This is a genomic window from Bacillus sp. PK3-067 (genome assembly GCF_056738645.1).
Map to the genome: position 1 here is coordinate 4,482,447 of NZ_CP096490.1, position 57,671 is coordinate 4,540,117.

The following is a 57,671-nucleotide window of genomic DNA, read 5'->3' on the forward strand; positions in this document are numbered from 1 at the left end:
TTGCATAAGCAAGTACGGTAAATACACCAACCCAAGATCCAGCCGGCCCATCCGCAATTGGTAGTCTATGCCCAAGCCATCCTTGTAAAAAAGAAGATATACCAACTACAAAAAACGTACGCTGCATTAAATAAAATATTTCTTCCGTCGTAAGATGAAATAATCCGCCAACGACAATTGGTAGTGCGATTGAATTTGCTAATAAAAATATAAACCATTGTAAAGTTCCCATAATATGATTTTGGTTATGTTGATTGTCCAATTTTTTCATCCCTTCTAGCTTTCCTATAAAAATATATTGTAAGAATAAAAAAGAAGAGTTCTATCCTCACCATTAGAACCCTCCTCAAAATATTTAAACGATTCTTCTACACAAGATTATTTAATTCCACCTCATTTAAACTTCCAACAACAATATTTCCTTTATACACGACTAAACGTTTTTCTGTTTGACGCGCTACTGCTTCAGCAGCGCATGTCGCATTCGTCAAAACAAAGCTCGCTTCATCCCCTACATTCGGCCATACTCGCTTCCCTTCCTTATTTAACGTTTCTTTTCCTCCTGTAATAAAGCGGAGTGCTTTTCCTAAAGACCTTTCGTCACTCCACCCAAAACGCTCTGCTAATCGATTCGCCTTTTGAAGCATATCACCTGTTCCAAACGGTGACCAATGATCTGTAATGCTATCATTGCCTAATGAAACCTTAACACCTTTTTTATCTAATAACGGAATTGGGATTACTTGTTTACCAATTGGCACTGTTGAAGTAATATCAATATTTACATTTGCGAGTCTTTCTGCCACTTCTTCAGCCTCTTTATCAGTAACACCACCAAGTCCAAGTGCATGACTAATCGTTACACGGCCTTGCCATCCTGCTTCTTCTGTTAAACTTGCCAATCTCTTCATCGTAAACGTTCCAAGATTATTCGCATCGTGCAAATGAATATCAACATCCGCATTAAATTCGACTGCGATATCCATAATTGTATGTAATGACTTTTCAATGTCATTATCCACTGTAGCTGGATCTACTCCTCCGACTAGATTGGCACCCATACGCATCGCATCTTTCACGAGTTGCACAGAATTACTGCGCAATAATCCATGTTGCGGAAACGCAACAATTCTACTAGATACTCGATTTTTATATGTTTCTAATGCCGCTAACGTCGCCTCCAAATTACCAAGCCCAATAATTGGATCAACATTACAATGCGTTCTAATATTCGTTGCACCATTTTGCAGTAGTAACTCTAGCATATTTTCCGCTCTATTTTGAGCAGTCGCTAATTGCTTTGGTAAAATTTTTTCTTCTTCATTAAAACGTGTAAAAATACTTTCTGCTGGCATACAAGCTTTCCATGGGCCACTATAATATGTTTTATCAATGTGAATGTGCATCTCTTTGAAAGCTGGCAACATTAATAAGTTCTTAGCATCAAAAGTTACTATATCTTCCTCTTGAACAATCCCTTTTATAATTTTTTTAATTCGACCATCTTCAATAAGTAAACTGCATAATTCTGTTTCTGTTTGTGAAATTCTCTCTTCTTCATATGTATATCCTGATTCAAGCATTACGTTAGTCAACCAATATACTGTCATCTCTATTTCCCCACCCTTTATTAAAAATCACCTCATAACTACAAGTTTAATATCCACTGAAAATTAAGACAATTAATACGATCGCTTCTCACAAAAAAATGTAATACAACCCCATAGTCTTCTCATAAATTTCCATATAGAATAAAAGTATGCAGTTTGATATAAAAAGGAGTTGATTGGAATATGTCAAAAAGGTTATGTAAATCCGAAACTGATAAAATGCTATTTGGTATATGTGGTGGTTTAGGAGAATATTTTGATATTAGCTCTACTCTTATTCGTATCATTTGGGTTATTGCTGTTTTATGTTTTGGGACAGGATTTTTAGTTTATTTCATTTGTTTATTACTTATGCCACGTTCGTACTAATGGCATCATTTCACATACTTAAGAAGAGCAAATCACCTATAGAATCCTATAGGTGATTTTTTCATGAAGAATATTTCATCGTTAAATGTAATACCGCCACTTCTTCTTCTTCATTTTTATAAATATGCTTCTTATTCGCTTCAAATTGAATGGAATCAAACTCATTTAATTCGTATACATCATTCTCCACTTGAATAGACACTTTCCCTTTCATTACCGTTACAAGCTCAATCGCACCTTCATGATGAGCTTCTGGCTCATATATACTATTTGATCGTAAACAAGCACGGTGCATTTCCATCCCTGTTTCTTTCGTATAACGGAACATCGTTTCTAAATGCCACGCTTGTCCTTCATCTACTGCAAATCCTTCTCCACAGCGCGCAACAGCTACAGGTTCTCCAGCAACCATTAATCTGGATAAAGGAATTGATAACCCTTTCGTTATTTTCCAAATGACAGCTAGTGTCGGATTTGTTTCCCCTCTTTCTATCTTTCCTAATGTTAATTTACTAACTCCTGTTTTATGGGCTAATTCTTCTAAACTTAATTTCTGTTCATTTCGAATTTGTCTCAATAACTGTCCAACTTGTTGAATGACTTCTTTCGTTTGCATATCTTCATTTTCTTTCATATATAAAACCACCTCAAAGTATAAAATAGTTTACTTTTAACAATTAAAAGCATATCATACTATACATAATTATTTATTTTCGAAAGGAGTGCTATACTTCATGCGCGCAATTTTATTAGGTCTTTTATCATCGGCCTTTTTTTCTGCAACCTTTATTATTAATAGAGCAATGAATGTATCTGGAACGAGCTGGGCTTGGACAGCTTCCTTCCGTTTTTTATTTGCTCTTCCTATTTTATTCCTTATCGTTTTATTTCGCAAAAACTTTAGGGGATTATGGGAAGAGTTAAAAAAACATCCATTGGCATGGATCGGATGGGGTTCTGTTGCCGGTATTGGTTTTTATTCTTTATTAAGTTTCTCAGCTGTCTTTTCTCCAGCTTGGCTCGTTGCTGGAACTTGGCAAGTTACGATTTTAGCTGGTTTACTACTATCACCACTATTTTTCGTGAAAATAGAAACAAAATCAGGTACGAAACTTGTACGCGGAAAAATTCCACTTCGTAGCTTATATGTTGCATTATTTATTTTACTTGGTGTAATTTGTATGCAAGCAACTGCCGCAGGCCATATTACAATGACTCAGTTCATTTCAGGTTTTTTACCTGTCGTATTAGCCGCTTTCTTATATCCGTTCGGTAACCGAAAAATGATGGAGCTTGTTGGTGGACGCCTTGATACGTTCCAACGTGTATTAGGAATGGCAATTGGAAGTCTTCCTATAACAATCTTGCTTGGTATATACGGATTTTCTACTACTGGCATTCCAACATCCAACCAAATGCTTCAAGGATTTTTGTTAGCATTATGTTCCGGCGTTATTGCAACGATGACATTTTTCTTTGCTACTGACTTAGCAAAAGATAACCTCGCTCTACTTGGAGCTGTTGAAGCAACACAAGCTGGAACGATGGTCTTTACCGTACTTGGAGAAATCATTTTCTTAAATGGTTCACTCCCTGGAGGACTTTCTCTCATCGGAATGATTATTATCATGTTAGGAATGGTTGCAAATAGTATTTTAAACCGTTCTGTTCCAGTCGTTAAACAGAAAAAATCGGCATAAAAAAAGGGTATGGTTCTATAGAGATGAACCATACTCTTTTTTATTGTCCCCCTATTTCGCCTTATCAGAATAGTATTTCATTGGCTGTTTATGCTAAAACTTATGTTATAATACGTTTCATGCGCATTAATAGGAGGTAAATTATGTTAAAAAAAGCAATCGCTGAATTTATTGGTACATTTGTACTTGTATTATTCGGAACTGGAGTAGCTGTCACTGGCGGCGGAATTGAAGGAATTGGAACATTAGGAATCGCTATGGCTTTCGGCTTATCTATTGTAGCTATGGCATATAGCATCGGAACAATTTCTGGATGTCACATTAACCCAGCAGTATCAGTAGCTATGTTCATCAACAAACGAATGAACGCTATGGAACTTTGTTATTATGTATTAGCTCAAATTTTAGGTGGTTTATTAGGAACTGCAACGTTAGTAACAATTTTAAAATCTGCTAAAACACCTTTAGATAATTTAGGACAAAATGGTTTCGGAACTCTTGGTTTATCTGGAGCATTTTTAGTTGAGTTCATTTTAACTTTCGTATTTATTTTAGTTATCGTTGCTGTAACAGGTAAAAAAGGAAGTTCTTCTTTAGCTGGACTAGTAATTGGTTTCACATTAGTTTTAATTCACTTATTAGGAATTCCGTTAACTGGAACATCTGTTAACCCAGCTCGTAGTATCGCACCAGCTTTATTTGTTGGTGGAGAAGCACTTTCTCAACTATGGGTATTCATCGTAGCACCAATTCTTGGTGGTATCTTCGCAGCTATCGTAGGTAAATTCATTTTAAATACTGAAAAATAGAATTTTCAATATTTCTGAATAAAAAAATGCGAGCCCTCATTATGAGGAAGCTCGCTTTTTTTATTCTTTCATTTTAGACTTTAAATTTGTAACTAATTGATCTACCGTTACATTTGCAAGTACGTTTTCCATCGCTTCTTGCGCTTGCATTAAAATAATTTCTAATACTGATTGAATATTAGCTCCTACTGGACATTCAATGTTGGGATTTTCATGGAAGGAAAATAGTTGTCCTTCTTCTACAACTTCCACTGCTTTATATACATCAAGTAATGTAATTTCTTCTAAATCTCGAGCAAGTGTCGTACCACCTTTACCAGCTTGTACATCAACAAGTCCTGCTCTCTTCAACATTCCTGTAATGCGACGAATCACAACTGGATTTGTATTCACACTACCGGCAATCCATTCAGAGGTACAGCGAGAGTTTCGATCTATCGCAAGTAATGTCAGCATATGAACACCTACTGTAAAACGACTACTAATCCCCATCTGCACACCCTCCTTTTTATTCATTCTATTAAAAGACGACTCTTATTATTATATACTATTTTTAATTTATACATAAAGAAAAAGCATGATTTCAATAGGAAATCATGCTTTTCTCTCATTATTGACGCTTTATAAATTTCGCTAAATCTTTAAATTTCACTTTATCTGAGTAATTCATTACGCCGTTTACGTAAATGCGGCTTGTAACAGCATTTAATACTGCAATTGTCGCCAATAAGACTGCTAATGTTATCGTAATTTCTAGCATACCTGCTTCACCAGCTACAATACGTGAGAAGGTAACCATCGGTGTAAAAAATGGAACGTAAGAACTTACAACAACGATAGTACTATTCGGATCACTTAATGATTTAATACTAATAAAGAATGCAGCCATAATTAAAATCATTACCGGGAAAGATACAGCTTGTAAATCCTCCGTCTTAGATACGACAGCTCCAGCAGCAGCATACATCATCGCATAAAGTAAATATCCCGTAATGAAATAAACAAGAAACATGCTGATAACTTTTGCATCTAATTTTGTAAAGTCAATTGGAATACCAAATAGTGAGGCACTTTCTAAATCGACCCAACCTAACAAATATGGAATAAGATAACCACACGCCAATACGACAAGTTGCAATAACGCCGTTGAAACAACCGCTAAAATTTTCGCATACATCATCGTAAGAGGCTTCACTTTCGGAAGCATTACTTCCATTACACGTGACGCCTTTTCAGATGCAATATTCATTGCGATTGTATTTCCGAACGCTACAATAAACATATATAAAGCAAATGTAAAGAAATAGGCAATTCCGAAAGAAGATGTACGATCTTTTATCGCTTCTTGCTTCACTTGAATTTCTGTTTGTAATTGCTGTGCAATTTCTGGTGAAACATTATTTTTGGCAATCGTTACCATCGTATATTGTTGCTTTAAATATCCTGCCATAATTGCAGAAGTTGCTTGGCTTGGAAATCCATTATACATATATGTAATCGATGGAGCCCCACCCTTTTCCGTCACATGGAATAGACCATCTAAATCGCCTTCTTCTACTTGCTTATGCAGTTTATCAAAATCATCCTTTGAACCAATTGTTATTTTTGCTGATGGCAATAGCTTATTTAGCTCATCTTTTTGTACTTTATATGTGGAACTCTCTACTACAACTGCAATTTTATCTTTATCCTTATTTTTATCATCGCCTGAAGTAAAATGATTAAATGCAAAAATCCCAAACACAACTAAAAATAAAATCGCACTCGTAATTAATGATTTCTTAGATAAAAACGCTTCCCTAAAATAAAATGAAAATACGTGAGAAAATTTATGCATCGTTATTTCGCCCTCTCTACAAAGATTTCGTTTAACGTCGGCTCTAACATTTTGAATTGTCGTAAGCTAACACCTTGCTCTTGCAACTGTTGCAAAATCTTGAGAGCTTCCGCATCGTCTTGTACTTTCACATAAAGAAGGCCTTGTTGTTTTTCATACGATACATGTATAGCTTCTAATCCCTTTTCATTCTCTACTGTATCTTCAATCGTTAAATTACGGAAACCGTATTCTTTCTTAATATCACTTAGCTGTCCTTTTACGACTGCTTCACCTTTTTTCAAAATACATACATGTTGGCAAAAAGCCTCTACTTGTTCCATACGATGACTTGATAAAATAATCGTCTTTCCGCTCTGTACTTGTTCTTCAATAATACTAGCTAACATCCCAGCATTAACTGGATCAAGGCCGCTGAATGGTTCATCTAAAATGAGAAGTTCCGGATTATGAAGAAGAGCAGCAATTAATTGGATTTTTTGCTGATTCCCTTTTGAAAGCTCTCCAGCCGTTTTAAATTTATATTCTGGTATCGCTAAACGCTCTAACCAGTGATCAATAGCGTGATCCACTTCTTTCTTCGACATTCCTTCTAATCTACCAAAATATCGCAGCTGATCTATTACTCTACTTTTTGTATATAAACCTCTTTCTTCTGGTAAATACCCAATTGTTACACCACTATTTCCAAATGCTTTTCCATCCCATGTAATCGAACCTTCATTAGGCGTTAATAATCCGAGAAGCATTTTGATTGTTGTTGTTTTCCCTGCACCATTTCGTCCAAGTAACCCTAGTACTTCACCTTTTGGTAACGAAATTTGCAAACCGTTAACTGCTTTTGATTCCCCAAATTGTTTCGTTAAGTTTTGAATTTGTAAACTCAAGTATAAAGCCTCCCCTTTAGTATCATTCGTACTCTCTTTCAAAGACTATGTTTATTCAAGACAAAATATAGCACCACGCTTCATCCTCTTATATGTAAACATCGTCATGAATCCATCATTTGTTCTATTTAGTTAAAATTGTAAATAACAAAGTTCTTTTTGTCAATTATAATTGTCATTACGACAATAAAACTTGTCAAAACAGCTATTATTATTTTGCTCATCTTTCTAATATAGGACATACTACTATATATACAAAAGACAATATGCAAATGTTCATATAAAAATATTATATTTTAATATATAATATAAAATGATTTTCTAACATCAAGGAGGATACATATGAAGATGAAGAGGGGCATTACCACTTTATTATCTGTAGCGGTTCTATCTACATCACTTGTAGCATGTTCAGGAACACCAGAGAAAACAGTGGCGAAAGAAGAGAAAGTAAAATTAACAGAACAACAATTAATGGCTGATTTATGGTATCAAACAGCCGGTGAAACGAAAGCACTTTACTACCAAGGGTACAACATTGGTCAATTAAAGCTTGATGCAATTCTTGCAAAAGGGACAGAGAAAAAACCTGCTATCGTGCTTGATTTAGACGAAACTGTTTTAGATAACAGTCCTCATCAGGCAATGAGCGTAAAAACAGGCAAAGGCTATCCTTACAAATGGGATGATTGGATTAAAAAAGCTGAGGCTGAAGCCCTTCCAGGCGCAATTGATTTCTTAAAATATACAGAGTCTAAAGGTGTAGATATTTACTACATCTCAAATCGTAAAACGAATCAACTAGATGCAACAATTAAAAATCTTGAGCGTGTAGGTGCTCCTCAAGCAACGAAAGAACATATATTACTACAAGATCCGAAAGAAAAAGGAAAAGAAAAACGCCGTGAACTCGTTTCTCAAACCCATGATATTGTCTTATTCTTCGGTGATAACTTATCTGATTTCACAGGTTTTGATGGAAAATCTGTAAAAGATCGTAACCAAACAGTAGCAGATTCAAAAGCACAATTTGGTGAGAAATTCATTATTTTCCCGAATCCAATGTATGGCGATTGGGAAGGCGCTTTATATGATTATGATTTCAAAAAATCAGATGCAGAAAAAGATAAAATCCGTCGCGACAACTTAAAATCATTTGATGTAAAATAAAAGAGGATGGCATTCGCCATCCTCTTTTATTTTACTTTCTCTGTTAAAGGCAAGATAAATACTTCCACACGTCTATTCTTTGCCTTTCCTTCTTGTGTATCGTTTGGAGCAATTGAACGGTATTCTCCGTATCCAATCGCACTAAATTTTTCTGGTTGTAATTCTTTATTTTGCAGTAATACTTGCATAAAATTAACTGCCCGCTGCGTACTTAATTCCCAATTCGACGCAAACTGCGCATTGGCAATAGGGACATTATCCGTATGACCCGATACTGTAATTTCACGAGGTGACGCTGAAACAAGTAAGCTAGACATCTCTTTTGCAATCCCTAAAGATTCTAATTTCACATCTGCTTTCCCCGAATCAAACAGTATATTTTCTAATATTGTCACCATTAATCCCTTTTCAGTTAATTTAGTTTGAAAAGAAGAAGATAATTGTTTTTCATTAATATATTGATCAATCTTTTTTTGTAATGCTTTCAATTCATCCATCTCTTTTTTTTCTTTAGCTCTAGCTTCTTCTTGTTTTTTTGCTTGTTCTGCCTCAAGGCTACTTGCTGATAATTCTTTTTCATCATTTGGCTTTTGATCACTTAAAAATTCTTTGTTACCTGTTCCCCCAGCTAATTCACTTCGAAAAGCAACTGCCATCTGTTTAAACTTCGCAGCATCTATACTACTCATTGCGAATAAAACGATAAACAATGCAAATAACAACGTTAACATATCAGAATATGGGATTAACCACGTTTCATCGATATGCTCATCATGTTTTTTCTTTTTGCCTCTTCTATTTTTCTTACTCCGCATTTTTTTCTGCTCCTTTTTCTAGCTTTTTACGCTCAGTTGCAGAAAGTGCACCTAAAATGCGGTTCTTCATAATAAACGGATATGTACCTTCTTGTAACATTAATAAACAATCAATGATTAAACGTTTTTTCTCAATTTCAGCTGAAGATTTTTGCTTTAACTTATTTGCAAATGGATGCCATAATACGTAACCTGAAAAAATACCAAAAATCGTTGCAATAAACGCACCAGAAATAGCATGACCTAACTTTTCAATATCAGTTAAGTTACCAAGCGCAGCTACAAGACCGATAACAGCACCTAAAACTCCTAATGTCGGTGCATACGTACCAGCTTGTGAAAAAATAGCAGCTCCCTTTGCATGTCTTTCTTCAATTGCCTCTAATTCAGATTCCAAAATCTGCTCTAAATCTTCTGCGGATACGCCATCAATCACAAATTTCATACCGCGCAAAAGAAATTCATCTTGAATTTTGTCTAATTGTTGCTCTAAAGACAAAATACCGTATTTTCTACTTTCAGATGTCCAATGAACAAATAATTCTAGCAACTGTTCATAACTTAAATCCTTTTTATTTGAACCAAAAAGAACTTTAAATAGTTTTGGAACCCTTTTTAGTTGATTCATCGGAAATGCAATACATACTGCAGCAAATGTACCAATAAAAATAATTAATGCTGCGGCAGGATTTAATAAGGCTGTTATGTCAGCGCCCTTGACGACCATCCCTACTACCACTGCTACAAATCCTAAAATAAGTCCAATAATTGTTGCAAAATCCATTCCCATTCACTCCTAGTCTATACAAGAAGTTCTTTATTCTCGATAATCGCTACATCTTCTTATGTATATATATTACATAAAAAATGCAAATCATGAAAGATAAGAAATGAATTATATAAAAAAATACTACAAATTCACACATTTTCTGACATTTTCTTTGCATTTCTATTACGTTATGACTCTTATATTCCTTTTCCAACAAACTAGATTTATAATAAAAAAACAATACACATTTTATGAAGAAGGGACTGTGATTACAAGGCATCATGAAAAAGATAATAATTATTTCTGCCACTACTATTGTAGTCGGGATCACATCTTTCGCTTACTTTGGTTCTAAAACACCACTACATAATGAAGCAAAAGCTGTCGAAAGTCAAAAGCATAATAACCATAAAAAAGAAGAGATTCCTGCTTTTCCAAAAGCTGATCATAATGCAAAGAAAATAGACAATGACTTTTCAGTTGTAACAAATCCAAAATCTAATCTTGTCTTAATTAATAAACATCGAAAACTACCAGATGGATACATTCCTGAAGACTTAACGAGACCAAATGTACCATTTATTAGTCCAAAAGATAAAGAAAAAACATTGCTGCGCAAAGATGCTGCCGAGGCACTTGAAAACATGTTCAAAGCTGCGAAAAAAGAAGGGCTTGATCTTACAGCTGTATCTGGTTATCGTTCATACAAACGCCAAAAATCGTTGCATGATACATACGTTAGACGTCAAGGAAAAGCCGAAGCTAATTCGGTAAGCGCAATTCCTGGTACAAGTGAACACCAAACGGGTTTAGCAATGGATATTAGTTCAAAATCAGCTAAATTTCAATTAGAGCCTATCTTCGGAGAGACAGCAGAAGGAAAATGGGTCGCGGAACATGCTCATGAATTCGGCTTTGTCATTCGTTACTTAGAAGATAAAACAGATACAACAGAATATGCCTATGAACCATGGCACTTACGCTACGTTGGTAATCCATACGCTACATACCTATATAAACATCACTTAACATTAGAAGAAGCGATGGAAGACAAAAAATAAGAGAGCAAATTGCTCTCTTATTTTTCTTTCACTCTATTATTGTAGTAATTTCTTCTTCCATTCTTCAGGCCATGGTTCGCCTCTTCCTGTTTTTTTCGAAGCTTGAACCATCATTCCACGACCTACTAAACAAATCTCTCCTTCTGCATTCTTCACCATATAATGTAAATCTAAAGAAGAATTCCCGACCAATCCTGCCTTTACATACACCTTCAGCTGTTCATCAAAATATATTTGCTTAATAAAATTACATTGTAAATCCGCAACAACGATCATCGTTTCTGATGATGCATGTGTCCACTCTTGCATAAATCCAAGTTCTTTAAACAACGCAATACGAGCTTCTTCAAAATAAGTAAAAGCAACGACATTATTTACATGTCCAAACATATCTACTTCACCAAAACGAACCTTTACAGGGTTGTAAAACGAAAAACCACTTTCCCATTGCTCAAAGTCTTCAATATAAGAAATCCTCTTCATTGTTATCTCTCCTTTTCATCTTGAAATAAACAGAATAAACAGAAAAATATAGTTATAAATATTGCCTCTTCGATATGAAGAGGCAATATTTATTAATAGTTATTATCGCTACCAAAGAAATCTTTGAACGATTGAATTGTTGTATCACGGTTTAATGCCGCAATTGAAGTTGTTAAAGGAATACCCTTCGGACATGATTGCACACAGTTTTGAGAGTTACCACAGTTTGCTAGTCCTCCATCTCCCATAATTGCACGTAAGCGATCTGCTTTATGCATTTCACCCGTTGGATGTGAGTTGAATAAGCGAGCTTGTGATAACGGTGCTGGTCCAATAAAGTCAGACTTACTGTTTACGTTTGGACATGATTCTAAGCAAACACCACATGTCATACATTTTGAAAGCTCATAAGCCCATTGACGCTTTTTCTCAGGCATTCTTGGTCCTGGACCTAGGTCATACGTACCATCAATTGGAATCCACGCTTTAACGCGTTTTAGAGCATTAAACATGCGACTACGATCAACTTGTAAGTCACGTACAACCGGGAATGTCTTCATCGGTTTTAAGCGAATTGGTTGCTCTAATTGATCAATAAGTGCCGTACATGATTGACGTGGTTTTCCGTTAATCACCATCGAACATGCACCACATACTTCCTCTAAGCAGTTCATATCCCATGCAATCGGAGTTGTTTGGTTCCCTTTTGAATCAACAGGATTACGACGGATTTCCATAAGTGCTGAGATAATATTCATATTCGGACGATATGGAATTTCAAATTCTTGGTCAAACGCTTGCGCATCTGGCCCGTCTTGTCTCGTAATGATGAGGCGGATTGTTTTCTCAGACATGTTGTTTATCCCCCTTCTCTTCACCCTTAGCAGCTACATCGTGTTTTGAAGAATAATCACGTTTACGCGGTTTAATTAACGAAATATCAACGTCCTCGTAATGGAATGCTGGTGCATTTCCTTCTCCCTCAAATTTTGCCATCGTAGTTTTTAAGAAGTTTGCATCATCACGATTTGGGAATTCAGGTTTGTAATGCGCCCCACGGCTCTCATTACGGTTATATGCGCCAATTGTAATAACACGTGCTAACTCAAACATATTTGCAAGTTGGCGTGTAAATGAAGCACCTTGGTTACTCCATCTTGCTGTATCGTTAATGTTAATACGTTTGTAACGAGCCATTAATTCTTCAATTTTCGCATCTGTTTCTAATAATTTTTTATTTTCACGAACTACTGTAACGTTATCTGTCATCCATTCTCCAAGCTCTTTATGAAGAACATACGCATTTTCGTTACCATCCATCGTTAAAATATTGTTAAATTTCTCTGTTTCGATTAATTCATTTTGCTCATATACAGTAGATGAAACAGCATCAGATGATTTAGAAAGACCTTTCATATACTCAATTGCGTTTGGTCCTGCTACCATACCACCATAAATTGCTGATAATAGTGAGTTCGCGCCAAGACGGTTACCACCGTGCATAGAATAATCACACTCACCTGCTGCAAATAAACCTGGAATATTTGTCATCTGTTTATAATCAACCCATAGTCCGCCCATTGAATAGTGAACAGCTGGGAAGATTTTCATCGGTAGTTTACGAGGATCATCCCCTGTAAATTTCTCATAGATTTCAATAATTCCACCTAGTTTAATATCTAGTTCTTTTGGATCTTTATGAGAAAGATCTAAGTACACCATGTTTTCACCGTTAATACCTAGTTTTTGCTCTACGCAAACATCAAAGATTTCACGCGTTGCGATGTCACGAGGTACAAGGTTTCCGTAAGCCGGATATTTTTCTTCTAAGAAGTACCATGGTTTACCATCTTTATATGTCCAAACACGTCCACCTTCACCACGTGCAGATTCACTCATAAGACGTAATTTATCGTCTCCAGGAATTGCCGTTGGGTGAATTTGAATGAACTCACCGTTTGCATAATATGCGCCTTGTTGATATACAGCAGAAGCTGCTGTACCTGTATTGATAATGGAGTTTGTTGATTTTCCGAAAATGATACCAGGGCCCCCTGTTGCCATAATCACGGCATCTGCTCCGAAACTTCTAATCTCCATAGTTTGTAAGTCTTGTGCAACGATTCCTCGGCACACACCTTCATCATCAACAACAGCTCGTAAGAAATCCCAACCTTCATATTTCGTTACAAGTCCTGCTACTTCGTGACGACGTACTTGCTCATCTAATGCGTAAAGTAATTGCTGTCCAGTTGTTGCACCAGCAAATGCTGTACGGTGATGTTGCGTTCCACCAAATCGACGGAAATCAAGAAGTCCTTCTTCCGTACGGTTGAACATAACACCCATACGGTCCATTAAATGAATGATACCAGGTGCTGCTTCACACATTGCTTTAACTGGTGGTTGGTTCGCTAAGAAGTCCCCACCATAAATTGTATCGTCAAAGTGGATCCATGGAGAATCCCCTTCACCTTTCGTATTTACGGCACCGTTAATTCCGCCCTGAGCACATACAGAATGTGAACGTTTTACTGGTACTAAAGAAAACAGTTCAACATTTACTCCTGCTTCTGCCGCTTTAATCGTTGCCATTAAGCCAGCCAAGCCACCGCCGACTACTATAAGTTTCCCTTTCATGCTCTCCCACTCCTTACTGGTTTGCTAGCTGTGGATCGATGAACGCTAATAATGCACTCACACCTACATAAGATAAACCTAAGAAAATAGCTAATGTTACATAAGTAGAGATTCTTTGTGAACGTGGAGATACTGTAATTCCCCAGCTGATGCAGAATGTCCATAGTCCATTTGCAAAGTGGAAAATTGTTGAAACAACACCAACTAAGTAGAATGCAAACATAGCTGGATTGTTTAAAATATCTGCCATCATATCATAGTTTACCTCTTTACCTAACATTGCTTGAATACGAGTTTCCCAGACGTGCCAAGAAATGAAGATCAGCGTAACGATACCTGAAATTCTTTGGAAGACGAACATCCAGTTACGGAAATAACCGTAAGAAACCGCATTGTTCTTAGCTGTAAATGCAATATATAAGCCATATATAGCATGGTACAGTATCGGTAAAAAGATGATGAAAATTTCTAGCGCATACCGGAATGGAAGGAGCTCCATAAAGCCTGCAGCTTTGTTAAAAGCCTCTGCTCCTCGTGTTGCAAAGTTGTTTACAATTAAATGTTGCGTCAAAAAGACACCAACCGGGATGACCCCCATTAATGAGTGCCACTTACGAAACGTATACTCGCGGCCTTTCATGTCCCCATTACCCCCCTTGAATGTTTGACTGCTGTTTTCAGATTAGTTTATGACAATAATGTTTTTTCACTATTGGCATAAGAAAAACTGAAAAAATTATTCGAAATATTTCAGCATAATTTGATACCAAGTTCATTTTACTCCTATTTTTGTCGAAGCGTCAAGAAAACGTATACATAATTTGCATATAATTTGCCAATTCTTTTTTTCTTCTTATATATTCAGATTTTCCTAAAGAAAAATCTGTTTTTATAAATGTGAAATGTTATATAATAATCCCTATAGAAAGAGGGGAATATTGTGAGTAAAAATACAATCGATACAACATCTTTAGAAGATGTTTCATTGAACGCCTTCGCTTATGAATTGCTACGTGAAGAATTACTACCTGATTTAATCGGCAACGATTTAGATGGTATTTTATACTGGTCTGGTAGAAACCTTGCAAGAAAATATCCGCTAGAAACAATTGAAGAAGTCATTCAGTTCTTTGAAAAGGCTGGCTGGGGCACTTTAAGCATTGTTGAACATAAGCGTCGTGAAATGCAGTTCCAACTTAAAGGCACACTCATCGCAGAACGTCAAAAACAAAAACGACATTCTTCTTATCAACTAGAAGCCGGATTCATCGCTGAACAAATCCAAAAGCAACGGAACGTCGTTGCAGAGTCATACGAAGAAAAGAAAAAACGTTCTGACTCTATTACATTTCTTGTAAAATGGGATATAAAAGATCTCATTGAAGTGTAAGCATTACCTACAGTCAACTAGACATATCAGTTTAGTTGACTTTTTTGTATTTTCATTCAGATGAGTTTATTTTAAATCTTCAGAAATTATACCAAAAAACAGAAGACGTTGTAAACTACAACGTCTTCTTATCTGTTAAATACGTATAAATCGTCTCCGCGACATTTTTCGGCATACCCGCTTCGACAAATTCCTCTATAGAAGCTTCTTTCATCTTCTTTAATGAACCAAAATGTTTTAACAATACCTTTTTCCGTTTATCACCGATTCCTGGAATATCATCCAATGCTGATTGAATGACAGATTTCCCATGTAATTGACGATGGAATGTAATCGCAAATCGATGCACCTCATCTTGAATACGCTGCAATAAATAAAATTCTTGGCTATTTCTCTCAAGCATCACAGGTTCCGGTGGATCCCCAATAATTAAATGGGAGGTTTTATGTTTATCATCTTTTACAAGACCTGCCATCGGAATATATAATCCGAGCTCATTCTCTAAAATATCACTTGCAGCCGCTAGATGGCCTTTTCCTCCATCAATAATAATCAAATCAGGTAAAGGTGAATTTTCTTTAAGCGCCCTTGTATAACGGCGCCTCACAACTTCTCTCATAGACTCATAATCATCTGGCCCTTGAACCGTTTTAATTTTATATTTTCGATACTCTTTCTTCGCCGGTTTCCCATCGATAAAAGCAATCATTGCAGAAACGGGATTTGTTCCTTGAATATTTGAGTTATCAAACGCTTCAATACGATACGGCGTTTCAATCCCAAGCTGCTTCCCTAAATGATCTACCGCTTTAATCGTTCGTTCTTCATCACGTTCAATTAAGTAAAACTTCTCTTCAAGAGCAATCTTCGCATTTTTATTTGCCAATTCTACAAGGTCTTTTTTCTTACCACGTTTCGGCTGCGTCGCTTCCACTTCTAAAAAGCGCTCTACTAATTCCGAGTCTATACTTCCTGGAACGACAATTTCCTTCGGCTTAAAATGACTACTGTTTTCATAAAATTGGCCGATAAACGTTAAAAAACCCTCTTCTGGTTCATCGTAAATTGGAAACATAGAAACATCACGTTCAATTAGCTTTCCTTTTCGAACGAAGAAAACTTGAACACACATCCATCCTTTATCCACTGCATATCCAAACACATCACGATCCACTAAGTCACTCATAATCATCTTTTGTTTTTCCATAATCGCATCAATATGAGCAATTTGATCACGCAACTCTTTTGCACGTTCAAACTCTAGTTTCTCTGAGGCCTCATACATTTTTATTTCTAGTTCTGAACGAACTTCTTTATGTCCACCATTTAAAAACTTAATAATTTCATCTACAATTTCTTTATTTTGTTCTTCCGTCACTTCTTTCACACAAGGCGCTAAACATTGACCCATATGATAATACAAACACACTTTATCTGGCATATTCGTGCATTTCCGAAGTGGATACATACGATCTAGCAGTTTTTTCGTTTCATGAGCAGATTGTGCATTTGGATAAGGACCAAAATATTTCCCTTTATCCTTTTTTACGTTTCGAGTAATGAGTAAGCGCGGTTGCTTCTCCGCCGTAATTTTAATAAAAGGATATGTTTTATCATCTTTTAATTGAATATTATATTTCGGATCATATTTTTTAATTAGATTTAACTCTAAAATAAGTGCTTCTAAATTCGAAGAGGTTACAATATATTCAAAATCAACAATTTCTCCTACAAGCCGCAGTGTTTTCCCATCATGTGAACCAGTAAAGTACGAGCGCACACGATTTTTAAGCACTTTTGCCTTTCCGACATATATAACCGTTCCTTGCTTATCTTTCATCAAATAACAACCAGGTTGATCTGGTAAAATAGCCAACTTCTCTTTCAAATGTTCGTGCACTCGTCTCCCTCCATTTCTACATACTTAGCATTTTTATTTTCCCTTGAAAACATACTATGCCCAAACACCCAACATACGTTCTTTTATTGTAACGGAAAGACTGTAAAAAAGAAAATAAAAAAAGCTACCAAATGGTAGCTTTTTTTATTTTAGAAGTGTTTAGAAACTAATTCTACTAACGCTTCTTTCGGTTTGTAACCTAACGCTTGATCAACTACTTTACCGTCTTTTAATACGAAAAGAGCTGGAATGCTCATTACTTCGAATTGACGAGCAGTTTCTTGGTTTTCATCAACGTCTACTTTTACTACTTTTACTTTTTCGCCTAGTTCTGCATCAATTTCCTCTAATACAGGAGCGATCATTTTACAAGGTCCACACCAAGGTGCCCAGAAATCTAATAATACAACACCTTCGCTAGTTTCTGCTGCGAAGCTTTGGTCATTTGCGTTTACAATTGCCATTTTATTTCCTCCTTCAAGTATATTCTACCAAGAGTATATCATTAACTTATATACGTGGCGAATAATATGTATCGTTATGTATTGTAACAAAAAAATGTTCCTTTATACTATATAAAAATACGGATTAAATACTAAAAAGATGAGAGACAGGGGATCTCTCACCTTTTTCTATATATAGGGGTACTTCACTTGGAACTCAAGGGTACTTAAATCATGAATGTACTTTTAACTTTTTAAACTCTTCTGTTAAAAGAGGTACAACTTCGAATAAGTCACCGACAATACCATAGTCAGCTACTTTAAAGATACTTGCTTCTGGATCTTTATTAATCGCAACGATTATTTTTGAGTTAGACATACCTGCTAAATGCTGAATCGCACCAGAAATACCACATGCAATGTATAAGTCTGGCGTAACAACTTTACCAGTTTGACCAATTTGTAATGAGTAATCACAGTATTCAGCGTCACAAGCACCACGAGATGCCCCAACAGCGCCGCCTAGTACGTCTGCTAACTCTTTTAATGGCTTAAAGCCTTCTTCACTCTTCACACCACGTCCGCCAGCGATAATAACTTTTGCTTCAGAAAGATCCACACCTTCTGCTGTGTTTTACGGACAACATCTTGAATGATTGTACGTAAATCTTTCACATCAACTGTAATAGAAGATACGTCACCGCTGCGAGACTCATCTTTTTCCAGAGTTGCAATATTATTTGGACGCACTGTCGCAAATAAGATGCCGTCTGTTACAATCTTCTTCTCGAATGCTTTACCAGAGTAAATTGGACGAGTGAAGATAACATTTCCACCTTCAACCTCTAAAGCAGTTACGTCAGAAACTAAACCAGCTTCAAGCTTCGCTGCTAATTTTGGTGATAAATCTTTACCAAGTGCTGTATGTCCAAAAACGATACCTTCTGGATTTTCTTCAGCATGTACAGCTAAAAACGCTTGTGCATAACCATCAGATGTATATGATTTTAATTTATCATTTTCAACTGTCACAACGCGATCTGCACCGTAATGAATCAATTCATTTGCAAAAGAGGCAACGCTGTCTCCAATTAGAAGACCTACTACTTCACCGCCTTCTGCAATTGTTTTTGCTGCTGCTACCGCTTCAAAAGAAACGTTACGTAGCGATCCATCACGAACTTCACCCATTACTAATACTTTACGAGCCATAGATTTTCCCTCCTGCATATATAATTTCGTATTTTATTAGATTACTTTCGCTTCTGTATGGAGCAACGATACAAGTTCTTTTACTTGATCTTGCAGCTCGCCTTGTAACACTTTTCCTGCATCTTTCTTAGGAGGCAAATAGATTTCAATTGTTTTTGTCTTTGCTTCCACATCATCTTCTTCTAAATCTAAATCATCTAATTCTAATTCTTCTAGCGGCTTTTTCTTCGCTTTCATAATACCTGGAAGCGATGGATAACGCGGTTCATTTAAACCTTGCTGTGCTGTTACTAAAACTGGTAATGAAGTTGCAATCACTTCTGTATCACCTTCAACATCACGCTCAATCTTCACATTTGTACCGTCAATTTCAAGTTTTGTAATTGTCGTTACATACGGAATATTTAACGCTTCAGCTACGCGTGGTCCTACTTGTCCAGATGCACCATCAATTGCAACGTTTCCGCCTAAAATTAAATCTGCATCTTTATCTTTTAAATATTCAGCAAGCACTTTTGCTGTCGTGAACTGGTCACCATTTTCTACATCATCTTCAATATTAATTAATACCGCTTTATCACAGCCCATTGCTAATGCAGTACGAAGTTCTTTCTCACTATCTTCGCCACCGACTGTTACAACTGTAACTTCTCCACCTTGTGCGTCTCTTACTTGAATTGCTTCTTCAATTGCATATTCATCGTAAGGGTTGATGATGAATTCCGCTTCGCCATCGTAAATTGCACCGTTTTTAATTACGATTTTTTCTTCTGTATCAAATGTTCGTTTCATGAGTACGTAGATGTTCATTCCATTTACCCCCTTGTTTTTCAGAAAGATTCTATCAATTTTAATTTTCTGTTAATTTATATTAAAAAAATAATTGAACTACCTGCCACTAAATGAAGGTTTACGCTTTTCTAAAAATGCGGCTACACCTTCTCTTCCATCTTCACTCGTAAATACTTCACCAAAAATTTGTGATTCACGTTGTACACCTTCATAGTAATGAGACGATTTTGTCGTTTGCAATAACTCTAGTACAGCACGAGTTGTTGCTGGACTTTTTCCAGCAATTTGTTTTGCAACTTTAAGCGTATCATCTAAAAGAGATTCTTCAGAGAACAATCCGTTAACAAGTCCCCACTTTAATGCTTCTGCACCAGTAATTGGTGTACTTGTTAACATCATTTCACAAGCTTTCGCTTTCCCAACATAACGTGGTAAGCGCTGTGTACCTGCAAAGCCAGGAATTAATCCAAGTGTTAATTCAGGTAAACCAAGTTTTGCACTTTCAGTTGCAAAGCGCATGTGGCAAGACATAGCAAACTCAAGGCCGCCGCCCAGTGCCGCTCCATGAATTGCCGCAATAACTGGTTTTGAACATTTTTCAACACGCTCAAACGTAACTTGTCCAAGCTGTGCTAATTCTGTTGCTTGCTTCGCTTCAGTAACAGATGTAAATTCTTTAATATCTGCTCCCGCTGAGAAGAAACGTCCTTCACCGTGAATAACAACAACACGAATGTTATCATCCTTTTCCACTTGATCAATTAATTCAGTAACATCATGCATAACTTGTGAAGACATCGCATTCGCTGGTGCGTGATTTAATGTCGCCACCGCGATATGATCTTCAACTCTTACAGATAGGAATTTCAACATGATCCCTCCCATTATTGACGATAACCACAAGCTGCAATAAGTAGCCCGTGTACCGTTTTTGAAAGTGCGACCAGATCATACTTATGATCGCTCATTACCCAATTGGTCACAACTTCATCTACTGTTCCAAAGATCATTTGTCTTGCCACGCGAACATTTAAATCTGCTTGAAATTCACCTTGTTTTATACCAGTCTCTAAAATCTCATCCATAACTTGTAAGTAGCCTTTTAATACTTCATTTATTTTAAGGCGCAAGTCTTGATTGGACTGCCTTAGCTCTAATTGCGTAACGATAGCAAGAGGATCATTTTGCGACAACAGCAAGAAGTGCGTTTCTACCAACATGAATAACTTCGATACAGCGCTTTCAATTCCTGCTGTTTTTTGACGAATTGTTTCGACAAATTCTCCCATCTTCTCTTGGAATAAGGATATTAATATATCTTCTTTATTTTTAAAATATAAATAAATCGTGCCATCAGCTACCCCAGCTTGCTTTGCGATTTTAGAAACTTGCGCTTGGTGGTACCCATTCTCCGCAATCACAATGACTGCCGCATCAATAATTTGATTGTATTTCGGTCTATTTTTCTTCACTTTACTGTCCCCTTCAAGAAGATGACTGAATGAATAGTCATTCATATTCTTATAATACTGACTATTTAGAAAAGTGTCAATCCTATTTTTTCAAAAAGAAAGGGCCTTAGCCCGTTTGCTCATCCTCATTCTTTCTCTTCTCTTCATCTATTAGAACACGGCGTAAAATTTTCCCTACTGTCGTTTTTGGCAATTCATCTCTAAACTCATATACTTTCGGCACTTTATAAGCCGCTAAATATTTACGTGCAAACTGATTTAATTCTTCCTCAGAGCACTCCGTACCTTCTTTTAACACAACAAATGCTTTAACCGTCTCTCCTCGGTATGGATCTGGAACTCCAATTGTCACTACTTCTTGCACTTTTTCATGCTCATATAATACTTCTTCAACTTCACGAGGATACACATTAAATCCACTCGCGACAATCATATCTTTCTTGCGATCTTTTACATAGAAGAATCCATCTTCATCCATGTAGCCAACATCACCTGTATGGAGCCAGCCATCTTGCAATACAGCCGCTGTTTCCTCTGGCTTATTCCAATATCCTTTCATAATTTGAGGGCCTTTCACTACAATTTCACCTATTTCTCCTGGCGGTAATGCCTCACCAGTTTCAAGCGACATAATGATTGCTTCTGTATCTGGCCACGGAACTCCGATGCTACCTGGCACTCGCTTTTCCCATAAAAAATTACTATGTGTAACCGGAGAGGATTCTGTTAAACCATATCCCTCTACTAGTTTACCACCTGTAACTTTTTCGAACTTTTCCTGTACTTCTACTGGCAGTGGTGCTGATCCACTAATACAAGCACGAATAGAAGAAATATCGTATTCTTTTAAAAGCGGACTATTTAAAAGAGCGATATAAATAGTTGGTGCCCCTGGAAACAATGTCACTTTATGCTTCTTAATCGCTTCAAAAACCATTTTCATATCAAACTTTGGAATAAGGACCATTTTGTATCCTTGCATAATACTTAAATTCATAACAGCTGTCATACCATAAACATGGAAAAATGGAAGAACCCCAAGAACGACTTCTTCTCCTTCTTTGCAATTATATAACCATTGAACTCCCATTAACGTGTTAGAGACGAGGTTTTTATGCGTTAACATAACTCCTTTCGGAAATCCGGTTGTTCCTCCTGTGTACTGTAAAAGAGCTAGATCATTTTCAGGATCACAAGGCACCTCAACATTCGTATTCACTTCTTTTTCTACTGAATTCCAAAGATGAATCGTTTCACTCTCTGATACTTTCACAACTAAATTCGACTGTTTTTTCTGCACAAATGGATACAATAGATTTTTAGGGAATGGTAAAAAGTCTGCAATACGAGTTACGATAATATGCTCAATTTTTGTAGCAGATTGAACATTCGTTACTCTTGGAAACACTAAATCGAGACAAAGAATTACTTTTGCTCCCGAGTCATGAAGCTGATATTCTAATTCCCTTTCTGTATACAGTGGATTGGTTTGTACTACGATACCTCCCGCAAGTAATGTACCGTAATAACCAATTACAGCTTGCGGACAATTCGGCAACATAATAGCAACTCGATCACCCTTTTCCACACCGAGCTTTTGAAGATAATTTGCAAACCGCTTCACCTTATCATGGAAGTCCGAAAACGTAATATCCTTCCCTAAAAAGTGAAGCGCTTTCTTTTCTGGGTAGCGAGAAGCCATCTGTTCTACATATCTATGAAGCGGCTGAATATCATAAGAAACCGTACTCGGAATTTCCTCTGGATAACTTTTCAACCATGGTTTTTCCACCTTCATTCCCCCTTCAAATACATAAAAAATAAATGAATGTTCATTCATGATGGTTATTTTCATTATATTATAGTCACCATAGCGTTACAATCATAATATTCTGACTTTTATATAACTATGCTTTACTTCATTAACTTCTTATTATATGTAGAAACTCTCTTAATCTTAAAAGAGTAAAAGAGTTATGGCTTAGCTCAATCTTATTATCGTTAACACTGCTCCTGGGGTAGTTGTTGATAATGTTGCGACAGCTAACAAACCAAATAATTGTAAACTAATAGCATCTCCTGCTGCAAGAGTTGTAATAATTGTTGCACTAAATGATGTGGTTGCTACCGCAGGAGAATTTATCGTCCCAGCAAGTGCCCCTCCATTAATTGTAATCCGTGAACTGACTAATAATGAAGCCGTTATATTAATTGTATATGAAATATAATAATTACCAGCATTTGCAACCGTAAATACTGTGTTTCCACCAGAAACAGTAATTCCTGGACCGATGTTTTGATTATTTGGAAGCGGGACATTCGTTCCACCAAGAACTACCGATATCGCTGTTCCCGACGTATTATTTGCAAATGCATATGTCGCCGTGATACTTGTACCTGTAGCCCCGGTTGAACCCGTTGAGCCCGTCGCTCCTGTTGCTCCTGTCGGACCTGTTGAACCCGTCGTTCCCGTTGGACCGGTTGAGCCTGTTGCTCCCGTTGGGCCTGTCACTCCTGTTGAACCCGTCGCTCCCGTTGCCCCGGTTGAACCTGTTGCTCCCGTCGGACCCGTTGCTCCTGTTATTCCTGTCGCTCCCGTTGGACCCGTTGAACCTGTCGCTCCCGTTGCCCCGGTTGAACCTGTTGCTCCCGTTGGACCCGTTGCTCCTGTTATTCCTGTCGCTCCCGTTGGACCTGTTGAACCCGTCGCTCCCGTTGCCCCTGTTGAACCTGTCGCTCCTGTTGGGCCTGTTGGACCCGTTGCCCCTGTTATTCCTGTCGCCCCCGTTGGGCCTGTTGCCCCTGTTATTCCTGTCGCTCCTGTTGGACCCGTTGCCCCTGTTATTCCTGTCGCTCCCGTTGGGCCTGTTGCTCCTGTTATTCCTGTCGCTCCCGTTGGACCTGTGTCGCCTGTTACTCCTGTCGCCCCCATTGGGCCTGTGCCACCTGTTGCTCCTGTTGCTCCCGTTGGGCCTGTGCCACCTGTTGCTCCTGTTGCTCCCGTTGGGCCTGTGCCACCTGTTGCTCCTGTTGCCCCCGTCGGACCGGTTGGACCAACCTTAGGAACTGTCCCATCGCAACTAAAACAGCATGAATCAACATGTACACCATTTTGATTATTACACCCACAATATCCATTTACGTTATTGCTCCATGAAGACATGTTGATCACTTCCTTTACATTCGATCTTTTTAGCGCAATCACCGACTTAAAAAACACCTATCTAAATAACAAAGAAATACTTTGCCTAGTTGGGGATAAAACACAGATTTCCTCCATACATTCTAGTAATTATTACATGCGATTCACTCTCCTTTTGCTTGTACTTTCGCCTTATCTCCACAGACTATTAACAATACACATTACACTATCGTACACAGCCACTTTCCCATTTAAACTTTCCACATTCGCCAATATTTTTAGTAAAGAGGCTTATTCTTCATAAATAGCGACTATAATATATAAAAATCCGTATAGTTCGTTATTTTTCGTCAAAATTTTAAAAATATATTGACACTTAAAATATCCTCATAGTATGATTTGGGTGTTGTAATTGATAACCATTTTCACTTATGGTACTAGTTACAAAAAACACTTAATTTGGGGGCAGAAGATGAAGAAAATTCTCAGTATTTTCATAGTAGTTCTTCTATTCGCTGTTGGATGCGGACAGCAAAAAGAGGAGAAAAAAGAAACAAAAGCGGACAATAAAAATCAAGCTCTAACAATTAAACACGCTGAAGGGGAAACGAAGTTAGATAAACCAGCAAAAAAAGTAGTTGTACTTGAGTGGGTATATTCTGAAGACTTATTAGCACTTGGTGTTCAGCCAGTAGGGATGGCAGACATTAAGAATTATAATAAATGGGTAAATACAAAAACAAAACCGAGTAAAGATGTTGTAGATGTAGGGACACGTCAACAACCAAACTTAGAAGAAATTAGCCGTTTAAAACCAGACTTAATTATTACAGCTTCATTCCGTGGTAAAGCAATTAAAAATGAATTAGAGCAAATTGCACCAACAGTTATGTTTGATCCATCAACAAGCAATAACGATCACTTTGCTGAAATGACAGAAACATTTAAACAAATTGCAAAAGCAGTTGGAAAAGAAGAAGAAGGTAAAAAAGTATTAGCTGATATGGATAAAGCATTCGCTGATGCAAAAGCAAAAATTGAGAAAGCAGACTTAAAAGATAAAAACATCGCAATGGCACAAGCATTTACTGCTAAAAACGTACCAACATTCCGTATCTTAACTGACAATTCTTTAGCTTTACAAGTTACAAAAAAATTAGGTCTAACAAATACTTTTGAAGCAGGAAAATCTGAGCCAGATGGTTTTAAACAAACAACTGTAGAATCATTACAAAGTGTACAAGATTCAAACTTCATTTACATTGTAGCGGATGAAGATAACATTTTTGACACGCAACTAAAAGGCAACCCTGCTTGGGAAGAATTAAAGTTCAAAAAAGAAAACAAAATGTATAAATTAAAAGGCGACACTTGGATTTTCGGTGGTCCTGAGTCTGCAACATCTTTAGCAACACAAGTAGCAGATGTAATGACAGCGAAGAAGTGATTACACAATGAATAGCTTACAACATACACTTCGAGCAAGTCTTGTATTCGGAGGAGGAGCAGCTCTCTTGCTCCTCCTTTTCTTTATTCATATCGGACAAGGTCAAGCAAACATTTCCTATAGTATGATTATTGATGCTCTTATCTCACCGAACCAATCACTAGAACATCAAACTTTAATTATGCTTCGATTACCTAGAGCTGTAATTGCCATTTTAGCTGGAGGCGCTCTTGCTGCATCAGGGGTTATTTTACAAACGTTAACGAAAAATCCACTTGCTGAATCCAGTACAATGGGTATTCACTCTGGCGCATATTTCTTTCTAGTAGCGGCTACAATTTTCTTACCGAAAGATTTACAAATTAATTCTCTTCTGTTCACATTTATCGGTGGTGCTATTACTGCTTTATTTGTATACCGTATTTCTGGTGGAAAAAAGGGAACCCCACTTAGAATGGCATTAGCTGGTATGGTCGTTACATTAATGCTCTCTGCCTTTACCGGAACGATGCAGCTTTTCTATGAAAATGAAACAGCTGGTTTATTTTTATGGGGAGCTGGCTCTCTTATTCAAAATAACTGGGATGGCGTTCAATTTGCTTTTCCATTTATCATTATTTCTTTCCTAGTTTTACTATTTATGTCTCGTAAACTCAACATTCTCTTACTTGGTGATGATGTTGCTATTTCTCTTGGTGAAAAAACAGCAGTAACACGTCTTATCGCCTTCATTGCTGCAATCTTTTTAACAGCAGTAATTGTTACTGTTGTTGGACCAATTGGCTTTGTCGGCTTAGTTGCACCTCATTTAATGCGCCTTATCGGATACCGTCAACACTTTACTCTTCTTCTCTCTTCTTTCTTATGGGGGGCAGTATTATTGCTTGGAGCAGATGTTGTCGGTAGATTAATAGATCCAACCGGTGCAGAACTTCCTGTTGGGGCAGTCACAGCAATGATTGGATCTCCTTGGCTTATTTACTTAGTGTATCGAATGATGAAATCGAAACAATATATGAATGATAACGGTGCGAATGCAGCTGGAGCTAGTTCCCGCTATTACTCTTATAAAAAGGTAATCATTATATCTATCACACTTTGTATTGTGACGATTGCTCTTGGTGTTACAATCGGTAGTAACGCTTATATCGAAAGCATTACTAATGTTATATCAGGTCAATTAACACAATTTGACAAAAATATGATGATGAATCTTCGTTTACCAAGAATGCTCGTTGCTGCTATTGCTGGCGCATGCCTTGCAATAAGTGGGCTTGTTTTCCAAAGTATATTACGAAACCCACTTGCCGATCCTTCTATTATTGGTATTTCATCGGGAGCTGGTGTCGGTGCTTTAACGATTATGTATGTCTTTCCTGCACTTCCTGGTTTCTTCCTACCAATTGGTGCATTTATTGGCGGACTACTTGCAGTTGGAATTGTCCTCTTCTTCTCTTGGAAATCAGGATTTAGTCCAACAGCTCTCGCTTTAATAGGGATTGGTATTTCTGCGCTTGGCTCAGCAATTATTCAAATCTTTATCGTTAGAGCCAATTTGAATGTTGCCGCTGCTTTAACATGGTTATCTGGCAGTACGTATGCAAGAGGGTGGAATCACTTAGAAAATATCATTCTATATCCATCTCTAATTCTTGTATTCATTATCTTTTTCTTAATAAAACAACTTGACGTTCTCGTACTGGGAGACGATTTAGCAACTGGACTTGGGCAACCAGTAAATAAAACACGTCTTGCTCTAATTGTGCTAGCGACACTACTTGCGTCAGTAAATATCGCTGCTGTCGGTACAATTGCCTTTTTAGGCCTTGTCGCACCTCACTTAGCAAGAATTGTTGTTGGTATGAACCATCAAAGACTATTCGTTTGCTCAGCACTGTTTGGAGCAATTCTTCTTTCCATTGCTGACTTACTCGGCCGAACAATTGCATATCCGAAAGAAATTCCTTCTGGTCTTGTCGTCGCTGTACTTGGAGCACCTTATTTCTTATGGTTGATGAGGAAGAGTGGGAAGAAAGTTAATTAAAAAGGAGGCTTCTTGTTAGAAGCCTCCTTTTTATATACTAAATAAAGTGAAACTTTAATTAGTGGGGGGGTTCTTCATCCCCACTGATTATTAACCCAAACCAATTGGGCTTTTATGAGCAGTGGATCTCCCACCTAACTTCTTTGCTCCAGCCGAATCTTGAGGTGGGAATTTTACTGCAGGTGAATAGCGGGATAAATTACTCTGATCTCACTAATTTTACAGATTTAGTCCCTCCCATAAACTCATGATGTACAGTTAATGTGCTCTCCTCAAGTTTCAAATCAACCTTCTGTTTTCTTTCTCCCATTAAAAATACAAGCTCTATGGAAATAATCCCTTGGTCCACACTTAATATTCGAAAGTCTCCTATAGTAGTCCCTTTCCCAAAAATATTATGTTCCATAAATTCTCCGCCTGTTTTCTCACTATTAATAGATTCTATTTCCAACCCAACTGGCCTGTCTGTACTTTCTGATGACATCCAAGACCCCTTTAACTTTCCAATATCAGCCTCTTTTTTCTTAACTTCTGCTTGTTGAGTTAGTAAGCCATCTATTTGCTTATTCAGCTCTTCGGCCCGTTGATTTTCCGAAATAAATTGTTGATTTTGGCCAGTATCGTTAACAATTTTATTTACTATCCCTTTAGCCTCTTCATACTTTTTATCATTCTTTAACTTCTCTGCCTTTTCCAATTGACCTATATATTGACCTTTTAACTCTTTATGCTCTATGAGCGAATCTTTTTGTTCTTTCGCTTGACTTTGAAGGATTGCGGAACCATCTTTCATCTTTTCTACTTCTTGAAACAAACCTATTGCTTGTTCTATATTTCCACTCGATTTCTCTTTTATCGAACTTATCATCTTAGTAGTTTGGTCTTTTAATACCTTTGCTTCTTTATCATCCTTTTTCTCTTCTAATGCTAGCTCAAATGATGCTACTGCCGTGTCATATTCTTTACTCGCTAACGCCAATTTCCCTTGATCCATTGCTTTTTTATAGGTTTCATTGCTACATCCTACCATTAAAAATAAAATTATGATTCCTAAAATCAATCTTTTCATAATATCCCCCTGAATTAATATAATTCTATATACACTCAATAGTATCATAAAATTTATATATAAAATTTTAAATACCATTATTAAAACATAAAGGGAACTTGTCATTTCTTCTCGAACTTAATCTATGAACATAAGTAGAGGGGGATAACAATAATGTACCAAACAATTGAAGGCTTCTTGCAATCATGGACATACGAAGCAGAGTCTACTCAGAAAATGCTTGATTCATTAACCGATGCATCTTTATCACAAGAAATTGCACCTGGACATTGGACGTTAGGAAGAGTCGCTTGGCATATCGTGACGGCAATTCCTGTTATACTATCTGGCACAGGGCTAAAGTTTGAAGGAGAAACGAAAGATTATCCTGTCCCAACTTCTGCAAAAACAATTGCAGATGAGTACCGTAAAGTGAATGCGGCTTTTGTTGAAGCACTTCAAAGTAAATGGACTAATAAAGATTTAGCAACTATTAATGACTTCTTTGGTCGCCCTATGCCGAATTCTATATTTTTAATGACACTTATTAATCATCAAAATCATCACCGCGGGCAAATGACGGTTTTAATGCGACAAGCCGGCTTAACAGTTCCTGGCGTATATGGCCCCGCAAAAGAAGAATGGGCTGCGGCTGGAATGGAAGCTCCTAAAATGTAACGACAAAAAAGACAAGGTGTTTACACATCTTGTCTTTTTCTGTAACTTGTTTCATGTGAAACTATTTTTTCTAAATGGTTGTTTTATGGAATATATAGGTTAAAATGAATACATATTACGAAGAGGGGTAACCAAATTGAATACAAAAAATAAAAAAATAGCTATGGGAACTATTTTACTAACTTCTATTATTGGAGTTATTAGTGTATCTCTTTATTTCACCTATTATGGTACCCCTTGGGGAAAACAAACAGCAATTACGGAATCAAAAGAGTATATTACAAAATATTTTAATCTAGATGCAGAAGTCAAAAAAACTTCTTACGATGCTAAAATGAATAGCTATGCAATCGCCTTTGAAACAAATAAAGACGGAGAGTTTACTATCGAATATAAAAGTCCTAATAACTTTAATATTTCTCCAGAAGTACAAGCGTATTTAAGCAAACACTCCAAATTTACAGAGTAGTAACGAAGCATACATATACAAAAAAGGAGTTAGTATAACACCAACTCCTTTTACGTATTCTTATCATACTGCTATATCTTCCTTCTCTATATTTTTAATGCCGTAATACGCAATCACAACTCCAATTGCTGCGAGTGCTAGTTGAAGGGGAAGAAAAGTTGCTGTAGAAAACTCTGGGTTGCCATTCATTGCAATTGTGACAACGATAAGAGATGAAACAATTGTAGTTGGCACGGAGCGTTTACGCATTCCGAAATATAATGGGATTAAACTCATCCCCGCAGTTGCAATGGCTAAAGGAACTAGTTTTATTCCTTCTTGCATCAATTGATCTACTGTAAATGAATTAGGAAGAATTGAAAAATAGCTATCTATACCAAAGAAAACTCCTACTACTAAAATGTTAGATACAATAACTGTTATAAATGTTACTATCGCTGTAATAGCCAACTTACTAGCCATCATTTTCTTCCGATTAATAGGGTAAGAAAACATAAGTAGTATTGTTTTATTTTTATATTCACCAATTATTAGCCTTGCGATTAATACACTACCAAAAACAATAAACGTTGCTCTTACTATTGTGCTAGCCATTAACAATATCGTCTCTGGATTCCTTATTTCTGCATCACCTTCTACTTGAGCAATGATGCTCACAAAGATCATTAATGCCAGTATAACAATATTTGCAATAATTGCTCTCTTCACGTACCAACCAAGCTTAAACTTTTTCAATTCTAGCTTCATTAAATGTAGCATGATAGTGTCCTCCTTCCTCCTAAGATTTAATCAATATAAATGACTCCTGTTTCACTTAAAATCTTCGCTTCATTTTTTGCATCACCAATCGTTCCTACTTTTATTTTTTCTGTATTTTTATCTTTCTTAAGTCCTTTTAAATCCACTATTACGTCAGCCGAATTACTTTTAGCCATAAGCTTCAATGATGCCGGGACACCTTTATACCGTACGCCAATATCCCCTGATTTTGTTTCTATAAATAATGATTTTCCTTCTGTCATATCTTTCAGCAATACTTCCCCAAATGTTGAAGTGATGTTCATATTTGAGTTACTTACATTTGTTATATAGTTATCACCAGTCGTAGACTTTATATTTAATTCTTGTACTGAACTATCTTTTACAACTAACTCTCCACTTTGCGATATGAATTCACCTTTCTCGGCTGATAGTCCTACAATCATTCCATCCCCAGATTTGCCTTTCGTCACGATACTTTTTACTACTATATCTCTTATTTTCACATCACCTGATTTATTATTTAATACAATTTTATCTATTTCTTTCTTCGGAATAGCTATACATATACTATTCTTCTTCCTAAACGTAAAACCATTAAAAAATTTGTTCGCCTCTTGTTTTTGCTTAACCATAATTTTATTTTCATCATTTTCTATTTTGACGGGATCTATCTCTTTATCTGCTTGTTCACCTTGAGCGGAAATTATTATTTTATTAGCGTCTGTACTTTTAAATTCAAGATTCCAGTTTTCATTGTCTACTTCTATTTCTTTTATATTATTTATCTCAAAAGACTTTTCTTTCTTAAAATCTTTCCCCTGAAATATCTTAAAACCAAAAACCGCACTAGCAATTGTAATGAATAATATTGCAATTACTATTATTTTTTTCACTATTCATACCCCAGTTCGTTTTCGTTTTAAGCTTGCTTCACGCCACATCGATCTTGTCGATTTTACGAAACGATAGATAACTAATGAAAATTCCTAATAAACAGAGCACGATTGGGATAGCTATAAAATCAAACATACTTACTTGACCGTTTCCAGGACCATAGTTACCACTAATCAGCAAGCCAATTATTACTGCTGAAGTAATCGTTGTCGGTGTCGATTTCTTTCTCATTCCAAAAAATAAAGGAATTAAACTTATACCAGATATCATAAATGCACTTATAATAGTACCTGGAACCATAGCTATTATTTCACCTATCGTAGCAGGTGTTTCAATCAGTCCCATCATTGGACTCACAAAATATACGAGCAAGCTAATAATGAAAGTCGCGATAATCGTGCTCACAAAACAAAAACAGAAAACAATTGTTAATTTCGCACTCATTAGCATTTTCCTTTGTAGCGGATACATAAATGATAGTTGTATCGTTTTGTTCTTATACTCATCAATTACTAAACGTGATAAAATGACTGAACTAAAAATAATGAATGTTATCCTAATAAAAATATTTACTAAAGCCATGTTCTGTGTGAAGTCAAAGAAGAGCACGTCTCCCTCGGCTTTCATTCCCCATGCCATAAGGCTTACTGCAGCGAAAATTGCTATAATACAAATTGCTACACTTTTAAAGTAACTAGATAATTGATGTTTCTTCCATTCGAGCTTCATTAATTTAAACATATAAACCACGCCTCCATTCTTTATATACCTGTCTCTACGCTGCTAACATTCTAATTCCAGCAGTAACGAAGCTTAACATTCCTATCACTAGTAGGATTAACAACCATTTCCGCTCTGGTTTTCTATAATATAAAATTCCACTTACTAGCATTACGATAAATCCACTTACCAGGTTCAGCCACAGTCCATTAAGCATGAATGCCCTCTCCATCCATTACATTTAAGAAATATTCTTCTAAGGAACTATGTTTCTTATTAATACTTTCAATTTCCACATCGTTCATAATAAGTGCTTTGGAAATGGCTTGCTGTGTCACCGCCACTTCATAAACCCGAATCATGTTTCCACTCATTATTTTGTAGTTTTTTATACCAAGTTTATCTTCTAAAATATAAGCTGCACGCTTCACATCAGGAACAGTAATTTCAATGTACTCTGTTTGTTTTCCGTTAATACTCTTCATTGAAACTTCTTTTATTAGTTTTCCATTTTGAATGACACCAATTGTATCCGCCATTAATTCCATCTCACCTAAAATATGGCTAGAAACTAATAATGTAATGCCATATTCTTTGCAGAGCATTTTAAATAAGTCTCTTAATTCTTTAATACCAATTGGATCTAAACCGTTAATGGGTTCATCTAAAATGAGTAATTCTGGCTTTGTTACGATTGCCCTTGCAATACCGAGTCGTTGTTTCATTCCTAATGAAAAATCTTTTACTTTTTTATTATCTATACCTTGCAGCTTCACTAAATGTAAAGCATGGTCAATTTCATTTTTATCGTAATAGCCCATATATTCACAATGTAATTCTAAGTTTTCTTTCGCCGTTAATTTATCATAAAAGATTGGATATTCAATAATCGTCCCCATTCTCTTTAATACTTCATAAGATGTATCTGTTAACTTCTCACCGAAAATTTCAATCTCACCGCTCGTCGGTTTTATTAAATTTGTAATCATTTTCATAATCGTTGTTTTACCAGCACCGTTTGGTCCTAAAAAACCGTAAATTTCTCCTTTTTTCACATGCATGTTAACACCGGAAATAACTTCTTTCCCTTTAAACACTTTCGTTAACTGATTTGTTTTTAATATATATGTCATGTTACTTTCCCCTTTCGCAATACTCTATATTTCTATAATAGACAACGGAAATCTCTTTTTTCTTACCCGTTTCTTACAAATTCCTTACGCTGAAAAAAAGCTTGTAGAATCTACTGCTCTACAAGCTAAAACTGTATCTTTGTTAATACAATTGTAAAAATTGTTTTTTCATACGGTTTACTAGAAAGATGGATTTTTCCATCCATCGCTTCCACCAGTCTTTTCGTAATCGTTAACCCTAAACCGCTTCCTTGGTACAATCTATTTCTCGAATCTTCAAGTGTGTACATACGCTCAAACACTTTATCAATATGAGATTCATCAATCCCTTTTCCTGTATCCCATACGTCTATATACACATTCGTTTCATCATCTCTTAACGTCATACCCAGTATCTTTCCATCGTCTCCATATGTAATTGCATTTGATATTAAATTGTTCAATACCCTACCTAATACTTCTACATTTCCAAGTGCATATATATTTCTTTCTGGTATATCAATATGAACTTGAAACCCTTTCGCCGTCACTAAATCATAAAAAGATAAAATCTTCTCACGACAAACTTCATTCATATTTACTTTTGTCATCTCGATTGCCTTGTCACCAGATTCTAGTTTTGCTAAATCAAAAAACTTATGAATCAATTCCATTACTTCTAGTGTTTTCACATGCACCTTTTCAAGTAATATTTGCTGTTCTTCTTTATTCATCGTTTTATCCTTATTTAACATTTCTGTATATCCAAGAATAACTGTTAGTGGCGTCTTTAAATCATGTGAAATATTTGAAAGCATTTTTCTCATCGAAATTTCTACTTTTGCATGATCTGCATTCGTTTTCTGTTTTGCATCTAATAATTGATTAATTGCCACTAATAATTTTTGCAATTCTAGATCATCTGTCATAACGAGTAGCGTCTCGCCCGTTTGTAAATTTACAATATTTTCTAATTTTTCATATGTGTATCGTAAATTTTTACTACTATTTTTTCTCATTTTATATTGTATGTAAATGACACATAACAATATAAAAATAATACTTATTAACAAATTGACCATATTACATCACTTCCAACTTATAGCCGATACCCCATAACGTTTTAATATATTCTGGATTAGATGGATCACTTTCGATTTTCTCACGCAACCTTCTCATATGAACATTAATAACGTTATCGTCACCGTAATACTCTTCGTTCCAAATTAGTGTATATATTTGTGCTTTTGTAAATACACGATTTTGATTTTTTACAAACAATTTTAGAATCTCAAATTCTTTTAAAGTAAGTTTGAGAGGCTTCCCGTTTTTTTCCACAGTAAAATTAATTGGATCAATCGTTAAATCACCAATTTGAATCATCTTTTCTGTTGTTTCTGTAGCCGAATATTTCGTAGATCTTCGAATACCTGCCTTTACACGTGCAGCTAATTCAATCATAGAAAATGGCTTACAAATGTAATCATCTGCTCCAAGTCCTAATCCAACAGCTTTATCAACATCTGTATCTTTTGCCGACATCATTAAAATCGGAACAGCACTTTTTTCTCGAATGATTCGTACAACCTCTAAGCCATCTAGCTTCGGCATCATAATGTCGAGGATAATCAAATCAAATGAACCTTTTAAATATGTGTTCACGCCTTCTTCTCCATCAGACGCAATTGTTACTTGAAAGCCCTCTTTTATCAAATACTTTTCCACCATCTCTTGAATTGAGAGATCATCTTCAACTAATAAAATATGATGTGACATATGTCTATCCCCTTTTTACAAACGTTAACAACTCAATTGTATCGTAACTACTACAGACTTGAAACAAATATATGAATTTTCAAACCAACTTCCCTTCCTTCCTTAACAATGATATGATGAAATTCACTACGATTGTTCATAATTAACTTTATATAAAGGAGACTTATCATGTCAGAAAACAAAAAAGTAAGCTTAGCTGATTTAATGCGCGAACAACTTGCTAAGAAAAAGCAAGGAAATGGAAATGGTCAAAATGCAAAAAATCAAAGCCAAGAAACGAAAAAATTACAAAACCAACAAACAAAGAAAACAAACAACCAACGTAGACGTACAGGTGTGTAAATGAACGGACAAAAACGTTCTAATATCGCGCCCGGTCTTGAAGTTGATATTGTATTAAAACAAGATCAACGAACAGGCAAATTAACACGTGGAATTGTAAAAGATATTTTAACAAACTCCCCTTCCCATCCGCATGGCATTAAAGTGCGATTACAGGACGGACAAGTCGGTAGAGTACAAAATATCGTTCAATAAGAAAAGGAGCTCAAGTAAACTCGAGCTCCTTTTCTTTATTAACCTTTAATTTTCTCGATGAAAACTACTTTTAAGTAGTCTCCTTCTTTAAATTGATCAATGGTACGGAAATCTTCTGGTAAAGAATGTTCTTCTAATATTTTATATTTGCCATTCATTTCTTTAAAGGCTGTATCGATAAAGCCTTTAAACTTTTTCATATCGAATGCGCTACAATTTGTAGAAGCAACGATAATACCGTTATTTTCTGTAATAGCAATTGTTTCTTTTAATAAATTTTTATAATCTTTTGCTGCACTAAATGTATATTTTTTTGAGCGGGCGAAGCTTGGAGGATCAAGTACGACCATATCAAATTTCATCTTTTTCTTAGCTGCATATTTGAAGTAAAGAAATACATCTTCTACAATAATATCTTGTGCTTCATAATCAACTTCATTTACACTAAACTGCTCAATCGTTTTACTTAAACTACGATTTGCAAGGTCAACACTCGTCGTTTTACTTGCTCCGCCAAGCGCTGCAAATACAGAGAAAGCACCTGTATAAGAGAACATATTTAACACTGTTCTTCCCTTTGCATATTTATCACGAATTTGTTTTCGAACGTTACGTTGATCTAAAAATACACCAACCATTGCCCCATCATTTAAATAAACCGCAAAGTTCACACCGTTCTCTTTTACGATAAGTGGGAACTCGCCGCGCTCTCCTGCTACGAAATCATCACCCTCAATATATTTCCCTTTCGTATCAAAACGCTTTTTCTCATAAATACCTTTAAAGTTTGCTACTTTTTGAAGAGCGGCTATAATCTCATCTCTGAAAGTGTAAATCCCTTCACTATACCAACTTACTACGTAGTAGCCATCATAATAATCGATAATTAGTCCTCCAAGACCATCACCTTCACCATTCACCACACGGAATGCTGTCGTATCACTTGATTTATAAAATTGCTTTCGTTTATGTAGGGCAGATTTGATTTTACTTTCAAAGAAAGATTGATTAATTTGTTCACTCTCTTTTCTCGTTAAAATCCAGCCGTATCCTTTATTTTGCTTTCCATAATAACCTTTTCCGACAAAGTTGTTCTTCTCATCTACTACTTTGATGATTGTTCCTTCTTCACGAACATCATTTAAATTTTGAATCGCATCTTTTAAAATAAGCGGATATCCACTTTTAATTTCTTTTATAAATTTCGGTTTTATTTTTACAGTTACTTCTAATCGCATATAATAACTTCCTTTCCATTTGCATGCTTTCTCTACAGGAAGCATTTGAAAAACGAGACTGAAAAAACAGCCTCGTTTCACTATACCATATTATTGCTTTGCTAGTACAACTAGCTCATTCTCGCACTTAACCGCCACATATTTACTACGTTTTGAAATGAAAATCTCACTGTCCAAAATAATAGAAAAAAACTTATATATTTCACATTTACCATTGACAATGATAATGATTTTCATTATCATTTGATGTATATGAGTTCTTGAAAATATAGCTACATTTATAGGAGGAATAAACATGATTATTGTTACAAATACAGCTAAAATTACAAAGGGAAATGGGCATAAATTAATTGAGCGTTTTAATAAAGTAGGTAAAGTTGAAACGATGCCAGGCTTTTTAGGTCTAGAAGTTCTTTTAACACAAAATACAGTTGATTATGATGAAGTAACAATTAGCACTCGCTGGAATGCAAAAGAAGATTTCCAAGGTTGGACAAAGAGCGCTGCATTTAAAGATGCTCACTCACATCAAGGCGGAATGCCTGAATATATTCTTGATAATAAAATTGCTTACTATGATGTAAAAGTTGTACGTATGCCAATGGCTGCAGCACAGTAAGAACAGTCCTTTTTTAAAGTATAGAATATGAGAAGCGTTATCTATCACTTCTCATATTCTATACTTTTTTCTTTAATTTCTTTTTACTAATTTTGCGTGTATAACTAGCCTTCCAGCCTCTGGATCAAGCGCATAATCACAAGTAGAAAGTGTTAAGATTTCATTATTAGCCGTCAATTCCGTATCCGTTTTGTACAGTGATTTTTCTTGAATTTCCTTTAAGAACGATGCATATGCTGCATCATTTCCAAAATCCGTTTCAATGTAATAAAAGTCCGTTGTTGTCGTGTATACTGAAAAAACTTCAACGTCGTATCCTTCAAATAATGTATCGTAATATAATTTACGATGAGACATAAAAAAGTCTTCATCCAACATTTTTTTTAAACTACCAAACATAGAACCATCTTTCATACGATGGCCATATAAAATCGTATTTCGATTTTGAGATTTCACATCATTACGATGGTCCATAAAAATGCTTCCCGCTCTCATATCTTCACCTTTATAATTACGAAATAAATAGTAATCATTATCTTTTGCTTGAACGATTGGATAATTAATTTGTGTATCATCCATCGTAATCCATCCGACTATCTCTGGATTAATTTTCTGGAGATCCTGAAACTGTTTACGTACCTCTCCGTTTTCTGATTTTTCTTCCATTGGACTTCTTTTATAAATATGTTGTGCCTCAGCCATTACTTTACGATTTTCATAATAATCCATGAAAATCCCGCCCAACTCATACATTGAATAGAAAAAGATTCCTAAAAACACAATTGTAAGTATGCGTTGAAAAAAAGAATTCTTTTTCCGTCCTTTCTTACTATTCAAATTATCACCTCAAAACGGATTATGCTCAGCCTTTAGATTCCCATAGGTACCATGTACAATCCGGTATCTTCATCCTGCTTTACAATGACATCTACACCATATATTGCTTTAACCATTTCTTCTGTTATTACATCATTAGGAATACCTTTCGTAATGATTTCTCCATCTTTCATAACGATAATATGGTCGCTATAACGAATGGCTTGATTAATATCATGTAATACCATTACAATCGTTAGTCCATGCACTTCATTTAACTCTTTCACTAACTCTAATATTTCTAACTGATAGTAAATATCTAAATATGTGGTCGGCTCATCTAAGAAGAGCATTGGTGTATTTTGAGCTAATGTCATCGCGATCCAAACTCGCTGCCTCTCTCCACCAGATAAAGCATAAATTGGCTTATCACGCTTACTTTGTAAATTCGTACATACTAGTGCACGCTCAATCGCTTCTCTATCTTCATCTGTTTGCGGAGAGAATATATTTTTATATGGCATACGCCCGAAGCTTATTAGCTTTTCCACTGTAATATCTGCTGGAGCCTCATTTTGTTGATGGACAACTGCTAGCTTTCTAGCAAACTCTTTCGGTTTATATTCACCAATCGCTTTCCCATCAAGTATTACTTCTCCACTGCTAGGAGCGTGGTTTCTAGACATGACACTAAGTAATGTTGATTTCCCACATCCATTCGGTCCAATGATTGTTGTAATTTTCCCAATTTCTATTTCACTACTAACAGACTTTAAACGATTTGTTACGTTATCGTATGAAAAGGTTACATTTTTAATTTCCATGAACTTTATCACTCTTTCTAAGCAAAAATATTAAGAATGGACCACCAATAACCGCCATAATTGTTGCTGCTGGAATTTCGTTAGGTGGCACAATTAACCTTCCAATTGTATCTGCCGTCAAAATTAATAACGCCCCTGCAAGCGCAGAAAATGGAATTAATACTTTATGGTCTGAACCGACTAATTGTCTTGAAATATGCGGAACTAGTAATCCTACAAAAGCAATAACACCTGCAATCGCTGTTGATACTGCCGCTAAGAGTACTGCAATGGCAGAAATAATAAGACGAACTCTCGTCACATGCAAGCCTAAGTTTTTCGCAGTTTTATCTTGTAGCGATAATAAGTTACACCAAGCTCCTACGAACAGAGCAAGAATAAGACCAATCGTTCCATAAGTCACCATTATTTCTACATCGCCCCACGTCTTCATTGTTATGTTAGAAGTCGTCGTTTGCTTAATACTCTTAATAAAATACCCACAAATCGTAACGAATGATTCATTTAATCCAGTAAACATTGCATTAATGGCAATACCAATTAAAATAATGCGAAGCGGGCTTAACCCTGATTTCCATGAAAACGAATAAACGAGATAACATGCAAGCGCACCACCTAAAAAGGCGAATACGGGTGTCCAGAAAAAGAATTGCGGAAACAACGTAATAATAACGAGTGTCATAAAACTTGCTCCTGAAGATATACCGATTACCCCAGCATCGGCGAGTGGATTTTTCATAACAGCTTGAAAAAGCACACCTGAAACAGCGAGAGCCGCTCCAGTGAACAACGCAATAATAATACGCGGGAAACGTAAATCTTTAATGACTTCAACATCTTCATTTCCACCTGTAAATATCCCTTGTACAAGTTCAACAATACCTACTTCTAAACTCCCTTTCATCGCTGACAATGATGTCATAACAATAAGCAATGCAGTAACAATGAGGAAACTCCAAGTTTTTTTATTCATTCTACTCTTCCTTTATATTAAAATGCATCACGGATACATCATTTTTTTCAATTCATCTAACGCTTCAATTGCTGCTAAATTGCCTGTCGTTCCAAATAAACGCTCTTCTAAATCGTAAACACGGTTATTTTTAACCGCAGCAAAGTGTTTCCAAATATCATTTGTTTTAAATTCTTTATCAAACATTTTTACAACTTCATCAGGCATACCATGAGCTGCTCGTAAAATAATATCTGGATCAGTTTTCTTTAAATACTCTGTATTAGAAGCTAAATATTCTACTTGTTCACCTTGCACAATATTTTTACCACCTAGTTGTTTCACTAAATCTCCAATATAAGAATGCTCTGTTGCTACTAAATAACTTCCCGGCACACCTAATAAAATAAGTACTGTCGGTTCTTTCTTTCCTTTTACTTCTTTTTGAATGCTAGCAACCTTTTTATCTAATTTAGTTACTACTGCTTCGGCCTGTTTTTCACGCCCATATTTCTTACCTAAATCGCTAATAGAACTTTGCATATTTTTCAAACTCGTTAAATCTAAAAAGTTTGCTTTCATACCCACACCATCAAAAACTGGCTTTAATTCATATCCAAGTGTTGTCACAGATAACACTTCTGAAGGCTTTAATGACTTTACCTTTTCCATATCTGGACTCATTGGATTCCCAACTTCAGGTAAACCTTTATATCGCTTCGGTAAAGTTTTAGAGCTTGTTGGAACGCCAACTAAATCTACTTCTAACGCATCCATAATTTCAGTAACAGCCACTGTTGTTGCAACAACGCGCTCTTTACTCTCACTCTTTACCTGCTTTGCTGTTTCTTTTTTGGGTGATGAGCACCCAGCTATACTCATTAACAAAATGATAGCCATTAGTACACTTGCAATTTTCTTCACTCTCAATCACCACTCCTTTCCATACAATATGAAACAAGTCTTGATGCACGCGAATATGCATCAAGACTCCAAAAATTACAATCTACCTGCTCTATATTTACGAACTAGTAAAGCAAGTGAACCTAGCAGTAACACCATATATAAACCAAGTTGTGCTGTATCTGCAGTTTTTGAGTTTTTCTCTTTTTTCGAATCATTTTTTGTATCTTCTTTTTTCTTCTGACCATCTGCATTTCGGTTAAAATCAGGAGTACCTACTGTTTTTACATTATCTACTTTCGGTGTAGTCACTGGATTTTTCGGTTCATTTTTCGGTTCCTCTTTAAGAGTTCCTAACGCGCCGATATTATTTGTATCAAATTGAATTTGCACATCGTAGAAATGATGGTAGTTCATCTCATCGATGTCTACCTTTACTTTTGCGTTTAATTTTTTAAATAGATCTTCTACTTCAAACTGTACTACTCGCGTATTTACATTTTTATCTTCGCTTACTACTTTCGCATCAGCGAATAGTTCATTGTTTTCCGTTTGGAATTTCGTAATCCACGCACTATTTTTCAGCGTCATCTCAATATATTTTTTACCATCTTTTACGATTAATTTCGCTGGATTTACAACATAGTCATTCATCTTTGAAATCTCATCTGTTTTATCTTTTAATACTTTAAATGTAATATCATATTGGCCATCTACTAAATTTTTCGGATCAACTATTACTTTCGGGTTATTATTTCCACCTTGGTTGTTGTTTCCACCTTGGTTGTTGTTTCCGCCTTGGTTGTTGTTTCCGCCTTGGTTGTCGTTTCCGCCTTGGTTGTCGTTTCCGCCTTGGTTCTCTAAGGCTTTAATACTGTCTTGATCAAATACAAATTGAACATCATAAAAATGGTGATAATTCATTGAATCAATATCTACTTTTACTTTTGCATTTAATTTTTTAGACAAATCGTTTACTTCTACTTCTACTACTCTTGTATTTTGTTCTTTATTTTCACTTAACACTTTTGCATTAACGAAAGAACCATTTTTCTCAAATTCAAATTTCGTAATCCATGTACTATTTGTTAATGTAAACGATACGTATTTCTTACCATCTTTTACTTTTAATACACCTGGGCTTTTTGTGTATGTGTTCATCATTGAGATTTCATCTGTTTGATCTTTTAACACTTTAAAGCCAATTCTGTATTCACCATCTTTAAGAGCTTTTGGATCAATTGTTGTGTTATTATCTTGGTTATCATTTCCACCTTGGTTGTTGTTTTCACCTTGGTTGTTGTTTCCACCTTGGTTGTTGTTTCCACCTTGGTTGTCGTTTCCGCCTTGGCTATCTAACGGCTTAATGCTACCTTTATCAAATGCAAATTGAATATCGTAAAAATGGTGATAATTCATTGAATCGATATCTACTTTTACTTTTGCATTTAACTTTTTCGATAAATCTGGTACTTCTACTTCCACTACGCGTGTATCAGTTTTTTTATCTTCACTTATTACATTTGCATCAACAAACGAACTATTTTTCTCAAATTCAAATTTTGTAATCCAAGAACTGTTCGTTAACGTAAATGATACATACTTCTTACCATCTTTTACTTTTAGCACACCTGGACTTTTTGTATATGTGTTCATCATTGAAATTTCGTCTGTTTGATCTTTTAATGCCTTAAAATTGATGCTGTATTCACCATCTTTAATTGTTTCAGCATCTGGTTTTTTATTTTCATCTGGTTTTTCTACTTCTGGTTTTTCTGCTTCCGGTTTTTCTGCTTCCGGTTTTTCTGCTTCCGGTTTTTCTACTTCTGGTTGTTTCTCTTCATTTTTAATTTGTTCAAGTTTATCTTGTTCAAATAAAAGTTGTACATCATGCATTTGCTTATAATTTCTTGATGCCATTTCGATAAATACTTTTGTATTTAGTTTTTTAGATAAATCGTTTACTTCAAACTCTACTACTCTTGTATCTTTTTCCTTATCCTCACTCACTACTTTTGCATCAACAAATGCGCCATCTTTTTCCGTTTGGAAATTTTTAATTAATGAGCTACTTTTTAGTGTTACAATTGCTTTTTTCTTACCGTTTTCTACTTTTAATACTCCTGGATTTACCATGTAACTATTCATCTTAGATTCTTCATCTGTTTGATCTTTTAACACTTTAAATGGAATGCTGTACGCACCATCTGTAATTGTGTTAGAATTTGGTTGTTGATCTGGGTCAGGCTTTTGGTCGGGCTTCTGACCTGGATCGGTAGTTTCATTTGGATCTGGCTTATTAGCTGGGTCCTCTTTTTCATTTGGTTTTTCTACATGAATTGGTGTAATGCTATTTTGATCAAATGCAATACGGACGTCGTACTCATGATGATAATTTAAAAAATCAATATCTACTTTTACTTTTGCATTTAACACCTTCTCTACATCTTCTACATCAAATTCTACTACTCTTGTATCTTTTTCTTTATCTTCACTAATTACATTTGTCGCAACTAGCTTACCTGCTTTTTCTGTTTCAAATTTCGTAATCCATGAACTATTTGTTAATGTAAAGGATACTTTCTTTTTCCCATCCTTCACTTTTAAAGTTCCCGGACTTACTGAATATTGATTCATCATCGATTCTTCATCTGATGTATCTTTTAAAACTTTGAAGCCAATTGAATATTCACCGTCAGCCAACTTGGTAGCTGCTTGAACTGCAAGTGGTTGTAATGTTGATACGAATGTAAATATCATTAAAAACATAGCAACAATAATTTTTGTATACCTGTTCAATGGAACGACTCTCCCTTTTGAAAATTATTTAATACTGTTCCCATCAAATACAAAGCGAATATCATACGAAGCATTATAATTAATAATTGGAATATTAATTTTCACCTTGCCATTTAGTTTTTTTGACAAGTCAGCAACTTCAAATTCTACAACTCTAGTATTATCTTTTTTGTTTTCACTTAACACGGTTGTTTCTACAAATTGACCATCTTTTTCTACTTGGAAACTTTTAATAGAAGCACTATCTTTCACTTTAAATGAAACATATTGTTTTCCATTTTTAACTGTTAATGTTGCTGGGCTTTCAAAATAACTATTCATTCTAGACGATTCATCTTTATCGCCTTTCCATACAGTAAAAGCAATATTATATTTTCCATCAGCTAGTTTTGTAGCAGCCTTTGCATCTTGTAAACCTAGTGTTGCGATAAATGTAAATAAAACAGCAAATACGGCAATAATCATTTTAAATTGTTTAAACATATATTCATCACCCTTCAAAAGATTTATTTACTCAATTTCACTTTACGAATTAAGAAAGCACCTGAAATAAGAATTAACGCTGCAAACAATCCAATACGTGCTTCATCGCCTGTTTTTGGGTTATCTGTTTTTTCAGCTTTTCCATTTTCATTTTTTGTTTCTTTATTCACTTCTTTAGCTGTTTTCTTACTCTCTACTTTTGTTTTCTCTTCTTTTACTTGTGTATCTGTTTTCGCTTGATCATTATTTTTTGTTGTAGCAGCTACGCCATTATCGCCACCTACAGCTTTTACATTTGCATCAAAAGCAAAACGAATTGTGTAGTGGTGGTCATAGTTTGCACTTGGTACAACAACATGAATTTTTACAGCTGCCGGTTTGGATAAATCATCTACTTTAAACTCTACTGTTCTTTTATCTGCGGATTCATCTTTACTAACAACTTTCGCATCAACAAAATTCCCGTTCTCTGGTGCTTTAAATTCTGTAATCCAAGCACTATGATTCATCGGAACTTGTACTCTCATCTCACCGTTTTTCACTATTAATTTTGCCGGCTTTTCAAAATAGTCATTTGCCATTGAAGCTGAATCATTTTCCGCTTTTTGAATTACGTAATTAATATCGTAAGTACCATCAGCTAGTTTTGCTGAAGCATTCCCGTATGGCATTACAAGAAAAGCTAGCATACATACGAACGTTATAATAAAAGCGGGTAATACAGAAACCTTTTTCATTTTTCTTGTTTCCTCCTTGGCTATCTTTCATTTCACTTTTTATGAAAATGATAATTATTCTCAATTCATAAGAAAAAAATAATCTCTTCTACCTATTATTTAATTAGCATTCTTTTATGTAACATAAGCGTTATTGATTATCATTCTCATTGGATATTAAAAATAATATCTCACCCTATTCCTTATACGAAGGCATAGAAACTGAGAAAAAATTATAAAACGTATTTATTGATTATCATTCTCAATATAAGTCGAAAAAAATAAACTTTCTCTTCTCCTCTTCTTTCACCTCTTCCCATAACAACACTATAGTTATAGAAACCCCGTTTCCCTCACTTCCCTTCCAATATTTCCACAACTAAGTCAATCTTAGCCTACTCATAAATTTTTTGTCAACTATATTACGTATAAAATTTTTAATATCTAAATTTCTCTATATACGGCTTTTTTTACAAAAAAAGAGACTTTCTATTATAGAAAGCCTCTTTTCTCTATTTTTCTACAGCAATTTCCTGCTTTTGAAACTTAGAAACTATATAACCAAATCCTATACCGATTATGCCTGGAACTAACCAACCAATTCCTACACTATATAATGGAATCTTATCTAAAATAGGTGCTAGCGCTGCAATTTGAAGGTTTGCATTGTGTAACCCATCAAAGAAACTTATTGCAAATGCTCCTACAATCCCGCCCACATACATCGCTAATGGAAGACGAACGTAGTTTTCAACAAGTGATAATACGATAAGTACGATTCCAATTGGATAAATTGCGATTAAGATTGGTAATGCTAATGCATTTAACTGAGTTAACCCAAGGTTTGCTACCATAAATGCTAATACACAGAAAATGAAAACGACTTTTTGATAAGAAAGCTTTGGTAATAAAGAAGAGAAGTAATCACCACAAGCTGCAACAATACCTACAGAAGTTGTTAAACATGCTGCTGTAATTGCGATCCCTAGTAATAAAGTTCCGTAGCTACCAAATAAATGATTCACGACATTTGTTAAAATAATTCCTCCGTTTGCGCCCATTCCAAGTGACACACTAGAAGCTCCAAGATAAGCAAGTGCTAAATACACAAGTAGTAGACCAAGCGCTGCAATAAATCCTGCAAAGATTGTTACTTTTGCAATGCTGTTTTTATTTGTAATGCCTTTTTCTTTTAACGCATGAATTACAACATTTCCGAATACCAGTGCTGCAAGTCCATCTAAAGTTAAATATCCATCAATAAATCCTTTAAAAAGAGGGGCACTATACGCTTCTGTCGGTGCACCAAATTCTCCAATTGGTGTAATAAGTGCTTTACCTACAATAATTGCAATAACAGCTAATAATATTGGAGTTAGCACTTTACCAATACGACCCACTAATTTCGATGGGTTTAAAGCTAAATAGAAAGTGACAGCAAAGAAAATGAATGTAAAGATAACAAGTGGATACGATTGACCAGCTATCTCACTTGGTAAAAACGGTGCGACACTCATTTCATAAGCAACAGTTCCTGTACGTGGCACACTTACGAATACGCCTAAACATAAATAAATTGCAGTGATAAAAACAAGTGCGAATATAGGATGTACACGTCCTGCTAGCTCATTAATATCTCCCTTTAAAGCTATAACAATTACTCCTAATAAAGGTAGTCCAACGCCTGTTACGATAAAACCAAACAACGCAATCCATACATCTGTTCCAGCGCCTTGTCCTAATGCTGGTGGAAAAATCATATTACCCGCACCGAAAAATAGTGCAAATAACATTAAACTTATTGCAAACATCTCAGAAAACTTTAAAGATGATTTCATTTTTACTAACCTCCTAAAATAATAAATTAACAAAATATTCTGAATTAAAATCCGTCACATATCCTCTTTCAAGCATACTTCCCCGTAAAAGAACGCAAAAAACACCCGTCCCTAATAAAGGGACGAGTGTTGAAATCGTGGTTCCACCCTTATTCTAATAAAATGAATTTATAACGAAATAAGCTCATTTTATAGCTCGTGTAAATTGATAACGGTTTTATCCGCCAAGAATTACAATGCATCATGTATGCAGTTCACTCTTGAAGTTTAGAGGTGGTAAGCTTGTCTTTTCGTATTAGGAAGCTCACAGCCTAAGGCTTCCCTCTCTGAGAATCGTAAAATACAACTCATGTCCTCATCATTACTTTTATAAAATATCTTGTCGAAACTTGTTGTTTTTTATTATATGGGCTATTTTTTAAAAAATCAATAGTTTTATTTTTTCTGACAAAAAAATATAGGGAGAAAATTTTTCCTCCCTATAACTGCCCTATTAAAATTTCTAACTCTTCAGCTGTAACGCTCCGCCACTTTCCAACTTCAAGCTCATTTAGCTCTATATTCATAATGCGTACTCGCTTTAGCTTTATTACAGTAAATCCGAAAGCACGACTCATTCTACGAATTTGCCTGTTCATTCCTTGCGTTAAAACGATACGAAATGTTGATTGATCGACTCTTGTCACTTTGCACGGCTTCGTCATTCCATCTTTAATCTTTACACCGCGGGACATCTCATCAATAAACCAGTCCGTAAAAGGTTTATCGACTGTGACAACATATTCTTTCTCGTGCTCATGATCACCATGTAAAATTTGATTCGCAATGCCGCCGTCATTCGTTAATAAAATAAGTCCTTCTGATGCTTTATCTAATCGCCCAACTGGAAAGATTCGCTCTGGGTAATTGATATAATCAATAATATTATCTTCAATATGATCGGCTGCTGTACAAGTAATTCCGACTGGTTTATGAAATGCGATATACACTTTTTCTTTCTCTTCTTTTACAATAACTTGCCCATCAATCGTTACCCTATCACCATCGCTTACGAGTGCACCGTGCGTACATATTTCGCCGTTAATAGCCACGCGTCCAGCTTTAATGAGACGATCTGTTTCACGTCTGGAGCATAATTTTGCTTCGCTTATGTATTGGTTGATTTTCATGTTCTATTCCTTTTCACATATATTAAAAGCGTCAATCTATGGCAATATCATTCTGCCACGATTGACGCTTTTTCACTTCGCAAAAACAACTAAATAAATAACCCCAATCACCAAAAATATTCCACAACAAGCTAACAATACTTTTGCAAGTTTGTCCATAAACATATAATGGTTTCCCCTTTGTTTCGTTGTTTTCTATTTTAATTCGACAACTGTTACGCCTAGGCCTCCCTCGCCCATGTCACCGTAACGGAAGGTTTTTACACCGCGATGCTTCTTCAAGTAATCTTGTACACCTTGGCGAAGTGCTCCTGTCCCTTTACCGTGAATGATTGATACGCGAGGATAGCTTGCAAGCTGGGCATCGTCTAAGTATTTCTCAACGCGCGCCATTGCATTTTCAAATCGTTCACCACGAAGATCAAGTTCTAATGAAACGTGATAGTCTCTACCTTTTACCGTTGCAACTGCTTTTTTCTCTGTTTGCTTCGGTGTGTTAATGTATTCCATATTAGATTCTTTCACTTTCATCTTCAGAATACCGATTTGTACGCTCCACTCTGTATCGCTTACTTTTTCAAGTAGTTGACCTTTTTGACCGAACGTTAATACTTTCACTTCATCACCTGCACGTAACTGTTGTTTCGGTGCAGTGTTTTTCACATTTACTTTTTGTTTCTTAACAAGCTCTGGCGCTGCGCCTTCTAGACGACTCTTCGCTTCAATTAGCTCGTGGTCTTTCACATTTGCAAGCTGTGCTTTACGCAATTGACGAAGTTCTTGAATAATACCTTCTGCTTCTTTCTTCGCAGCTTCGACTTTTTCTTCCCCTTCTTTTTGCGCTTTTAATAATCGTTCGTCGCGATCTTCGTTAAATTCAATAATTTGACGTTGTAACTCACGATGAAGTTTCTCAGATTGTTTGCGAAGCGCTTCTGCTTCGTTCCAGTCACGCTCTGCGTTCTTCTGGCTTTCTTCTAACTTCGCAATCATATTTTCAATTTTATTCGTATCTGTACTAATGTGGTTACGTGCTTGGTCAATAACGCGATCAGATAATCCAAGACGTTTCGAAATTTCAAAGGCATTACTACGTCCTGGTACACCGATTAATAATTTATACGTTGGGCTTAACGTGTTCACATCAAACTCAACACTCGCATTAATAACTTGCTCACGGTTATATCCGTATGCTTTTAATTCTGGATAATGCGTCGTTGCAACAACGCGAGCACCGCGATTACATACTTCATCTAAAATTGAAATGGCAAGTGCAGCCCCTTCTTGCGGGTCTGTTCCAGCACCTAATTCATCGAATAAAACTAAACTTTCAAAATCAGCTTTTTCTAAAATATCAACGATGTTCACCATATGTGAGGAGAACGTACTTAAACTTTGTTCAATCGATTGCTCATCACCGATATCAGCAAAGATATTTTTGAATACACAAATCTCTGACTCATCCATTACTGGAATGTGAAGGCCAGATTGCGCCATTAACACACAAATACCAACTGTTTTCAGCGTAACTGTTTTACCACCTGTATTCGGTCCTGTAATAACAATTGTCGTGAAATCTTTACCTAACATAATGTTATTTGGCACGATTATTTCTGGATCGATAAGCGGATGGCGTGCTTGTCTTAAGTCCATGTAACGCTCGTTATTTACAATCGGCTTTGTCGCTTTAATTCGCTTCGCATAAAAAGCTTTCGCAAAGATGAAATCAAGATTTGCAACTACTTCTACGTTTGATAAAACGATATCGGCTTCTACTGCTACTTCTTCTGTTAACATCAATAAGATGCGTTCAATTTCTTGTTTTTCTTTCACACGTGCTTCTTGTAGTGCATTATTTAATTCTACAATTACTTGTGGTTCAATAAATAACGTTTGTCCAGAAGCAGATTGATCGTGAACAATACCGCCATATACGCCGCGATATTCTTGCTTTACTGGGATTACGTAACGTTCGTTACGAATCGTTACAATCGAATCAGACAGCATCTTTTGCGCGTTTGAAGAGCGCGTCATATTTTCTAACTTTTCACGAATACGGCTTTCCGCAGTACGAATTTGAGTACGAATACCACGCAGTTTATCACTTGCGCTATCGACTACTTCACCGCCGTCACCGATGCAATTTGTAATTTTCTTTTCTAAATCATATAAAGATACAATTTGAGCGACGTGAGTTTCTAAAATCGGAAGCTCGACACCGTTATCAGCCATATCTTCAATGAAACGTTTCATATTACGACTACCATACATCGTATTCGCAATATCAAGTAATTCATTTGGACTTAACATACTCCCAATTTTTGCACGCTTCACATTTGAGCGAATATCCGTAATACCACCTAATGGTGCACTACCTTTTAAACGAATAACTTTCGCTGCTTCATCCGTTGTATCTTGCATTTCTACAATTTCTTCAAAATCAGTGCTCGGCACTAAATGCTTCACTTTGTCACGACCAAGTGAAGATGCTGTATGTTCAAGTAATTGTTCTTTTACTTTATTGTATTCTAATACACGCAACGTTCTTTCTAACATGTTGCAGGTCCCCCTTGTATTACTTATTACGTTTAATATAGTCTAATAAACGTTCAATATCCCACGTGTTAATCACGTTATCTTTTTGAATCCAACCTTTACGTGCTGCTGCTACACCTGTTTCCATATCTTCTAACATTTCAAGCGTATGAGCATCCGTATTAATCGCTACTTTCACACCAGCATCTTGTGCTTGTTTTAATAATTTCGCGCTTAAATCTAGACGGTTCGGATTCGCATTTAATTCTAAAACTGTATTTGTCTCTTTTGCTAGTTCAATTAATAAATCTGTATCTACATCATAACCCTCACGACGCCCGAGAAGACGTCCTGTAGGATGGGCAATCATTGTGACATGTTTATTCTCAAGTGCAGTACGTAGACGATTCATAATCGTTTCACGGTCTTGTGAGAAGCTAGAGTGAATCGCTCCAATGACATAATCTAATTCTGCTAATACTTCATCATCAAAATCAAGCGAGGCATCTGGTAAAATGTCCATTTCAATTCCGCGTAAAATTGTAATGTCTGGATACTTTTCATTCATACGTTCAATTTCTTTCGCTTGCTCACGAAGACGCTCTTTCGTTAAACCGTTCGCCACTTTCAAATATTGCGAGTGATCAGTAATCGCCATAAACTTATATCCACGAGCACGGCACGCTTGTACCATTTCTTCAATAGAAAAAGCACCGTCACTCCAAGTTGTATGCATATGTAAATCACCTTGTATATCGGAAAACTGAATTAAGTTCGGATACTCTTTAATTAATTCAATTTCTTTTCCATCTTCACGCACTTCTGGCGGAATAAATGGCAAACCGAAATGAGCAAAGAAGTCTTCTTCAGTCTCAAATGTTTTCACTTCACCTGTTTCCAAGTTCTCTACACCGTACTCACTAATTTTCTCGCCTTTATCTTTTGCGATTTGACGCATTTTCACATTATGGTCTTTTGATCCTGTGAAATGGTGAAGAGTTGTAATAAACTCTTCTGGTTTTACTAAACGGAAATCAATTGAAATATCATATTCATATTGAAGACGGACAGAAACTTTCGTATCTCCACTTGCTATTACTTCAATCATATTATCAAATTGTAGTAAATGCTCACGTACCGCTGCTGGTTCTGTTGTTGCAATGATAAAATCTAAATCTTTCACTGTTTCACGAACACGGCGCAAACTACCAGCGCGAGAGAAACGAATTACTTCAGCAATATTCGACAATTTCTCCTCTATTTCCCCGGCAATAGGCAATACCATCGCAATTGGTAAACGCTCTGGACGAGAGCCTACTTGATCGATTGCTTCTAATATTTTCTCTTCTGTCTTCTTACCGAAACCTGCTAAAGCTTGTACTTTATTTTCCTCACAAACAGCTTTTAGCGATTCCATATCAACAACACCAAGTTCTTTGTATAACTTAGCTACCTTCTTACCACCAAGACCTGGTAGTTTTAATAACGGCAATAAGCTACTTGGTACTTCTTTTTCAAGTTCTTGTAATACTTCAGATGTTCCCGATTCTATATATTCTTGAATAACTGCTGCTGTTCCTTTTCCGATGCCCGGAATCTTCGTGAAATCTTCAATCTCAGAAAGACTACGATCATCACTTTCTAATGCTGCTGCCGCTTTACGAAATGCAGATATTTTAAATGGATTCGCGCCCTTTAATTCCATAAAAAGCCCGATTGTCTCTAATAATTTGATAACTTGTTTTTTATTTACTTTCATCATTGCCCCGCCTTTCTTTCATAGAAAAAAACTTCTCTTTCCGAAAAAAGAGAAGTTATACTCTGCTACCTGTCTGCCATAGTTCCTTCACCTTTTCAGATAGAATCGGTGTATCGTCTACAATTATTTTGCTAATTGATGATTTTTGTAATGGTGTTTGTACTTGTTCAATCGGAAGAATGTTTCCAATGATAATTAAGACAAACAAAATAATATATACTTCTAAAAATCCGAGGATTGCCCCCGCAAACGCATTTACTTGCTTTAAAACCGGTATTTCTGCAAACATATTTAACAAATTACCAAGTAATGAAAGTGCAATTTTAGTAATAATAAACAATATGATAAACGCAAGCGCTTGATAAAATACTGTCTCAATATTATTTGCATCAATCCATTCTGGAACAGATACGTTTTTATCAAATGGATACGGAATAAATTTCGCAAGTGCTGGCGCTAAATCTTTACAGTACCAGTATGCAACAAGGTATGCGATAATAAAGCTTGTTAACTTTACAAGTTGCAGAATAAACCCTCTGCGTAAGCCGAGGAAAAATCCCATAACAAGCAGTAAAATGATAATAATATCAATCATGTTATTCCATTCCTTTTTTTGTCATACTTTCTTTCAATTTCTCATGTTCTTCTTTTAATTTTATGTAATCGTGTATGACGTTTACCGCCGTCAATACCGCTAGTCTACTCGTGTCAAGCGAAGGATTCTTGGCATTGAGTTCGCGCATTTTATCATCCACAATCGCTGCTACCATGCGGATATGACTTGTACTTTCATCGCCAACAACTGAATATTGCTGACCATAGATTTCTACATTAATTCGACTTTTCTTTCCCTTTTGTTGTGACAACTCACCGGCCTCCAATCACGTACAGAATCCTAAAGTTTATCATACCATGAACCTTCATAATATGGAAACAGAAAGAACAATCCGATATGATAAAAATAACAATATAAAAAAAGGGGCGACCATTATGTCAAATTCTATCGTAATTCAAACAAATTCTACAGTAATTGAAGACATGAAACAACAATATAAACATTCGCTTAGCCCAAAAACTCCGCAAGGCGGGATCTTCATGGCAAAGGTACCATCTTGCACGATTACAGCGTATAAATCTGGAAAAGTAATGTTCCAAGGAGGCCGCGCTGAAGCAGAAGCTTCTCGTTGGCAAACTGTCTCTCAAACACCGAAAACAGCTGTAAAAAAATCTGTCGATTCCCATCGTTATGCGCCTCCTGCTTCCATCGGTACAATGTCTATTGTAGGGTCTGATGAAGTTGGTACGGGAGATTTCTTTGGACCGATGACAGTCGTTGCTGTATATGTGGATGCAAAGCAAATTCCACTACTAAAAGAACTTGGTGTAAAAGACTCTAAAAACTTAAATGACGATCAAATTACTGCCATTGCGAAACAACTTCTACACGTTGTTCCTTATAGCTCTCTTGTCCTTCATAACGAAAAATATAACGAGCTATTTGATAAAGGAAACAACCAAGGTAAGTTAAAAGCTTTACTACACAATAAAGCTATTACAAACTTATTAGCTAAAATGGCACCTACAAAACCTGAAGGCGTCTTAATCGATCAATTCACACAACCTGATACATACTATAAATATTTAGCAAAACAAAAACAGGTACAGCGTGAAAATGTTTACTTCGCTACGAAAGGTGAAAGTGTTCATTTAGCTGTTGCCGCCGCTTCCATTTTAGCTCGCTACTCATTCGTAAAACAGTTTGACGAACTAAGTAAAAAAGCTGGTATGCCACTTCCAAAAGGTGCTGGTAAACAAGTTGATATCGCTGCTGCTAAATTAATTCAAAAGCTTGGTAAAGAACGATTACCTGAGTTTGTGAAACTGCATTTCGCTAATACGGAGAAGGCGATTCGCTTATTAAAATAGTATCGACAAAAACAGGAGCCTACAAACTCCTGTTTTTTGTTTCACCCTACTATTGTCCTTATAGTTTTGTTATAATTATAATATACAGATTATCCTAACATAGGAGGAGATCCCCATTGCTACTTCTACAAATGATTCTAAATATTTTACTAGGCGATCCACACGAAAGACAGTTTGAAATTAGGGAAAACATTCAGCTACTAAGTGAACAACGAGCGTTCAACGATCTAATAGAGCGTTATGGTCGCTCTTTCTTATTAAACTTTCGGATTCGAAGATTTATCGGGAAACACGATGCTCGCTCGTTAATACATAATCCAGCAAAACTACAACACTTCTGTGAGAAACTTGAATGTATGATTAGAAAAAGGAGGTTTTTCATATGAACGCTGTAAAAGTTAAAAAGATATTATATGTTTTCGTACACCTCGTAGGCCCACTTTCTTACTTCACTATTTCTACCATTTGAGGAGCTTTTTTCACTACTAAATCCACATTCGAAAATATATCTGATAATCTTGGCGTGATGGCCATCTATTACGTGTTCATGAGTTTACTGTGGTTTTTCTATTTAGATCGATTAGGCAAAGACATAAATAAGATTACAAAAGAAATTAACGATAAGAAGATGTAATACATGAAAAAAGGAGAGTCGCCAAGACTCTCCTTTTTTATGTTAGCTTCGTTTCTGCTTCTTATTTGATGAAGGTACTTTATGTGAACCTGTTTCATGTGTCGTCGTTCCTTGTCCTTCTACTTCTGGAGAACCAAGGCTTGACCTTGAATGATCTTTTTTCACTTTTTTACTCATTTATATTCACCCCTTCGCGTTACTTTTTGCTACGGGGTCATAAACTATGCAAACAAAAAAGCGAGAGGAAATCCTCTCGCTTTTTTCATATTTTAGAACTCAGAAGAACCTGGAGTTCTTGGGAATGGAATTACGTCACGGATGTTAGCCATGCCAGTGATGTACATTAGGAAGCGCTCGAAACCTAGACCGAATCCAGCGTGTTTTGTACCGCCGTATTTTCTAAGTTCTAAGTACCACCAGTAGTCCTCTTCGTTCATACCTAATTCTTTAATTCTGTCTACTAAAACGTCCATTCTTTCTTCACGTTGACTTCCGCCGATTAATTCGCCGATGCCAGGAACTAGAAGGTCAGTAGCAGCTACTGTTTTACCGTCTTCATTCAAACGCATGTAGAATGCTTTAATGTCTTTCGGATAGTCAGTTACGAATACAGGGCGTTTGAAGATTTCTTCTGATAAGTATCTTTCGTGCTCTGTTTGTAAGTCAATTCCCCATTCTACTGGGTATTTGAAGTCAGCACCTGATTCTTGAAGTACTTTAATTGCTTCTGTATAAGTGATGCGACCGAAGTCTGAGTTAATTACGTTGTTCATGCGCTCAAGAACTGTTTTATCAACGAAGCTGTTGAAGAATTCCATTTCTTCTGGTGCATGCTCTAATACGTATTTCATTGCATATTTCAGCATACCTTCTGTAAGGTTCATTACATCCCCTAGTTCCGCGAATGCAATCTCAGGCTCAACCATCCAGAACTCAGCAGCGTGGCGAGTTGTGTTTGAGTTTTCTGCACGGAATGTAGGTCCGAATGTGTATACATCACGGAATGCTAATGCATAAGCTTCAGCGTTCAGCTGTCCACTTACTGTTAAGTTTGTTTCTTTACCGAAGAAGTCTTTTGACTCATCAACTTTTCCGTCTTCACCTTTTGGTAGGTTATTTAAATCTTGCGTTGTTACGCGGAACATTTCGCCAGCACCTTCTGTATCACTACCAGTGATGATAGGTGTATGAACATGTACGAATCCACGCTCTTGGAAGAATTGGTGAATCGCAAATGCTGCGATAGAACGTACGCGGAACGTTGCAGAGAATGCATTTGTTCTTGGACGTAAGTGAGCGATTGTACGTAAGTATTCAAATGTATGACGTTTCTTTTGAAGTGGGTAATCAGAATCTGATAAGCCCTCGATATCAATTTTTTCTGCTTTAATTTCAAATGGTTGCTTCGCTCCAGGCGTTGCAATTACTTTACCTTCTACTTTAACTGAAGAGCTAAGTGGAAGTTTTGCAATTTCTTTGAAGTTCTCTAATTCTGTATCGAAAACGATTTGAACGCTTTTGAAGAAGCTACCGTCGTTTAATTCGATGAAACCAAATGCTTTTGAATCACGTAAGTTACGAATCCACCCTGATACTTGTACTGTTTGATCTGCATACTTTTCTGTATCTCTATACAGACTTTTTACTAATGTGTTTTCCATAGTGAAATTCTCCTTTGCTCATATATTTAAATACAAAAAAACCTTTCATCCATAAAGGGACGAAAGGTTAAACTTCGCGGTACCACCCAATTTGTCATAAAGACCAACTTTAACTCGTATGTAATACATACTTCCCGGTTTGTAACAGGCCGGATTCCCGTCTAAGTCTACTCTTGAATACGAGATTCAATTTCGGTTAGCAACTCCAAGGTGTTCTTCACATATACCGCCTCATCAGGCTCTCACCGTCCCTGACTCGCTTTGGATTATAGTATATACTACTTTTCCTTATCATCGTCTTTCATTTTGTTAAACTAAAATTAATGTACTACATTCGAGAGAAAGATGCAAGGTGTCGGAAAATATATGAGCGATTTTTGTAATATATCGACTTACCGACAGTGTCCGACAACTAACCCAATAAAAAAATTGCCGGAATATATCCGGCAATTTTCTAATTACTTACGTAACTCCGCACCAAATTTCTCTTCTACCGCTGTTAATACACGGTTATGTGCTTCTGTTACTTCTTCGTCTGTTAACGTACGCTCTGCATCGAAGTAGTTCATAGAGAATGCAAGTGATTTCTTGCCTTCTTCCATTTTTTCACCTTCGTATAAGTCAAATAGTGTTACATCTTTCAGAAGTTCTCCACCAGCTTCAGCAATAACTTGCTTCATTTCGCCAGCTTTTGTTTCTTTCGTTACGACAACAGCCATATCACGTGTCATAGATGGGAAACGTGGAATCGCTGAGTAGTAAGTTTCTTCTGCGTCTGCACCGAATACTTTTACAAGAGATAGTTCGAATA

General features: G+C 36.1%; 59 protein-coding genes, 2 pseudogenes and 2 other annotated features (2 of these 63 cut by a window edge). Of the genes and pseudogenes, 16 read left to right on the forward strand and 45 right to left on the reverse strand.

Annotation, left to right across the window (positions count from 1 at the left end; genetic code table 11):
- Both M1D73_RS23055 and M1D73_RS23060 read right to left on the reverse strand, forming a co-directional pair.
- Positions 1–271: the beginning of a purine/pyrimidine permease gene (locus M1D73_RS23055; RefSeq protein ID WP_000732140.1), read on the reverse strand. Its footprint begins 1,025 nt before the window's first position; 271 of the gene's 1,296 nt are visible here — the first part of the coding sequence; its start codon is at positions 269–271; its stop codon lies off the left edge, out of view.
- A 97-nt stretch (positions 272–368) separates the two neighbouring features.
- Positions 369–1,610: an amidohydrolase family protein gene (locus M1D73_RS23060; RefSeq protein WP_000219567.1), complete on the reverse strand. Its 1,242-nt coding sequence runs from the start codon at positions 1,608–1,610 to the stop codon at positions 369–371.
- A 183-nt stretch (positions 1,611–1,793) separates the two neighbouring features.
- Between M1D73_RS23060 and M1D73_RS23065 the strand changes: the two genes are divergently transcribed.
- Complete coding sequence (locus M1D73_RS23065) at positions 1,794–1,979, forward strand: PspC domain-containing protein (protein ID WP_000044334.1); 186 nt, start codon at positions 1,794–1,796, stop codon at positions 1,977–1,979.
- A 61-nt stretch (positions 1,980–2,040) separates the two neighbouring features.
- Here the strand turns inward: M1D73_RS23065 and M1D73_RS23070 are convergent, their stop codons facing one another.
- Positions 2,041–2,613 carry a helix-turn-helix domain-containing protein gene (locus tag M1D73_RS23070; protein ID WP_000661920.1) on the reverse strand — a complete coding sequence of 191 codons (573 nt, stop codon included), beginning with the start codon at positions 2,611–2,613 and terminating at the stop codon, positions 2,041–2,043.
- Positions 2,614–2,713: 100 nt separating this feature from the next.
- Here M1D73_RS23070 and M1D73_RS23075 point away from each other — a divergent pair, with 100 nt between their 5' ends.
- Both M1D73_RS23075 and M1D73_RS23080 read left to right on the forward strand, forming a co-directional pair.
- The gene (locus M1D73_RS23075) at positions 2,714–3,679 is read left to right on the forward strand and encodes a DMT family transporter (RefSeq protein WP_001201636.1); all 966 of its coding nucleotides are present in this window, start codon (positions 2,714–2,716) and stop codon (positions 3,677–3,679) included.
- A 143-nt stretch (positions 3,680–3,822) separates the two neighbouring features.
- On the forward strand, positions 3,823–4,488 hold the full coding sequence (locus M1D73_RS23080; RefSeq protein WP_000913213.1) for an aquaporin: 666 nt from the start codon (positions 3,823–3,825) through the stop codon (positions 4,486–4,488).
- A gap of 60 nt (positions 4,489–4,548) precedes the next feature.
- On the opposite strand, the gene M1D73_RS23085 is transcribed toward M1D73_RS23080, so the two are convergent.
- From M1D73_RS23085 to M1D73_RS23095, 3 genes are all read right to left on the reverse strand, one after another.
- Positions 4,549–4,980 (reverse strand): Rrf2 family transcriptional regulator, encoded by a 432-nt coding sequence (locus tag M1D73_RS23085; RefSeq protein ID WP_000512998.1) that lies wholly within the window; start codon positions 4,978–4,980, stop codon positions 4,549–4,551.
- Positions 4,981–5,098: 118 nt separating this feature from the next.
- Positions 5,099–6,325, reverse strand: coding sequence for an ABC transporter permease (locus M1D73_RS23090; RefSeq protein WP_100655103.1), 1,227 nt, complete (start codon positions 6,323–6,325; stop codon positions 5,099–5,101).
- A gap of 2 nt (positions 6,326–6,327) precedes the next feature.
- Positions 6,328–7,212, reverse strand: a complete 885-nt coding sequence (locus M1D73_RS23095) for an ABC transporter ATP-binding protein (RefSeq protein WP_000058117.1) — start codon at positions 7,210–7,212, stop codon at positions 6,328–6,330.
- Positions 7,213–7,554: 342 nt separating this feature from the next.
- Between M1D73_RS23095 and M1D73_RS23100 the strand changes: the two genes are divergently transcribed.
- Entirely contained in the window at positions 7,555–8,382 is an 828-nt protein-coding gene (locus M1D73_RS23100) for a 5'-nucleotidase, lipoprotein e(P4) family (protein WP_000782764.1), read from the forward strand.
- Between the two features lie 26 nt (positions 8,383–8,408).
- Here M1D73_RS23100 and motB read toward each other — a convergent pair whose 3' ends face one another.
- Both motB and motA read right to left on the reverse strand, forming a co-directional pair.
- Positions 8,409–9,197, reverse strand: coding sequence for a flagellar motor protein MotB (motB, locus tag M1D73_RS23105; RefSeq protein ID WP_001256734.1), 789 nt, complete (start codon positions 9,195–9,197; stop codon positions 8,409–8,411).
- Positions 9,187–9,981 (reverse strand): flagellar motor stator protein MotA, encoded by a 795-nt coding sequence (motA, locus tag M1D73_RS23110; protein ID WP_000344853.1) that lies wholly within the window; start codon positions 9,979–9,981, stop codon positions 9,187–9,189. Before motA ends, motB begins: the two co-directional genes overlap by 11 nt.
- Before the next feature lie 266 nt (positions 9,982–10,247).
- Between motA and M1D73_RS23115 the strand changes: the two genes are divergently transcribed.
- Complete coding sequence (locus M1D73_RS23115; protein ID WP_121868089.1) at positions 10,248–11,027, forward strand: M15 family metallopeptidase; 780 nt, start codon at positions 10,248–10,250, stop codon at positions 11,025–11,027.
- A gap of 36 nt (positions 11,028–11,063) precedes the next feature.
- On the opposite strand, the gene M1D73_RS23120 is transcribed toward M1D73_RS23115, so the two are convergent.
- The 4 genes from M1D73_RS23120 to sdhC form a co-directional block, all read right to left on the reverse strand.
- The gene (locus M1D73_RS23120; protein WP_000822731.1) at positions 11,064–11,510 is read right to left on the reverse strand and encodes an acyl-CoA thioesterase; all 447 of its coding nucleotides are present in this window, start codon (positions 11,508–11,510) and stop codon (positions 11,064–11,066) included.
- Positions 11,511–11,602: 92 nt separating this feature from the next.
- Positions 11,603–12,364 carry a succinate dehydrogenase iron-sulfur subunit gene (sdhB, locus tag M1D73_RS23125; protein ID WP_001291827.1) on the reverse strand — a complete coding sequence of 254 codons (762 nt, stop codon included), beginning with the start codon at positions 12,362–12,364 and terminating at the stop codon, positions 11,603–11,605.
- Complete coding sequence (sdhA, locus tag M1D73_RS23130) at positions 12,357–14,150, reverse strand: succinate dehydrogenase flavoprotein subunit (protein WP_000676750.1); 1,794 nt, start codon at positions 14,148–14,150, stop codon at positions 12,357–12,359. Before sdhA ends, sdhB begins: the two co-directional genes overlap by 8 nt.
- Positions 14,151–14,163: 13 nt before the next feature.
- The gene (gene sdhC / locus M1D73_RS23135) at positions 14,164–14,790 is read right to left on the reverse strand and encodes a succinate dehydrogenase cytochrome B558 (RefSeq protein WP_000678354.1); all 627 of its coding nucleotides are present in this window, start codon (positions 14,788–14,790) and stop codon (positions 14,164–14,166) included.
- 300 nt (positions 14,791–15,090) lie between these two features.
- Here sdhC and M1D73_RS23140 point away from each other — a divergent pair, with 300 nt between their 5' ends.
- Positions 15,091–15,540: a YslB family protein gene (locus tag M1D73_RS23140; RefSeq protein ID WP_000042226.1), complete on the forward strand. Its 450-nt coding sequence runs from the start codon at positions 15,091–15,093 to the stop codon at positions 15,538–15,540.
- A 115-nt stretch (positions 15,541–15,655) separates the two neighbouring features.
- On the opposite strand, the gene uvrC is transcribed toward M1D73_RS23140, so the two are convergent.
- From uvrC to M1D73_RS23180, 8 genes and pseudogenes are all read right to left on the reverse strand, one after another.
- The gene (uvrC, locus tag M1D73_RS23145; protein WP_000544296.1) at positions 15,656–17,440 is read right to left on the reverse strand and encodes an excinuclease ABC subunit C; all 1,785 of its coding nucleotides are present in this window, start codon (positions 17,438–17,440) and stop codon (positions 15,656–15,658) included.
- A 149-nt stretch (positions 17,441–17,589) separates the two neighbouring features.
- Positions 17,590–17,904: a thioredoxin gene (gene trxA, locus M1D73_RS23150; protein WP_001018943.1), complete on the reverse strand. Its 315-nt coding sequence runs from the start codon at positions 17,902–17,904 to the stop codon at positions 17,590–17,592.
- A gap of 211 nt (positions 17,905–18,115) precedes the next feature.
- Positions 18,116–19,095: pseudogene (gene etfA / locus M1D73_RS23155) on the reverse strand (electron transfer flavoprotein subunit alpha).
- 36 nt (positions 19,096–19,131) lie between these two features.
- On the reverse strand, positions 19,132–19,905 hold the full coding sequence (gene etfB, locus M1D73_RS23160; protein WP_001029028.1) for an electron transfer flavoprotein subunit beta: 774 nt from the start codon (positions 19,903–19,905) through the stop codon (positions 19,132–19,134).
- Positions 19,906–19,983: 78 nt separating this feature from the next.
- The gene (locus M1D73_RS23165; RefSeq protein WP_000911292.1) at positions 19,984–20,760 is read right to left on the reverse strand and encodes an enoyl-CoA hydratase; all 777 of its coding nucleotides are present in this window, start codon (positions 20,758–20,760) and stop codon (positions 19,984–19,986) included.
- Between the two features lie 11 nt (positions 20,761–20,771).
- Positions 20,772–21,359, reverse strand: coding sequence for a TetR/AcrR family transcriptional regulator (locus M1D73_RS23170; RefSeq protein WP_000742223.1), 588 nt, complete (start codon positions 21,357–21,359; stop codon positions 20,772–20,774).
- A gap of 106 nt (positions 21,360–21,465) precedes the next feature.
- The gene (locus tag M1D73_RS23175; RefSeq protein WP_000414746.1) at positions 21,466–23,151 is read right to left on the reverse strand and encodes a long-chain-fatty-acid--CoA ligase; all 1,686 of its coding nucleotides are present in this window, start codon (positions 23,149–23,151) and stop codon (positions 21,466–21,468) included.
- Positions 23,152–23,340: 189 nt separating this feature from the next.
- Positions 23,341–24,522 (reverse strand): BclA C-terminal domain-containing protein, encoded by a 1,182-nt coding sequence (locus tag M1D73_RS23180; protein WP_243341027.1) that lies wholly within the window; start codon positions 24,520–24,522, stop codon positions 23,341–23,343.
- Between the two features lie 451 nt (positions 24,523–24,973).
- Here M1D73_RS23180 and M1D73_RS23185 point away from each other — a divergent pair, with 451 nt between their 5' ends.
- Together M1D73_RS23185 and fhuB are read left to right on the forward strand one after the other, a co-directional pair.
- On the forward strand, positions 24,974–25,948 hold the full coding sequence (locus tag M1D73_RS23185; protein WP_000722826.1) for an ABC transporter substrate-binding protein: 975 nt from the start codon (positions 24,974–24,976) through the stop codon (positions 25,946–25,948).
- Positions 25,949–25,955: 7 nt separating this feature from the next.
- Positions 25,956–27,992, forward strand: a complete 2,037-nt coding sequence (gene fhuB, locus M1D73_RS23190; protein ID WP_001087088.1) for a Fe(3+)-hydroxamate ABC transporter permease FhuB — start codon at positions 25,956–25,958, stop codon at positions 27,990–27,992.
- Positions 27,993–28,191: 199 nt separating this feature from the next.
- On the opposite strand, the gene M1D73_RS23195 is transcribed toward fhuB, so the two are convergent.
- Positions 28,192–29,061 carry a tetratricopeptide repeat protein gene (locus M1D73_RS23195; RefSeq protein WP_121868091.1) on the reverse strand — a complete coding sequence of 290 codons (870 nt, stop codon included), beginning with the start codon at positions 29,059–29,061 and terminating at the stop codon, positions 28,192–28,194.
- A gap of 153 nt (positions 29,062–29,214) precedes the next feature.
- On the opposite strand from M1D73_RS23195, the gene M1D73_RS23200 reads away from it, so the two are divergent.
- Both M1D73_RS23200 and M1D73_RS23205 read left to right on the forward strand, forming a co-directional pair.
- Positions 29,215–29,718, forward strand: a complete 504-nt coding sequence (locus tag M1D73_RS23200; RefSeq protein ID WP_000284980.1) for a DinB family protein — start codon at positions 29,215–29,217, stop codon at positions 29,716–29,718.
- Between the two features lie 136 nt (positions 29,719–29,854).
- Positions 29,855–30,187 (forward strand): YfjL-like protein, encoded by a 333-nt coding sequence (locus M1D73_RS23205; RefSeq protein WP_121868092.1) that lies wholly within the window; start codon positions 29,855–29,857, stop codon positions 30,185–30,187.
- Between the two features lie 63 nt (positions 30,188–30,250).
- On the opposite strand, the gene M1D73_RS23210 is transcribed toward M1D73_RS23205, so the two are convergent.
- From M1D73_RS23210 to M1D73_RS23240, 7 genes are all read right to left on the reverse strand, one after another.
- Positions 30,251–30,946, reverse strand: coding sequence for an ABC transporter permease (locus tag M1D73_RS23210; protein ID WP_000902926.1), 696 nt, complete (start codon positions 30,944–30,946; stop codon positions 30,251–30,253).
- Positions 30,947–30,972: 26 nt separating this feature from the next.
- Positions 30,973–31,842: a DUF4097 family beta strand repeat-containing protein gene (locus M1D73_RS23215; protein WP_000720988.1), complete on the reverse strand. Its 870-nt coding sequence runs from the start codon at positions 31,840–31,842 to the stop codon at positions 30,973–30,975.
- A gap of 37 nt (positions 31,843–31,879) precedes the next feature.
- Positions 31,880–32,584, reverse strand: a complete 705-nt coding sequence (locus M1D73_RS23220; protein WP_000475552.1) for an ABC transporter permease — start codon at positions 32,582–32,584, stop codon at positions 31,880–31,882.
- 34 nt (positions 32,585–32,618) lie between these two features.
- Positions 32,619–32,780: a hypothetical protein gene (locus M1D73_RS23225; RefSeq protein ID WP_000931817.1), complete on the reverse strand. Its 162-nt coding sequence runs from the start codon at positions 32,778–32,780 to the stop codon at positions 32,619–32,621.
- Positions 32,773–33,696, reverse strand: a complete 924-nt coding sequence (locus tag M1D73_RS23230) for an ABC transporter ATP-binding protein (RefSeq protein WP_000221069.1) — start codon at positions 33,694–33,696, stop codon at positions 32,773–32,775. The genes M1D73_RS23225 and M1D73_RS23230 overlap by 8 nt, the downstream gene beginning before the upstream one ends.
- Positions 33,697–33,821: 125 nt before the next feature.
- Complete coding sequence (locus tag M1D73_RS23235; RefSeq protein ID WP_000247684.1) at positions 33,822–34,757, reverse strand: HAMP domain-containing histidine kinase; 936 nt, start codon at positions 34,755–34,757, stop codon at positions 33,822–33,824.
- Position 34,758: 1 nt separating this feature from the next.
- Positions 34,759–35,451 carry a response regulator transcription factor gene (locus M1D73_RS23240; protein WP_000018056.1) on the reverse strand — a complete coding sequence of 231 codons (693 nt, stop codon included), beginning with the start codon at positions 35,449–35,451 and terminating at the stop codon, positions 34,759–34,761.
- 168 nt (positions 35,452–35,619) lie between these two features.
- Here M1D73_RS23240 and M1D73_RS23245 point away from each other — a divergent pair, with 168 nt between their 5' ends.
- A complete protein-coding gene (locus tag M1D73_RS23245; protein ID WP_001293578.1) occupies positions 35,620–35,793 on the forward strand; it encodes a hypothetical protein in 174 nt (57 codons plus the stop codon).
- A complete protein-coding gene (locus tag M1D73_RS23250) occupies positions 35,794–35,988 on the forward strand; it encodes a YwbE family protein (RefSeq protein ID WP_001014310.1) in 195 nt (64 codons plus the stop codon).
- A 38-nt stretch (positions 35,989–36,026) separates the two neighbouring features.
- Here the strand turns inward: M1D73_RS23250 and M1D73_RS23255 are convergent, their stop codons facing one another.
- Positions 36,027–37,226 carry a class I SAM-dependent rRNA methyltransferase gene (locus tag M1D73_RS23255; protein ID WP_001235507.1) on the reverse strand — a complete coding sequence of 400 codons (1,200 nt, stop codon included), beginning with the start codon at positions 37,224–37,226 and terminating at the stop codon, positions 36,027–36,029.
- Between the two features lie 295 nt (positions 37,227–37,521).
- Here M1D73_RS23255 and isdG point away from each other — a divergent pair, with 295 nt between their 5' ends.
- Positions 37,522–37,845, forward strand: a complete 324-nt coding sequence (isdG, locus tag M1D73_RS23260; protein ID WP_000587818.1) for a heme oxygenase — start codon at positions 37,522–37,524, stop codon at positions 37,843–37,845.
- A gap of 72 nt (positions 37,846–37,917) precedes the next feature.
- On the opposite strand, the gene srtB is transcribed toward isdG, so the two are convergent.
- From srtB to zapA, 13 genes are all read right to left on the reverse strand, one after another.
- Positions 37,918–38,682 carry a class B sortase gene (srtB, locus tag M1D73_RS23265; protein WP_121868093.1) on the reverse strand — a complete coding sequence of 255 codons (765 nt, stop codon included), beginning with the start codon at positions 38,680–38,682 and terminating at the stop codon, positions 37,918–37,920.
- Positions 38,683–38,714: 32 nt separating this feature from the next.
- Complete coding sequence (locus M1D73_RS23270) at positions 38,715–39,485, reverse strand: ABC transporter ATP-binding protein (RefSeq protein WP_000403758.1); 771 nt, start codon at positions 39,483–39,485, stop codon at positions 38,715–38,717.
- On the reverse strand, positions 39,475–40,458 hold the full coding sequence (locus tag M1D73_RS23275) for a FecCD family ABC transporter permease (RefSeq protein ID WP_001036848.1): 984 nt from the start codon (positions 40,456–40,458) through the stop codon (positions 39,475–39,477). The genes M1D73_RS23270 and M1D73_RS23275 overlap by 11 nt, the downstream gene beginning before the upstream one ends.
- A gap of 27 nt (positions 40,459–40,485) precedes the next feature.
- Positions 40,486–41,367: a heme ABC transporter substrate-binding protein IsdE gene (gene isdE / locus M1D73_RS23280; protein ID WP_121868094.1), complete on the reverse strand. Its 882-nt coding sequence runs from the start codon at positions 41,365–41,367 to the stop codon at positions 40,486–40,488.
- Between the two features lie 69 nt (positions 41,368–41,436).
- A complete protein-coding gene (locus tag M1D73_RS23285; RefSeq protein WP_481157967.1) occupies positions 41,437–44,139 on the reverse strand; it encodes an NEAT domain-containing protein in 2,703 nt (900 codons plus the stop codon).
- A 24-nt stretch (positions 44,140–44,163) separates the two neighbouring features.
- A complete protein-coding gene (locus tag M1D73_RS23290) occupies positions 44,164–44,622 on the reverse strand; it encodes an NEAT domain-containing protein (protein WP_000476164.1) in 459 nt (152 codons plus the stop codon).
- A gap of 23 nt (positions 44,623–44,645) precedes the next feature.
- A complete protein-coding gene (gene isdC, locus M1D73_RS23295; protein WP_121868096.1) occupies positions 44,646–45,359 on the reverse strand; it encodes a heme uptake protein IsdC in 714 nt (237 codons plus the stop codon).
- Positions 45,360–45,850: 491 nt separating this feature from the next.
- Complete coding sequence (brnQ6, locus tag M1D73_RS23300; protein WP_000842640.1) at positions 45,851–47,176, reverse strand: branched-chain amino acid transport system II carrier protein BrnQ6; 1,326 nt, start codon at positions 47,174–47,176, stop codon at positions 45,851–45,853.
- A gap of 115 nt (positions 47,177–47,291) precedes the next feature.
- Positions 47,292–47,547 (reverse strand) — a binding site (T-box leader).
- A gap of 108 nt (positions 47,548–47,655) precedes the next feature.
- A complete protein-coding gene (locus tag M1D73_RS23305) occupies positions 47,656–48,345 on the reverse strand; it encodes a 23S rRNA pseudouridine(2604) synthase RluF (RefSeq protein WP_000700716.1) in 690 nt (229 codons plus the stop codon).
- Between the two features lie 195 nt (positions 48,346–48,540).
- The gene (locus tag M1D73_RS23310; RefSeq protein WP_000893713.1) at positions 48,541–50,901 is read right to left on the reverse strand and encodes an endonuclease MutS2; all 2,361 of its coding nucleotides are present in this window, start codon (positions 50,899–50,901) and stop codon (positions 48,541–48,543) included.
- A 19-nt stretch (positions 50,902–50,920) separates the two neighbouring features.
- A complete protein-coding gene (gene polX, locus M1D73_RS23315; protein ID WP_121868097.1) occupies positions 50,921–52,639 on the reverse strand; it encodes a DNA polymerase/3'-5' exonuclease PolX in 1,719 nt (572 codons plus the stop codon).
- Between the two features lie 55 nt (positions 52,640–52,694).
- Positions 52,695–53,234: a CvpA family protein gene (locus M1D73_RS23320; RefSeq protein WP_000565409.1), complete on the reverse strand. Its 540-nt coding sequence runs from the start codon at positions 53,232–53,234 to the stop codon at positions 52,695–52,697.
- A 1-nt stretch (position 53,235) separates the two neighbouring features.
- The gene (gene zapA, locus M1D73_RS23325; protein WP_000082701.1) at positions 53,236–53,505 is read right to left on the reverse strand and encodes a cell division protein ZapA; all 270 of its coding nucleotides are present in this window, start codon (positions 53,503–53,505) and stop codon (positions 53,236–53,238) included.
- 124 nt (positions 53,506–53,629) lie between these two features.
- On the opposite strand from zapA, the gene rnhC reads away from it, so the two are divergent.
- From rnhC to M1D73_RS23340, 3 genes and pseudogenes are all read left to right on the forward strand, one after another.
- Complete coding sequence (gene rnhC, locus M1D73_RS23330; protein ID WP_000071590.1) at positions 53,630–54,565, forward strand: ribonuclease HIII; 936 nt, start codon at positions 53,630–53,632, stop codon at positions 54,563–54,565.
- Between the two features lie 116 nt (positions 54,566–54,681).
- Positions 54,682–54,951, forward strand: a complete 270-nt coding sequence (locus M1D73_RS23335) for a hypothetical protein (protein WP_086403646.1) — start codon at positions 54,682–54,684, stop codon at positions 54,949–54,951.
- Positions 54,948–55,199, forward strand: a pseudogene (locus tag M1D73_RS23340) (hypothetical protein). The gene M1D73_RS23335 and the pseudogene M1D73_RS23340 overlap by 4 nt, the downstream one beginning before the upstream one ends.
- 42 nt (positions 55,200–55,241) lie before the next feature.
- Here the strand turns inward: M1D73_RS23340 and M1D73_RS23345 are convergent.
- The 3 genes from M1D73_RS23345 to pheT all read right to left on the reverse strand — a co-directional run.
- On the reverse strand, positions 55,242–55,376 hold the full coding sequence (locus tag M1D73_RS23345) for a YuzL family protein (protein WP_000039592.1): 135 nt from the start codon (positions 55,374–55,376) through the stop codon (positions 55,242–55,244).
- A 92-nt stretch (positions 55,377–55,468) separates the two neighbouring features.
- Entirely contained in the window at positions 55,469–56,860 is a 1,392-nt protein-coding gene (gene asnS / locus M1D73_RS23350; RefSeq protein ID WP_121868098.1) for an asparagine--tRNA ligase, read from the reverse strand.
- 52 nt (positions 56,861–56,912) lie between these two features.
- Positions 56,913–57,164, reverse strand: a binding site (T-box leader).
- Positions 57,165–57,318: 154 nt separating this feature from the next.
- A protein-coding gene (gene pheT / locus M1D73_RS23355) for a phenylalanine--tRNA ligase subunit beta (RefSeq protein WP_121868099.1) crosses the window boundary here: on the reverse strand, positions 57,319–57,671 show its 3' portion. The gene runs 2,068 nt beyond the window's last position; only the last 353 of its 2,421 coding nucleotides appear in the window; its start codon lies off the right edge, out of view — the gene reads right to left on this strand; its stop codon occupies positions 57,319–57,321.

Coding starts and splice junctions, on each gene's coding strand:
- M1D73_RS23060 (WP_000219567.1), bottom strand. CDS start 1,610: ATGACAGTATATTGGTTGACTAACGTAATGCTTGAATCAGGATATACA.
- M1D73_RS23230 (WP_000221069.1), bottom strand. CDS start 33,696: ATGACATATATATTAAAAACAAATCAGTTAACGAAAGTGTTTAAAGGG.
- motB (WP_001256734.1), bottom strand. CDS start 9,197: ATGCGGAGTAAGAAAAATAGAAGAGGCAAAAAGAAAAAACATGATGAG.
- motA (WP_000344853.1), bottom strand. CDS start 9,981: ATGGATTTTGCAACAATTATTGGACTTATTTTAGGATTTGTAGCAGTG.
- M1D73_RS23220 (WP_000475552.1), bottom strand. CDS start 32,584: ATGTTTAAATTAATGAAGCTCGAATGGAAGAAACATCAATTATCTAGT.
- sdhB (WP_001291827.1), bottom strand. CDS start 12,364: ATGTCTGAGAAAACAATCCGCCTCATCATTACGAGACAAGACGGGCCA.
- M1D73_RS23120 (WP_000822731.1), bottom strand. CDS start 11,510: ATGAAGAGGATTTCTTATATTGAAGACTTTGAGCAATGGGAAAGTGGT.
- M1D73_RS23165 (WP_000911292.1), bottom strand. CDS start 20,760: ATGTTGAAATTCCTATCTGTAAGAGTTGAAGATCATATCGCGGTGGCG.
- M1D73_RS23270 (WP_000403758.1), bottom strand. CDS start 39,485: ATGGAAATTAAAAATGTAACCTTTTCATACGATAACGTAACAAATCGT.
- M1D73_RS23085 (WP_000512998.1), bottom strand. CDS start 4,980: ATGGGGATTAGTAGTCGTTTTACAGTAGGTGTTCATATGCTGACATTA.
- M1D73_RS23065 (WP_000044334.1), top strand. CDS start 1,794: ATGTCAAAAAGGTTATGTAAATCCGAAACTGATAAAATGCTATTTGGT.
- M1D73_RS23210 (WP_000902926.1), bottom strand. CDS start 30,946: ATGCTACATTTAATGAAGCTAGAATTGAAAAAGTTTAAGCTTGGTTGG.
- M1D73_RS23310 (WP_000893713.1), bottom strand. CDS start 50,901: ATGTTAGAAAGAACGTTGCGTGTATTAGAATACAATAAAGTAAAAGAA.
- M1D73_RS23245 (WP_001293578.1), top strand. CDS start 35,620: ATGTCAGAAAACAAAAAAGTAAGCTTAGCTGATTTAATGCGCGAACAA.
- fhuB (WP_001087088.1), top strand. CDS start 25,956: ATGAATAGCTTACAACATACACTTCGAGCAAGTCTTGTATTCGGAGGA.
- M1D73_RS23200 (WP_000284980.1), top strand. CDS start 29,215: ATGTACCAAACAATTGAAGGCTTCTTGCAATCATGGACATACGAAGCA.
- M1D73_RS23070 (WP_000661920.1), bottom strand. CDS start 2,613: ATGAAAGAAAATGAAGATATGCAAACGAAAGAAGTCATTCAACAAGTT.
- asnS (WP_121868098.1), bottom strand. CDS start 56,860: ATGGAAAACACATTAGTAAAAAGTCTGTATAGAGATACAGAAAAGTAT.
- isdC (WP_121868096.1), bottom strand. CDS start 45,359: ATGAAAAAGGTTTCTGTATTACCCGCTTTTATTATAACGTTCGTATGT.
- M1D73_RS23250 (WP_001014310.1), top strand. CDS start 35,794: ATGAACGGACAAAAACGTTCTAATATCGCGCCCGGTCTTGAAGTTGAT.
- M1D73_RS23180 (WP_243341027.1), bottom strand. CDS start 24,522: ATGTCTTCATGGAGCAATAACGTAAATGGATATTGTGGGTGTAATAAT.
- sdhC (WP_000678354.1), bottom strand. CDS start 14,790: ATGAAAGGCCGCGAGTATACGTTTCGTAAGTGGCACTCATTAATGGGG.
- M1D73_RS23100 (WP_000782764.1), top strand. CDS start 7,555: ATGAAGATGAAGAGGGGCATTACCACTTTATTATCTGTAGCGGTTCTA.
- etfB (WP_001029028.1), bottom strand. CDS start 19,905: ATGAACATCTACGTACTCATGAAACGAACATTTGATACAGAAGAAAAA.
- rnhC (WP_000071590.1), top strand. CDS start 53,630: ATGTCAAATTCTATCGTAATTCAAACAAATTCTACAGTAATTGAAGAC.
- brnQ6 (WP_000842640.1), bottom strand. CDS start 47,176: ATGAAATCATCTTTAAAGTTTTCTGAGATGTTTGCAATAAGTTTAATG.
- M1D73_RS23240 (WP_000018056.1), bottom strand. CDS start 35,451: ATGTCACATCATATTTTATTAGTTGAAGATGATCTCTCAATTCAAGAG.
- isdG (WP_000587818.1), top strand. CDS start 37,522: ATGATTATTGTTACAAATACAGCTAAAATTACAAAGGGAAATGGGCAT.
- polX (WP_121868097.1), bottom strand. CDS start 52,639: ATGAAAGTAAATAAAAAACAAGTTATCAAATTATTAGAGACAATCGGG.
- M1D73_RS23320 (WP_000565409.1), bottom strand. CDS start 53,234: ATGATTGATATTATTATCATTTTACTGCTTGTTATGGGATTTTTCCTC.
- M1D73_RS23080 (WP_000913213.1), top strand. CDS start 3,823: ATGTTAAAAAAAGCAATCGCTGAATTTATTGGTACATTTGTACTTGTA.
- M1D73_RS23195 (WP_121868091.1), bottom strand. CDS start 29,061: ATGAAAAGATTGATTTTAGGAATCATAATTTTATTTTTAATGGTAGGA.
- M1D73_RS23225 (WP_000931817.1), bottom strand. CDS start 32,780: ATGCTTAATGGACTGTGGCTGAACCTGGTAAGTGGATTTATCGTAATG.
- M1D73_RS23275 (WP_001036848.1), bottom strand. CDS start 40,458: ATGAATAAAAAAACTTGGAGTTTCCTCATTGTTACTGCATTGCTTATT.
- sdhA (WP_000676750.1), bottom strand. CDS start 14,150: ATGAAAGGGAAACTTATAGTAGTCGGCGGTGGCTTGGCTGGCTTAATG.
- M1D73_RS23305 (WP_000700716.1), bottom strand. CDS start 48,345: ATGAAAATCAACCAATACATAAGCGAAGCAAAATTATGCTCCAGACGT.
- M1D73_RS23185 (WP_000722826.1), top strand. CDS start 24,974: ATGAAGAAAATTCTCAGTATTTTCATAGTAGTTCTTCTATTCGCTGTT.
- trxA (WP_001018943.1), bottom strand. CDS start 17,904: ATGGCAATTGTAAACGCAAATGACCAAAGCTTCGCAGCAGAAACTAGC.
- M1D73_RS23255 (WP_001235507.1), bottom strand. CDS start 37,226: ATGCGATTAGAAGTAACTGTAAAAATAAAACCGAAATTTATAAAAGAA.
- M1D73_RS23345 (WP_000039592.1), bottom strand. CDS start 55,376: ATGAGTAAAAAAGTGAAAAAAGATCATTCAAGGTCAAGCCTTGGTTCT.
- M1D73_RS23075 (WP_001201636.1), top strand. CDS start 2,714: ATGCGCGCAATTTTATTAGGTCTTTTATCATCGGCCTTTTTTTCTGCA.
- M1D73_RS23290 (WP_000476164.1), bottom strand. CDS start 44,622: ATGTTTAAACAATTTAAAATGATTATTGCCGTATTTGCTGTTTTATTT.
- M1D73_RS23115 (WP_121868089.1), top strand. CDS start 10,248: ATGAAAAAGATAATAATTATTTCTGCCACTACTATTGTAGTCGGGATC.
- M1D73_RS23090 (WP_100655103.1), bottom strand. CDS start 6,325: ATGCATAAATTTTCTCACGTATTTTCATTTTATTTTAGGGAAGCGTTT.
- M1D73_RS23235 (WP_000247684.1), bottom strand. CDS start 34,757: ATGGTCAATTTGTTAATAAGTATTATTTTTATATTGTTATGTGTCATT.